At 68.0% G+C, this 42,630-nt stretch carries 41 protein-coding genes and 1 pseudogene; 23 read left to right on the plus strand and 19 right to left on the minus strand.

Going from position 1 to position 42,630, the window contains the following annotated elements; genetic code table 11:
- A partial coding sequence (locus DM816_RS13690) for a LysM peptidoglycan-binding domain-containing protein (protein WP_162907443.1) occupies positions 1-1,670 on the plus strand: 1,670 nt, incomplete at its 5' end.
- A 94-nt stretch (positions 1,671-1,764) separates the two neighbouring features.
- A complete protein-coding gene (locus tag DM816_RS13695) occupies positions 1,765-2,280 on the plus strand; it encodes a GNAT family N-acetyltransferase (RefSeq protein WP_117210604.1) in 516 nt (171 codons plus the stop codon).
- A gap of 172 nt (positions 2,281-2,452) precedes the next feature.
- Here DM816_RS13695 and DM816_RS45795 read toward each other — a convergent pair.
- Positions 2,453-2,854: pseudogene (locus DM816_RS45795) on the minus strand (DUF6158 family protein); the annotation flags it as partial.
- Between the two features lie 277 nt (positions 2,855-3,131).
- Here DM816_RS45795 and DM816_RS13710 point away from each other — a divergent pair.
- The 11 genes from DM816_RS13710 (at position 3,132) to hutH (ending at position 15,373) form a co-directional block, all read left to right on the plus strand.
- Entirely contained in the window at positions 3,132-4,652 is a 1,521-nt protein-coding gene (locus DM816_RS13710; protein ID WP_162907444.1) for a DUF4185 domain-containing protein, read from the plus strand.
- Positions 4,649-4,978: a hypothetical protein gene (locus tag DM816_RS13715; protein WP_162907445.1), complete on the plus strand. Its 330-nt coding sequence runs from the start codon at positions 4,649-4,651 to the stop codon at positions 4,976-4,978. The genes DM816_RS13710 and DM816_RS13715 overlap by 4 nt, the downstream gene beginning before the upstream one ends.
- A 59-nt stretch (positions 4,979-5,037) precedes the next feature.
- Positions 5,038-5,847 carry an MOSC domain-containing protein gene (locus DM816_RS13720; protein WP_117210608.1) on the plus strand — a complete coding sequence of 270 codons (810 nt, stop codon included), beginning with the start codon at positions 5,038-5,040 and terminating at the stop codon, positions 5,845-5,847.
- A gap of 82 nt (positions 5,848-5,929) precedes the next feature.
- Entirely contained in the window at positions 5,930-6,247 is a 318-nt protein-coding gene (locus DM816_RS13725; RefSeq protein WP_162907446.1) for a hypothetical protein, read from the plus strand.
- A complete protein-coding gene (locus tag DM816_RS13730; RefSeq protein WP_117210610.1) occupies positions 6,231-7,217 on the plus strand; it encodes a LamG domain-containing protein in 987 nt (328 codons plus the stop codon). Before DM816_RS13725 ends, DM816_RS13730 begins: the two co-directional genes overlap by 17 nt.
- Positions 7,218-7,864: 647 nt before the next feature.
- Positions 7,865-8,689, plus strand: coding sequence for a MurR/RpiR family transcriptional regulator (locus tag DM816_RS13740; RefSeq protein ID WP_117210612.1), 825 nt, complete (start codon positions 7,865-7,867; stop codon positions 8,687-8,689).
- Positions 8,690-8,694: 5 nt separating this feature from the next.
- Positions 8,695-10,359: a urocanate hydratase gene (hutU, locus tag DM816_RS13745; protein WP_117210613.1), complete on the plus strand. Its 1,665-nt coding sequence runs from the start codon at positions 8,695-8,697 to the stop codon at positions 10,357-10,359.
- Entirely contained in the window at positions 10,343-11,467 is a 1,125-nt protein-coding gene (locus DM816_RS13750; protein WP_117210614.1) for an allantoate amidohydrolase, read from the plus strand. Before hutU ends, DM816_RS13750 begins: the two co-directional genes overlap by 17 nt.
- The gene (locus tag DM816_RS13755; protein WP_117210641.1) at positions 11,464-12,741 is read left to right on the plus strand and encodes a formimidoylglutamate deiminase; all 1,278 of its coding nucleotides are present in this window, start codon (positions 11,464-11,466) and stop codon (positions 12,739-12,741) included. The genes DM816_RS13750 and DM816_RS13755 overlap by 4 nt, the downstream gene beginning before the upstream one ends.
- Positions 12,726-13,844 (plus strand): imidazolonepropionase, encoded by a 1,119-nt coding sequence (hutI, locus tag DM816_RS13760; protein WP_117210615.1) that lies wholly within the window; start codon positions 12,726-12,728, stop codon positions 13,842-13,844. Before DM816_RS13755 ends, hutI begins: the two co-directional genes overlap by 16 nt.
- The gene (gene hutH, locus DM816_RS13765) at positions 13,841-15,373 is read left to right on the plus strand and encodes a histidine ammonia-lyase (protein WP_117210616.1); all 1,533 of its coding nucleotides are present in this window, start codon (positions 13,841-13,843) and stop codon (positions 15,371-15,373) included. The genes hutI and hutH overlap by 4 nt, the downstream gene beginning before the upstream one ends.
- A 92-nt stretch (positions 15,374-15,465) precedes the next feature.
- Here the strand turns inward: hutH and DM816_RS13770 are convergent, their stop codons facing one another.
- From DM816_RS13770 to DM816_RS13785, 4 genes are all read right to left on the minus strand, one after another.
- A complete protein-coding gene (locus tag DM816_RS13770) occupies positions 15,466-16,320 on the minus strand; it encodes a carbohydrate ABC transporter permease (protein ID WP_117210617.1) in 855 nt (284 codons plus the stop codon).
- On the minus strand, positions 16,320-17,231 hold the full coding sequence (locus tag DM816_RS13775; protein ID WP_117210618.1) for a carbohydrate ABC transporter permease: 912 nt from the start codon (positions 17,229-17,231) through the stop codon (positions 16,320-16,322). Before DM816_RS13775 ends, DM816_RS13770 begins: the two co-directional genes overlap by 1 nt.
- 25 nt (positions 17,232-17,256) lie before the next feature.
- On the minus strand, positions 17,257-18,678 hold the full coding sequence (gene ngcE, locus DM816_RS13780; protein ID WP_117210642.1) for an N-acetylglucosamine/diacetylchitobiose ABC transporter substrate-binding protein: 1,422 nt from the start codon (positions 18,676-18,678) through the stop codon (positions 17,257-17,259).
- Positions 18,679-19,036: 358 nt separating this feature from the next.
- Complete coding sequence (locus tag DM816_RS13785; protein WP_211588685.1) at positions 19,037-20,653, minus strand: carbohydrate-binding protein; 1,617 nt, start codon at positions 20,651-20,653, stop codon at positions 19,037-19,039.
- Between the two features lie 216 nt (positions 20,654-20,869).
- Here DM816_RS13785 and DM816_RS13790 point away from each other — a divergent pair, with 216 nt between their 5' ends.
- The 4 genes from DM816_RS13790 (at position 20,870) to DM816_RS13805 (ending at position 25,852) form a co-directional block, all read left to right on the plus strand.
- A complete protein-coding gene (locus DM816_RS13790; protein ID WP_162907447.1) occupies positions 20,870-21,523 on the plus strand; it encodes a hypothetical protein in 654 nt (217 codons plus the stop codon).
- Between the two features lie 279 nt (positions 21,524-21,802).
- Positions 21,803-23,308 carry a golvesin C-terminal-like domain-containing protein gene (locus DM816_RS13795; protein ID WP_117210620.1) on the plus strand — a complete coding sequence of 502 codons (1,506 nt, stop codon included), beginning with the start codon at positions 21,803-21,805 and terminating at the stop codon, positions 23,306-23,308.
- A gap of 706 nt (positions 23,309-24,014) precedes the next feature.
- Complete coding sequence (locus DM816_RS13800) at positions 24,015-24,683, plus strand: DUF6348 family protein (RefSeq protein WP_117210621.1); 669 nt, start codon at positions 24,015-24,017, stop codon at positions 24,681-24,683.
- Positions 24,680-25,852 carry a DUF1444 domain-containing protein gene (locus tag DM816_RS13805; RefSeq protein WP_117210622.1) on the plus strand — a complete coding sequence of 391 codons (1,173 nt, stop codon included), beginning with the start codon at positions 24,680-24,682 and terminating at the stop codon, positions 25,850-25,852. Before DM816_RS13800 ends, DM816_RS13805 begins: the two co-directional genes overlap by 4 nt.
- Here the strand turns inward: DM816_RS13805 and DM816_RS13810 are convergent.
- The 4 genes from DM816_RS13810 to DM816_RS13825 are packed head-to-tail and all read right to left on the minus strand — an operon-like array spanning position 25,826 to position 28,033.
- On the minus strand, positions 25,826-27,133 hold the full coding sequence (locus DM816_RS13810; protein WP_117210623.1) for a putative PEP-binding protein: 1,308 nt from the start codon (positions 27,131-27,133) through the stop codon (positions 25,826-25,828). The genes DM816_RS13805 and DM816_RS13810 overlap by 27 nt on opposite strands.
- Positions 27,130-27,354 carry an HPr family phosphocarrier protein gene (locus DM816_RS13815; RefSeq protein ID WP_246001934.1) on the minus strand — a complete coding sequence of 75 codons (225 nt, stop codon included), beginning with the start codon at positions 27,352-27,354 and terminating at the stop codon, positions 27,130-27,132. Before DM816_RS13815 ends, DM816_RS13810 begins: the two co-directional genes overlap by 4 nt.
- Positions 27,354-27,794 (minus strand): PTS sugar transporter subunit IIA, encoded by a 441-nt coding sequence (locus tag DM816_RS13820; protein ID WP_117210625.1) that lies wholly within the window; start codon positions 27,792-27,794, stop codon positions 27,354-27,356. Before DM816_RS13820 ends, DM816_RS13815 begins: the two co-directional genes overlap by 1 nt.
- A 5-nt stretch (positions 27,795-27,799) precedes the next feature.
- Positions 27,800-28,033, minus strand: a complete 234-nt coding sequence (locus DM816_RS13825) for a PTS sugar transporter subunit IIB (RefSeq protein WP_117210626.1) — start codon at positions 28,031-28,033, stop codon at positions 27,800-27,802.
- A gap of 98 nt (positions 28,034-28,131) precedes the next feature.
- Between DM816_RS13825 and DM816_RS13830 the strand changes: the two genes are divergently transcribed.
- From DM816_RS13830 to DM816_RS13840, 3 genes are all read left to right on the plus strand, one after another.
- Complete coding sequence (locus DM816_RS13830) at positions 28,132-28,884, plus strand: GntR family transcriptional regulator (protein WP_117210644.1); 753 nt, start codon at positions 28,132-28,134, stop codon at positions 28,882-28,884.
- A gap of 7 nt (positions 28,885-28,891) precedes the next feature.
- Positions 28,892-30,079: a PTS transporter subunit EIIC gene (locus tag DM816_RS13835; RefSeq protein WP_117210627.1), complete on the plus strand. Its 1,188-nt coding sequence runs from the start codon at positions 28,892-28,894 to the stop codon at positions 30,077-30,079.
- A 124-nt stretch (positions 30,080-30,203) separates the two neighbouring features.
- Positions 30,204-33,536 carry a S8 family serine peptidase gene (locus DM816_RS13840; RefSeq protein ID WP_117210628.1) on the plus strand — a complete coding sequence of 1,111 codons (3,333 nt, stop codon included), beginning with the start codon at positions 30,204-30,206 and terminating at the stop codon, positions 33,534-33,536.
- Between the two features lie 24 nt (positions 33,537-33,560).
- On the opposite strand, the gene rdgB is transcribed toward DM816_RS13840, so the two are convergent.
- Genes rdgB through murI form a run of 4 tightly spaced genes read right to left on the minus strand, consistent with a single transcriptional unit; the run spans position 33,561 to position 36,521 of the window.
- Entirely contained in the window at positions 33,561-34,154 is a 594-nt protein-coding gene (gene rdgB / locus DM816_RS13845; protein WP_117210629.1) for an RdgB/HAM1 family non-canonical purine NTP pyrophosphatase, read from the minus strand.
- A complete protein-coding gene (rph, locus tag DM816_RS13850; RefSeq protein ID WP_117210630.1) occupies positions 34,151-34,927 on the minus strand; it encodes a ribonuclease PH in 777 nt (258 codons plus the stop codon). The genes rdgB and rph overlap by 4 nt, the downstream gene beginning before the upstream one ends.
- 20 nt (positions 34,928-34,947) lie before the next feature.
- A complete protein-coding gene (locus tag DM816_RS13855; protein ID WP_117210631.1) occupies positions 34,948-35,694 on the minus strand; it encodes an MBL fold metallo-hydrolase in 747 nt (248 codons plus the stop codon).
- Entirely contained in the window at positions 35,691-36,521 is an 831-nt protein-coding gene (gene murI, locus DM816_RS13860; protein WP_246001933.1) for a glutamate racemase, read from the minus strand. Before murI ends, DM816_RS13855 begins: the two co-directional genes overlap by 4 nt.
- 246 nt (positions 36,522-36,767) lie before the next feature.
- Between murI and DM816_RS13865 the strand changes: the two genes are divergently transcribed.
- The gene (locus tag DM816_RS13865; protein WP_162907449.1) at positions 36,768-37,070 is read left to right on the plus strand and encodes a hypothetical protein; all 303 of its coding nucleotides are present in this window, start codon (positions 36,768-36,770) and stop codon (positions 37,068-37,070) included.
- Positions 37,071-37,128: 58 nt separating this feature from the next.
- Here the strand turns inward: DM816_RS13865 and DM816_RS13870 are convergent, their stop codons facing one another.
- From DM816_RS13870 to clpS, 5 genes are read right to left on the minus strand one after another with little or no spacing between them, the layout of a single operon-like run.
- Positions 37,129-38,079 (minus strand): PLP-dependent cysteine synthase family protein, encoded by a 951-nt coding sequence (locus DM816_RS13870; RefSeq protein ID WP_117210634.1) that lies wholly within the window; start codon positions 38,077-38,079, stop codon positions 37,129-37,131.
- 5 nt (positions 38,080-38,084) lie between these two features.
- The gene (locus DM816_RS13875) at positions 38,085-38,396 is read right to left on the minus strand and encodes a MoaD/ThiS family protein (protein WP_117210635.1); all 312 of its coding nucleotides are present in this window, start codon (positions 38,394-38,396) and stop codon (positions 38,085-38,087) included.
- A gap of 60 nt (positions 38,397-38,456) precedes the next feature.
- The gene (locus tag DM816_RS13880; RefSeq protein WP_117210636.1) at positions 38,457-38,915 is read right to left on the minus strand and encodes a M67 family metallopeptidase; all 459 of its coding nucleotides are present in this window, start codon (positions 38,913-38,915) and stop codon (positions 38,457-38,459) included.
- A gap of 10 nt (positions 38,916-38,925) precedes the next feature.
- Complete coding sequence (locus DM816_RS13885) at positions 38,926-39,426, minus strand: DUF2017 domain-containing protein (RefSeq protein ID WP_117210637.1); 501 nt, start codon at positions 39,424-39,426, stop codon at positions 38,926-38,928.
- A 9-nt stretch (positions 39,427-39,435) separates the two neighbouring features.
- Positions 39,436-39,744, minus strand: a complete 309-nt coding sequence (gene clpS, locus DM816_RS13890) for an ATP-dependent Clp protease adapter ClpS (RefSeq protein WP_117210638.1) — start codon at positions 39,742-39,744, stop codon at positions 39,436-39,438.
- Positions 39,745-39,777: 33 nt separating this feature from the next.
- Between clpS and DM816_RS13895 the strand changes: the two genes are divergently transcribed.
- Positions 39,778-41,055, plus strand: a complete 1,278-nt coding sequence (locus tag DM816_RS13895; protein ID WP_162907450.1) for a nicotinate phosphoribosyltransferase — start codon at positions 39,778-39,780, stop codon at positions 41,053-41,055.
- 2 nt (positions 41,056-41,057) lie between these two features.
- Positions 41,058-41,609, plus strand: a complete 552-nt coding sequence (locus DM816_RS13900) for a nicotinamidase (RefSeq protein WP_117210639.1) — start codon at positions 41,058-41,060, stop codon at positions 41,607-41,609.
- A gap of 3 nt (positions 41,610-41,612) precedes the next feature.
- On the opposite strand, the gene DM816_RS13905 is transcribed toward DM816_RS13900, so the two are convergent.
- Complete coding sequence (locus tag DM816_RS13905; protein ID WP_162907451.1) at positions 41,613-42,410, minus strand: DUF4232 domain-containing protein; 798 nt, start codon at positions 42,408-42,410, stop codon at positions 41,613-41,615.
- Positions 42,411-42,630: the final 220 nt, after the last annotated feature.

Genomic DNA, 42,630 nt, shown 5'->3' on the forward strand with positions numbered 1-42,630 from the left:
GGGTGGCTTCCAATGCCGTGCCGCCGGCCACTGCCAACCCCGCGCCGCAGGTCACCGCCAACCCCGCGCCGCAGGTCACCGCCAACCCCGCGCCGCAGGTCACCGCCAACCCCGCGCCGCAGGTCACCGCCAACCCCGCGCCGCGGATGGCCGCGAACGCCGCGCCGCCACCGGCGGGCCTGGCTCAGACTGGAGTCCAGGCTCAAGCCGAAGTCCAGGCTCAAGCCGAAGTTCAAGCCGGGCAGATGGTTTATATCGTGCGCAAGGGCGACTGGCTCGGCCGGATCGCGCTCCGCTTCACCGGCGACTTCAACTGCTACAACGATATCGTCAAGCTCAACCCCAAGCTCATCAAGGATCCACACCACATCGAGCCGGGCTGGCGCCTGATCCTGCCGGCCGACGCGCGGGACCGCGGCATCATGGGCCACGCCACCGGCTCGGTCATCATGCCGCAGACTCAGGTGCCGCAGACTCAGGTGCCACAAACCCCGGCGCCACAAACGCAGGCGCCGCAGCCGCCCGTGGAAAAGCCTGCCCCGCCCGTCGAAAAGCCCGCCCCGCCGGTGGAGAGCCCCACCCCGAAACCGTCTAATGTGGATACACCGGCGAAGGAGGCCGGTGGGCCGGACCGCAAAGTGCCCACGACGCTCGCGGCCGGTGCCGGGCTGGCCGCCGCCAGCGTGCTCGCCGCGCACGTGATCCTGCACCGCCGCCAGATCAAACAGACCCAGATCCGGGTACGCCGCAGGCGCCGCGTCACCAAGGTATTCATGCCCACGGTCGAATCCGCCGTGCGCCAGATGGCCAAGCACCGCGCGGTCGACCGGCTCGACGCGTGCCTGCGCTCGCTGGCGATCGGCCTGCGCGGCCGGGCCCCCGCCGACATGCCCGACATCGCGGCCGTCTGGCAGGCGGGCGGTGACATCGCGGTGATCCTGACGGCGCCGTGCGCCGAGCCGCCCGAGCCGTTCGAGGAGCGTTGGCAGAACACGTGGTCGCTCACCGCCAACGCCCCGCTGCCGGAGTCGAGCTGGGCCCCGGCGCTGCTGCCCGGACTCCTGACGTTCGCGACCTGGCCGCAGGGCGGCGACCTGCTGGCCGACACCGAACGCACGGGCCTGCTCACGATCACCGGAGATCCGGAAAACTGCGAGAACCTGCTGCGCGCGCTGGCCGCCGAGGCCGCGAGCGCCCAGTGGACCGACAGCGCATCCGTGCTGCTGGCGGGCATGAACCCGCTCGACATGCGGCACATCTCGGCGCTCAACCCGAGCCGCGTCCGCACCACCGCTTCGATCCCGGAGGCGTTGGCCCGGATCAGCAAGCGGGCCGCGGGCAACGCGTCGATCCTGCACGAGACGCAGGCCCCCGACACCATGTCGGCCCGCATCAACAACCTGACCGAGGGCTTCTGGGCCACGCATGTGCTGTTCATCGCCGACCCGTGGGGTGAGCATTCGCAGCAGCTGCGCGAGCTCGACGCCCAGCTGGCCGGGCTGCGCCGGGTCGGCGTCGCGGTGATCGCCACGCATCCCACGGCCACCCGCTGGTCGGCGACGGTGAGCTCGGACCGCAGCCTGCACATGGCCTGGCTCGCGGTCGCCGGGGCCAACGCCCGCCAGCTGTCCACGGAGGAGCTCGCGGCACAGGTCGAGGCAGGGTCGTAATAATCCCACTGCGCTCAGGCGAAGCCGTGCTCTTGCGCGCCCGGGTCCGGATCGCCTCGCGTCCGGACCCAGCCGCTGCGGATAATCTTGGCCGGTGCGTTTTGAACTGGACCCGCCGCTGACCGCCGCCCGCCGCGAGGAGATCGTGACGTTGTGGCTCGACGTGTCCAACGCGGGCGGGGCTGTGGGTTTTGTCGCACCGGTGACCCGGGCCGAGGTCGGGGCGCTGGCACACCAGGCGTTCGAAGACGTCGAAAGCGGCGACGACCGGCTGTTGCTGGGATACGAGGGCGACCGGCTCACGGCCATGCTCCTGCTCGTGAGCCGGCGCTTTCACCTCTGCGAGCACTGGCGCACCGTGAAGCGGGTGATGGTCTCGCCCGACGCGCAGGGCCGGGGCTACGGTGCGGCGCTGATGCGCGAGGCCGAACGGGTGGCGCGCGAAATCGGGTGGGATGGCCTGTTTCTGACCGTGCGCGGCGGGCTCGGGATCGAGCGGTTCTACCAGTCGTTGGGATACAAGGAGGTCGGGCGGTTGCCGGGCGCACTGCGCGTCGGGCCGGACGACAACCGCGACGAGATCCAGATGTGGCTCTCGCTCACCTCATAGGGCGCTACGGCACGATGCGCTCGATCGCCGACGCACCGTGCTCGGCCAGAAAGCCGCGCGCCCACTCGACGTTTTCCGGCGTCGGGTCGCGGCCCACGGCGACCGCGAAATCCTCCGGGTCCCAAGGCTGGTCGGCCCCGGTGCGCAGCTCCCAGCGATCGCGGGCGCCCGCGCGCAGGCGCTCCGGGTCGACCTCGCGCTCCGGGACGCGGCGCAGATATTCCGCTTCGAGCTCAGCCATGCGCTCGGTGTGGGTTTCGAGCGCCTGATCCGAGCCGTGCCGCAGCGTGTCATGCCGGGTGCGGTGCAGCGTCCGCAGCTCGCGCAGCAGTTCCTCGTCGGTGAGCTGGCTCGACGGCACACCCGCGCCGGGCGTCGGTTCGGGCTCACCGCTCAGCTGCCCGACCGCGTCGGCGACCTCGTCCTGGGCATACTCGCCCTCGGGCAGCTCGTCGAGCGCGTTCATCACCTCGACCGGCGCGTCCGCCGCGACGGCGCGCCGGTGGATTTCGTCCCGGCTGAGCCGTTCCTGCCGGGTGAAGACCTCGTCGAGCAGGGCTTCGACCTCTCGCATGAGTGCGCGAGTACCCCCGTGCGCTCCGGCTAAACCGCACCACGGACCGGTGCCCTCACCCGCCGTCGGCTTCCGCTCAGCTCAGGCGCGCCGCGCTCGCCGGCTACAGCGACGCGGCCGAGCGTATGGGCGGCGAGAGCCATCCGCCCTTTGACCATGCCAATCTGGAGCCCGTCTGTGCCTGAGCGGGGCTGTGCCGGGTACCAAAGACAAATCTATGTAAAGAAAACGGCCGCAGCATCGACGGGCATCGACAAAGCGCGGTGTGATGCGATGCGTGAAATATCGCTCCTATATGGCAATCGCGCTCACGGCGGTGACGCTGGCGGCCTGCAACGGGCGCGCCACGGCGCCGACCGACATCACGCAGACCGGTGCGGTCTTGCACGCGCAGACCGAGTGCCTGGCCGAGACGACCGACAACCCGTGCACGGGCTGGTTCCAGTATTGGGCCGACGGCAGCACGAACATTCTGACCACGCCGCGCGTCACGGCCAACGTGCGCACCAACGGTTTCGTGGACTTCAACCAGACGGTGTCCGGCCTGACCCCGGACACGTTGTATCACGCCCAATTCTGCGGCTACGGCGACCGCAACATCGCCCAGCCCGGGTTGTGCATCGGCCCGCACGGGACGGGCGCGGTGCGGCCGGGAGTCCAGCCGGACGCCCGCGATTACAGTGCCACACAAAACTTCCGTACCGCGTCGGCCAACACCGTCGCGACCGTCGACATTGGACGCGTGCTGTCCACGGCGGACACCACGGACCGCCCCATCGGGCGCGACGGTGGGCACAGCATCGCTTACTCGTCCACCGAAGCGCTGTGGGTGTTCGGCGACACCGCGCAGCGCAACGGCCCCGCGTTCCTCGCCTACGGCACGGCCGCCAAGGGCCCGTACCAGGTGGGCGTCGCCCCGACCGGGCTGAGTGAGCTGCCCCGCCCGCCCGCGGCACCCCAGCCGGGGCTCACGTCACCGGCCAACTTCTTCCCGGCCCCGACGGGTCTGGTCACTCCCGACGATCCGCCCGTACCGTGCGGCAGCACGGGAAGCAACAGCTATTCGGCGGCGTGGATCTCGGGCGGCGCACGCATCCCGAATACCAACCGGGTCTTGCTGATCTGGGCCGAGATCTGCGTGGCGATCGGCGATGGCCGAGGCTGGCCGGTGGAACGGTGGCGCATGGCCGACTACGACCCTGCCACGAACCGGTTCGTGCGCTTCTTCACGCCGTTTGTGGCCAACCCGATGCGGGCGGGGCTGCCCAGCACGCTGACGCCGTCGAACCCGGTGTTCGGCGATGATGGGTACCTCTATCTGTTTGGCACCAAACGAAATCCAGACGCCATCTTCACCGCCCGCGTGAGCGCGAACCCCGACGCGTGGGGCGATCCGGCCAATTATCGGTGGTGGGGACGTCCCGGAGGGGCCAGTCCACAGTGGACCACCGACCACGCCTCGGTCGTGTCGCTCGTGTCGGGCGTCGAGCCGTGGGGCGTGTATGTCGGCGACTTCAGCGGCGTGGGCGGCGGCAGGCGCCTGGCCATGCTGGTGAAGGACAGCTTCTACGACAGCCCGCACTTGCGCATTTACACGGCCGGCAGCCCGCTCGGCCCGTGGACCGCGGGCCCGGTCGGCCGCGTGCCGGACAACTGCCAGGGCGGCGGGTTCGGTTGTTACGCGTTCAACGGCCATCCCCAGCTGAGCACATCGACGTCGTTTGTGTTCTCGTGGTACTCGCCCGGTGATCGCCAGCCCGACGGCGGCCATATCCGGTTGGGGACCATCCGCTGGTGATTTTGTTGGTACGCCGGCGGGCCGTGACGCAACCACCGCCACCCTCGCTTTACGGCCCGCCGGCGTATGAGCAAAAGGATCTGAAGGAGGGCCGGGCCCTGACGGAGGTGGCGGCCGTGCCGTGCACGCAGCCGCACACCGGCGAGGTGGTGGGCCAGTTCCAGCTGTCGGGCTCGTCGTATCCGGGCGAGGACGCGGTCGCGGCGCGGGCAACCGAGCAGTGCGAACTGCTGCTCGACGGCGACACCAGCCACGGGGACGAGGGCGACGACATCTTCCTGATGTATCCGCGCGAGCAGGATCGGAACAAGGCTCGCGCGCGGTGACGTGCATTGCCTACTTCACGACACCCCAAGCGGGAAGCCTGCGCGGATAAGGTCTGAGCATGCGGGTGATTGCGATACACACATATCCGGTCAAAGGATGCAGCGCGCTGGCGCATGACGCGGCCGCCGTGCAACCGTGGGGTCTGGAGGGCGACCGGCGCTGGCTGGTGGTCGGCCCGGAGGGTGTGGCGATCACCCAGCGCGAGGTCCCGGGGCTCGGCCAGCTCCGCGCGGTGCCGGGCCGCGATCACCTTGCCCTGACCCATTCGAAAGATTCTTATCTGGTACCAAATGAGGCATTCACCATCCCCTTGACGAGCAAGATTTTCGGTGCCGTCGTGCCCGCGAGGTCGGCCGGCCCGGACGCGGATGCCTGGGTGAGCAAGGTGCTCGGCGTGCCCGCGCAGCTGGTCTGGATGGACGATCCCACGACGGCACGGCCGGTCGTGCCCGACTTCGGGATCCCGGGCGACGTGGTCAGCTTCGCTGACGTGACCCCGTTGCTGCTGGCCAACACCGCATCGTTGCGCCGCCTCAACGACTGGATCGCCGAGGGCGACAGCCCCGACGAAGGCCCACTGCCCATGAACCGGTTCCGCCCCAACCTGGTCATCGACGGCGCGGCGCCGTTCCAGGAGGACGAGTGGGTGGGCCGCACCATCCAGATCGGACAGCTCGCCTATCGGGTGCCGCAGGCGTGCGGCCGCTGCGTCGTCACGACCACCGACCAGGCCACGGGCGCCAAGGGCCGCGAACCGCTGCGCACGCTGGCCCGGCACCGCAACGTCGAACAGCAGCTGCTGTTCGGCGTCCACCTCACGCCGGTCGAGCCGGGCGAGGTGCGGGTCGGCGATTTGTTGACCTTTTAGGACCCGATCGCCGGGTTGGCTTCCCGGGCAAACCCGATAGGCTGCGGGCTCGGGTTTGGACGACTACGGCTTTGCTACTTTCGTGGAAGGAGCGGTTCGGCGTGGGCAAGCACCGGCGGGACAACGAGGATCCGGCCCAACCCGCAGATCCACCCGCACCTCCAGCGGCGCCCTCGCCCGGCTCACCGGCGGCGACGCCGCCGTCACCCGGCTCGCCCACAGCGGCGACCACGCCGTCACCCACCCCGCCTACACCGGCCACCACGCCTTCGCCCAGTTCGCCGGCGGCGAGCCTGCCGTCACCCACCCCGCCCACAGCGGCGACCACCTCGTCACCCGGCTCACCCACAGCGGCCCCACCCGCACCGGACTCTCGCCTGGCGATGGCGGCTGCGGCTGACGACTCCGAGACGCGCGTGCTCGCGGCGATCGAGCCGGACGCCGACGAGTTCGTGCCTGCTCCGGGCGGTGCGCGCCGGCTCCTCATACCCGCCATCGTGGCCGGTGTCGTGCTGGCGGGCGGGGGCGGTGCCTGGATCCTTTCCGGACAGCCCGGTGGGCCGCGCCTGTTCCAGCCGCCCGGCACCAGCTCGCACACCACTGGCAACTCGGTCATCGAGGGGTTCGGCGAGGCGTCGGCAGAGCCTTCGCCATCAGCGAGCCCGCGCGTTTCGCCGAGCCCTTCGACCACCGCCCAGACTTCGCCCGCACCGCCGTCCCCGTCCCCGGCCCCACAGGCTGGGCCGCCCGCGCCCCTGGCGCATTACCGGTTCGACGAGTCGTCCGGCACGTCGTCCGCCGACGCGAGCGGGGGTGGCCGGACCGCCACGATCGCCGGCGGGGCCGGGTTCGTCTCCGGGCGGCTGGACAACGCGATCGACCTCAACGGATCGAGCCAGTACGTGGCACTCCCTTCCGGAATCCTCAGCGGCGCAACGGATTTCACCGTCGCGGCGTGGGTACGGCTCGACTCCAACTCCGCCTGGTCGCGCGTCTTCGACTTCGGATCGAGCGCGAGCGTCAACATGTTCCTGACCGCGCGCAGCGACGCGGGCACGGCACGCTTCGCTATCACGACCGGCGGCTACTCCAGGGAGCAACGGATCAACGCGCCCGCACCGCTCCCGACGGGCACGTGGACGCATGTCGCGGTGACGTTGCGCGATGGGGTGGGCATCCTCTACGTCAACCGGGCCGAGGTGGGCCGGACGACGGGCATGACGCTGTCCCCCGCCTCGCTGGGCAGCACGTCGCGCAACTGGATCGGCCGCTCCCAATACTCGGTCGACCCATACCTGAACGGGCTCGTGGACGACGTGCGCATCTACACCCGCGCGCTGCCCGCCTCCGAGATCGCCGCGCTCCCGTAGGTACACCCGCTCCCGCTTTTTCGGCACCACATCCGGGACAACGTCGCCGCACGCGCGAAAACCGGTGCAGTACCCGGCATCCTGCACTCAAGCAACCAAGCGCCGTCAATCGTGCTCGGCGACGAACAGTTGCCATGCGGAGCCGCCACACCCACGTTTCCTGTGTCACCGACGCCGAGCACGACCCCAAGATCACCGGGCAGAGCCACGCATCGGTCTCCGTGCGCACCCCGATGGGTGTAGCCGGGCAACCTGCCGGTTCGTGCGCAACGAGCTGCGCCACGGTCGCGAGCCTGAGATGACTGTCCCCCTGGACCACCGTGACCGGTGGCGTTGCAGGCGACGGCGTGGCCCACGGCGAGCCAACCGATCCACGAGTGCTGATGTCGGCCGCTGGCATCCTCGCGGACATGGCCGAACCGTGCGCCGGTCGCCGTCCCGATACCGCGCTCGGTGACCTGATCATGGCTCGGCGGCAGTTGCTGAACCTGAAGCGAACTCGCCGAGCGCCCGGCACCGCCGGATCCCTCGGATTGATCATGAAGTTAGGGTCACGCCACGCGTCGAGCATGGACGTAAGTGCATGATCAACGGACTGGTTGGGGTGTGGTTGCGTACTGAATGAAAGGTTGCATAGGGTTGAGGTTGTGAATGAGGCTGTTCGCGAACTTGTGCTGAGCACGCGTTTGACGCCGACGCAGCGGCGCATAGCGCGGGAGTTGGTGAACCGGGCAGACGAGGTGGCCTACCTGTCGGCTGCCGAGCTGGCCGAGCTCGCGCAGGTGAGCCAGCCGTCCGTGACCCGGTTCGCGATGGCGCTGGGCTTCGACGGCTACCCGGCGCTCAGGAGAAGGCTGCGCGACCTCAACGGACGCAACGGCCGCCCCGACCGGGCCGGAAACGAGCTGCAGCAGGCGATCCGCGACGAGGCGTCCAATTTGGAGCGTCTGGCGGACGGTCTTTCCGACCTGAGCGCCATCCAGCATGCCGGCGCGCTGCTCGCCGCGAGCCGGCCGCTGCCCGTGCTCGGGCTGCGCGCCGCCGCCCCGCTGGCCAACTACTTCGGCTACTTCGCCGCGAAGATCCACCCCGAGGTGCGCGTGCTGGAGCACGGCGGCAGCCTGCTGGCCGACCGGCTCGAACAGGCCGCCAGCTCCGGCACCAGCGCCGTGCTGGCCTTCGCGCTGCCGCGCTACCCGCGAGAGCTGCTCGACGCGCTCGCCGAGGCCCGCGCGCTCGGCCTTCGCATCGTCGTCATCACCGACTCGCCCGTCAGCCCGGCCGCCGACCGCGCCGACATCACGCTCACCGCCGCGGTCGGGTCGCAGCTCGTGTTCGACCTGCACACCGCGCCCATGGTGCTGGCCATGGTGCTGCTGCAGGCCATGGGCGACGCCGACCCGACCGCGACGCAGCGCCGCCTCGAAGCATTCGAACTGTCCGCAGCCCGCCGCAATCTCTTCGTGGAGTGACTTCAATGGAGCAGATCATCCGCGCCGCCACCGGAACCCAGTTGACCGCGCGCTCCTGGCCGCAGGAGGCAGCGATCCGCATGCTGTGCAACAACCTCGACCCGGACGTGGCCGAAAGACCTGAAGACCTTGTTGTCTATGGGGGTACCGGCAAAGCCGCCCGCGATTGGCCGAGTTTTCACGCACTCGTCCGGACGCTGACCACGCTCAAGGACGACGAGACGATGCTGGTGCAGTCGGGCCGCCCGGTGGGCGTGTTCCGCACGCACGAGTGGGCGCCGCGCGTGCTCCTTGCCAACTCCAACCTGGTGGGCGACTGGGCCACCTGGCCGGAGTTTCGCCGCCTCGAAAAACTAGGCCTGACCATGTATGGGCAGATGACCGCCGGCTCATGGATCTACATCGGCACACAAGGCATCCTGCAGGGCACATATGAGACGTTCGCTGCCGTGGCGGCCAAGCGCTTCGGCGGGACCCTCGCGGGCACCCTGACCCTGACGGCCGGGTGTGGCGGCATGGGCGGGGCACAGCCGCTCGCCATCACCATGAACGGCGGCGCATGCATCGTCGCCGATGTCGACCCGCTCCGCATGCAAAAGCGGGTCAATACGCGCTACCTCGATGTCGTGGCGTCCGATGTGGACGAAGCCGTCGCCATGGCCTTGCAGGCCAAGCGGGAGAAGCGTCCGCTCAGTGTCGGTGTGGTCGCCAACGCGGCGTGGCTGTTTCCGTACCTCCTGGAAAAGGGTATGGAAATCGACATCGTCACCGATCAGACCAGCGCGCACGATCCCCTTTCCTACCTTCCGCTCGATGTCGATCTCGGCGATGCCCCCGACTACGCGGCCAAGAAGCCGGAGGAATTCACCGACCGGGCGCGGGCGAGCATGGCCAAACACGTGGAGGCCATGGTCGGGTTCATGGACAATGGGGCCGAGGTGTTCGACTACGGCAACTCGATTCGGGGCGAGGCGAAGCTCGGCGGATACTCGCGGGCGTTCGCCTTCCCGGGTTTCGTGCCCGCCTACATCCGGCCGCTGTTCTGCAAGGGCAAGGGCCCGTTCCGCTGGGCGGCGCTTTCGGGCTCGAAAGAAGACATCGCGGCGACCGATCGTGCGATCTTGGACCTGTTCCCGGAGAACGAGTCACTGGCCCGCTGGATCCGCCTGGCCTCGGAGAGGGTCGCGTTCCAGGGGCTTCCGGCGCGCATCTGCTGGCTCGGCTATGGCGAACGCGACAGGGCGGGCGCTCGCTTCAACGAGATGGTCGCCGACGGGACGCTCCGCGCGCCCATCGTGATCGGCCGCGATCACCTCGACTGCGGCAGCGTGGCCTCGCCCCACCGGGAGACAGAGTCCATGTTGGACGGTTCCGACGCAATCGCAGACTGGCCCCTGCTCAACGCGCTGGTCAACACCGCCAGCGGCGCGTCGTGGGTGAGCATCCACCACGGCGGTGGCGTCGGCATGGGCCGCTCGATCCACGCGGGGCAGGTGACGGTCGCCGACGGGACGCAACTCGCGGCGCAGAAGATTGAAAGAGTGCTCACCAACGACCCGGGTATGGGAGTCATCAGGCACGTGGATGCCGGTTATGACCAGGCGGCCGAGGTCGCCAAGGAGAAGGGTGTTCGAGTACCCATGGACGAGTCTTATGAAGCTACTGGATGAGATCGCAGACATCGGCCGCGACCCGGTCAGCGGCGGTTACGTCCGGTATGCATGGACCGAGCCCGAGCTAGCGCTGCGGGACTGGTTCCGCGATCAGGCCACCCAACGCGGGCTGGCGCTGGAAGACGACGGCAACGGCAACATCTTCGCGTGGTGGGGATCGGGCCCGGACGCCGTGCTGACGGGCAGCCATCTCGATTCCGTGCCCCACGGCGGCGCATACGACGGCCCGCTCGGCGTGGTCAGCGCACTGCTGGCGATAGACGAGCTTCGCCAAAGAGGAGTCAAGCCCGCCAAGCCCATCGGGATCGCGGTCTTCGCCGAGGAGGAGGGCTCCCGGTTCGGGCTGGCGTGCCTCGGGTCGCGCCTGCTCACCGGTGCCGTCGCTCCCGATCAGGTCGACCTTCAAGGCGTGTTCGAGCCCGTCGGCCGCAGGCAGGACATCCTCGACCGCATCGGCTGCTTCGTCGAGCTGCACATCGAGCAGGGCCGGGCACTGCAGCGCCCGGTCGGGGTGGCCAGCGCGATCTGGCCGCACGGCCGGTGGCGGCTGGACTTCGCGGGCGAACCCAACCACGCGGGCACCACCCAGATGGGCGACCGCCGCGACCCGATGCTGACGTTCGCCTTCACCGTGCTCGCGGCGAACAAGGAGGCACGGCTGCGGCACGCACACGCGACGATCGGCCGGGTGCAGGTCGCCCCAAACGCGACAAACGCCATCCCCTCTTCCGTGCGGGCATGGCTTGACGCGCGTGCGCCATCGCCCGAAATCGTCGACGAGTTGGTGGAGGCGTTGCGCGCCAAGGCAAGCGAGCGTGCCTCGCGCGACGGGACCACCGTGACGATGACCGCCGAGTCGATCACGCCCGCCATCGAATTCCACATTGGACTGCGTGATCGGTTGGCCCGCCTGCTGGACGCGCCGATCCTGCCGACCGGTGCGGGCCACGACGCGGGCGTGCTCAGCGCCTACGTGCCGACCGCGATGCTTTTCGTGCGCAACCCGACCGGAGTTTCGCACTCCCCATTGGAGTATGCGGCCGATGAGGATTGCGAAGCGGGTGTCACCGCGCTCGCCGATGTGCTGCAGGACCTGACGTGTTGACGATCTACCGCTGTGAGTATGCCTGGCTGCCCGACGGGATCGAGCGCGACGTGGCGATCCAGGTCGAAAACGGCTACATCACGGCGGTCTCCCCCGCATCATCGGGCGGCATCGCACGGGCCGGCCTGACCATCCCGGGGTTTGCCAACGCCCACTCGCACGCGTTCCACCGGGCCTTGCGCGGGCGCACGCACAACGGCGGCGGCGACTTCTGGACCTGGCGCGAACAGATGTACCGCGTGGCCGCCAAGCTCGACCCGGACTCCTACTATCGCCTGGCCCGTGCCGTGTACGGGGAGATGGCCCTGGCAGGCGTCACGACCGTGGGCGAGTTCCATTATCTGCATCACGCGCCGGGCGGCGCGCGCTACAGCGATCCCAACGCCATGGGCCACGCCGTCATCCAGGCCGCGCACGACGCGGGCATCCGCATCACCCTCATCGACACGCTGTACCTTCAGGCCGGGGTCAACGGCGAGCCGCTCAGCGAGACGCAGCTCCGGTTCAGCGACGGCGACGCCGACGCGTGGGCGGAAAGGGTCGCGGGCATCGTCGGCACCCGGATCGGCGCGGCCATTCATTCGGTACGGGCCGTGCCCCCGTCCCAGATGCGCCCGGTGGCAGAGTTCGACGGCCCGATCCACGCCCACGTTTCCGAGCAGGGCGCCGAAAACGAGGCGTGCCAGGCGCTGCACCACTGCAGCCCGGTCGAGCTGCTCGCCGAGCGGGGCGTGCTGCAGCAGGGATTCACGGCCGTGCACGCCACCCATCTGTCCGAAAGCGACATCGCACAGCTGAGCCAGGCGTACACGTGCTTCTGCCCCACGACCGAACGCGACCTGGGCGACGGCATCGGTCCGGCTCGCGCGCTGCACGAGGCGGGTGCGCAGCTCACGCTCGGCAGCGACAGCCACGCGGTGATCGACCTGTTCGAGGAGTCGCGCGGACTCGAACTCAACGAGCGGCTGGCCTCGCAGAAGCGTGGCCGGTTCAGCCCGGACGAGCTGCTGTTCGCGGCGACCAAGGCGGGCCACGACAGTCTGGGTTGGACAGACGCGGGCCGCATCGCCGTGGGCCAGCGGGCCGACCTGGTGACCGTGTCGCTCGACTCGCCGCGCACGGCGGGCAGCGACCCGGCCGGAATCCTGTTCACCGCCACGGCCGCCGACGTCACGCACGTGGTCGTCGACGGGCGTGAGGTGGTGGCCGATGGCCGGCACGTTTCTCTCGATGTGGCCGGCGAGCTTCGGGAGGCCGTGTGCGCACTCTACTGATAGGCAATATCGGCGAGCTCACCACGCACGCCGGCGGCGAAGGCGACGCGCTCATCGTCAGCGATCGCGTCGAGTGGATCGGGTCTTCGAAGCACGCGCCCGCCGCAGACTCCTATTTGGACGCGGGCGGCGGGGCGGTCATCCCCGGATTTGTCGACAGCCACAGCCATCTGGTGTTCGCGGGCGACCGCGCCTTCGAGTTCGCCGCCCGCATGGCCGGCTCGCCTTACACGGGCGGCGGGATCCGTTACACGGTCGAGCAAACCCGCGCCGCCTCCTCCTGCGCGCTGGAGGCCAACGCCACCCGGCTCGTCACCGAGGCCCGCCGCCAGGGCACGACCACCATCGAAATCAAGAGCGGCTACGGGCTCACGGTCGACGATGAGGCCCGCAGCCTGCGCATCGCGGGCACCCTCACCGAGGAGACCACCTTCCTCGGCGCGCACATCAAACCCGGTGATGATTACGTGTCGCTGGTGGTAGGCGAAATGCTGGCGGCATGCGCGCCGCACGCCAAGTGGATAGACGTGTTCTGCGAGCGGGGTGCGTTCGACGTCGACGAGTCCCGGGAAATCCTGACCGCGGGCGTCAAGGCGGGCCTACAGCCACGCATCCACGCCAACCAGCTCGGGCCGGGCGGCGGCGTGCAGCTCGCGGTAGACCTCGACTGCGCCAGCGCCGACCACTGCACATATCTCAGTGACGCCGATGTCGCGGCCCTGGCTTCTTCGCAGACCGTCGCGACGCTGCTGCCCGGATGCGAGTTCTCCACCCGCGCGCCCTATCCCGACGCGCGCAGGCTCATCGACGCGGGCGCGACCGTGGCCATCGCGACCGACTGCAACCCCGGTTCGTCGTACACCTCATCCATGCCTTTCTGTATCGCCGTCGCCGTGCGCGAGATGCGCATGACCCCGCACGAAGCGCTGTGGGCGGCGACGGCGGGCGGCGCTGCGGCACTGCGCCGCAACGACATCGGTCACCTGGGCATCGGCGCCCAAGCCGACCTCATCATCCTCGACGCCCCGAGCTTCGTGCACCTGGCCTACCGGCCCGGTGTCCCGATTGTCAAAACCGTTGTGCACAAAGGAGTGCCGCAGTGATTGTGATAGCGCCCACCGGATGCAAGCCAGAAGACGTGCTCGCCGTCGCCCGCGGGGACGCGCAAGTGCGCATCGCTCCTTCATCAATCGCGGCACTCGAACGCAGCCGGTCCATTGTGGACGAGATCGAGCGCGACGGGCTGCCGGTGTATGGCATCTCCACCGGATTCGGCGCGCTGGCCAACACGTTCATCTCGCCGTCGCGCCGGGCCGAGCTGCAGCATGCGCTCATCCGCTCGCATGCGGCCGGGATCGGCGCGCCAATGCCGCGCGAGGTGGTGCGCGCCATGATGCTGCTGCGGGTGAGGTCGCTCTGTCTTGGACATTCGGGGGTACGCCCACTCGTGGCGCAGGCGTTCGTGGATCTGCTCAACCATGATGTGACGCCGTGGGTGCCCGAGCACGGATCCCTTGGCGCGTCGGGAGATCTGGCACCGCTCGCACACTGCGCGCTGGTGTTGATGGGCGAGGGGTGGGTGCTCGGAAAGGACGGCCACAGGATTTCGGGAAGCGACGCCCTGCACGCGGCGGGCCTTGCCCCGATAGAACTATCCTCCAAGGAGGGTCTTGCCCTTATCAACGGGACCGACGGCATGCTCGGCATGCTGCTGTTGGCCTGCCACGACTTCGGCCACCTGTGCACGATGGCCGACATCACGGCCGCCCTGTCGATCGAGGCGATGCTCGGCTCCGATCGGCCCTTCCATCCTTCGCTGCACGAGATCCGGCCGCATCCGGGGCAGATCGTGAGCGCGGCCAACATCTATCGGCTGCTGCAGAACTCGTCCATCATGGACAGTCACCGGCACGACATGACGCACGCGGTGCAGGACGCATACTCCATGCGGTGCGCGCCGCAGGTCGCCGGCGCGGCACGGGACACGCTCGAGTTCGCCCGGACGGTCGCGGCGCGGGAGCTCGTGTCGGTGGCCGACAACCCGGTCGTGCTGCCCGACGGGCGGGTCGAGTCCACGGGCAACTTCCACGGCGCGCCCTTGGGTTTCGCCGCCGACTTCCTGGCGATCGGGGCCTGCGAGATCGGGTCGATCAGCGAACGCCGGATCGACCGCTTGCTTGACGTGACCCGATCGCGCGACCTGCCGCCGTTCCTCACGCCCGATGCGGGGGTCAACTCGGGCCTGATGATCGCGCAGTACACGGCCGCGGGCATCGTCGCGGAAAACCGGCGCCTGTCCTCGCCCGCGTCTGTGGACACCATCCCGACCAGCGGCATGCAGGAAGACCACGTGTCAATGGGCTGGGCGGCTTGCGTGAAGCTGCGGCGGGTACTCGACAATCTCACCAGCATCCTTGCCGTGGAGCTACTCTCGGCTGTCCGCGGCCTACAACTCCGCTCGCCCCTCACCCCCTCGCCCGCCGGACAGGCCGCCATCGCCCACGTTTCCACCTACGCCGGCGAGCCAGGCCCCGACGTCTACCTCGCGCCGATCCTGGAGCACGCCCGCGCCAGCATCGCCGGCCCCGACCTCCTACAAGCCATCGAATCCCACCTCGGCCCCCTCCCCTAGCCCCGGGGGCGGGGGTGAGCCGCGGTAGGTCTGTGGGTGCGGTGGTGGTGGTGCCGGGGACGACGGTGCCTGGCGTCCCCGGCAAGTGAGGGTTACTTCACCGCGCCGGCCGTCAGGCCCGACTGGATCTGGCGTTGGAAGAAGGCGTACATGATGATCATTGGAATGATGGCGATGGTGAGGGCGGCGAACAGGGCGGCCCAGTCGGCCTCGTATCCGGCCGACGTGGAGATGGCCGCGATGCCCTGGGTGAGCAGCCACTTGTCCTTTTCGGCGGGCAGCAGGGCCAGCGGCAGCACGTACTGGTTCCATTGTCCGATGATGTTGAAGATGGTGATGCTCACCAAGCCTGGCTTGGCCATGGGCAACATGACCCGGAAGAACAGCTTGGTGTGCGAGGCGCCGTCGATCAGCGCGGCCTCGGCGACCGCGTTGGGCAGGGTCTTGAAGAACGCCGCGAGGAAAAACACGGTGAACGGCAACGAGTACGCGATGTAGACGAGGGTCAGTCCAATGTGGCTGTTGAGCAACCCGAGCGTGTCGACCACGAGATAAAGCGGGGTGAGCACGACGTAGACGGGGAACGCCAGTCCCGCAACGAAGAAGTAATACACAACCCGATTGCCAACAAACCTATAGCGTGCCAACACATAAGCGGCCATCGAGCCCAGCAGCATGGTGCCGAACGTCGACGCCACCACGACTATCACGCTGTTGATGAAATAGGTCCCGATGCTCGCCCGCGTCCACGCCCGCCCGAACGAGGCGAAGTCCCAATTGGACGGAAAGCCGAACGGGTTCTCGATGAAGATTTCCGTGTTGCTCTTGAATGATGCCAGCACCGCGAAGACGAGCGGGAACAGGATCATGATGGTCCACAGGGCCAGCGACAGGTGCCCGAAGCCGGACAGCAGCCGGATTTCGCGCTTGGTCTGAGTCGAGTTCATCAGTGCTCCACCGCTTCACGCCGGCCCGTCCGCAGCGCCAGCACCGCGAACGTAATCGTCAACAGGAACAGTGAGACACCAAGCGCCGACGCGTAGCCGTACTCCGACTCCCGGATGCCCTGCTTGTAGATGAGCACCGGCAACACGGCCGTCGCCCCGTCTGGCCCGCCCTGCTCGATGGACAGCAGCATCACGAGGGCGAACGCGTCGAATGCGAGGATTCCCAGGTACACCCAAGCGACTTGAACGGTCTCCCACAGCAGGGGAATGGTCACCCGGAAGAAGATGACGACGCGCGAGGCCCCGTCGAGCACCGCCGCCTCATACAGATCCGCCGGGATGGACGACATGCCCGCCGAAAACAGCACCACATAGAACCCGACCGCCTGCCACACCAGCGCGCCCAGGATGGCCCACATCCCATAATCGATCATGAATCCGATCGGCTTGTCCATGCCGAACACGTCGATCAGCAGGCGGTTGAGCACACCGGTCTGGTCGGGGCCGTACACCCGGCTGAAAATGACCCCGACGATGACCACGGCCAGCACCTGGGGAAGGAAGAACACCACACGGTAGAACTTCGACCCCCACACGCCGGTCATCACGCCACCGCGGGTGCCCCCGCCCATGTTCAACAGGAACGCGAAGAACAGGGCGAGGGCGATCGTGATGAGGGGCAACAGGATCAGCAGGAACAGGTGATGCTGCACCGCCTTCCAGAACAGGCCGTCGGTCCAGATTTTCGCGAAGTTGTCCAGACCGACGAATCTGAACTTCGGCGAGAGGCCGGTCCAGTTGGTCATCGACACGTAAACCAATTGCGTGATCGGGTAGAACACGAACGTCGCGTACAACACGATCGGCGCGAGCAAAAAGCCGATGACGAAGCGGTACGTACCGTGCCGCATGCCTGTTAGCCCTCCAGCCAGTGGGTTACCGGTTGAACTTCTCGATGGACGAGTCGGCCTTGACGGCGTCGGCGATCGCCTGCATGCGGTCGCAGAATTTGTCGGCCGTGCCGCCCTGGAACATCAGCTCATTCGTCGCCGTGCGGCACTCGTCGTCCATCTTCTTGTACCAGGCGTCCCAGCGGAAGTTGAAAATCTCTGTGCCCGCGGCGGTCAATGCCTTGTTCGCCGATTCGGTACCGGGCGAGAGCGTCAGTCCTTCGGTCGAGCCCTGCACCACCGTGAGCACCTTGGTGAGTTCCGTGAATTTGCGCGCGCCTTCCTTGGACAGCATGTGGCGCAGGTATTCCTTGCCACCGCGCACGTTCTTGCCCTTGGCCGCCACGAAGTACATCTCGCCCGGCGCGGCGTAGAGTGCCGTGGGCTTGAGCTTGTCCGCGCTCGTGGCCGACGGCAGCGGGGCCAGTTGGTACTTGAAGTCCGGCGGGGTGTCCTTGGCCTGTTCGTTCTCCAGCCAGGAGCCCGACGGGTAGAAGCCCACCTTGTACTGGTTCTGCTGCAACTGCACCTCGGTGTGCTTGAGGCCCAGGTGGGACTTGTCGGTGTACTTGGCGCCGATCTCACCCCACAGGCGGGCGGCCGTGCGCACGGCGTCGACCTTCCACGCGCCCGCCTCAAGGTTGTCGATGTTCTTCAGCACGTCCGGCCCGCCGATCTTCGCGGCGGTGGTGAGGATGACCAGGTATTGGTAGTACGCGGCGTTCGCGCCCGCGTAGGCGTAGGGAGCCGTGATGCCCGCGGCCCTCATGGCGTCGAGCAGCGACGTGAACTCCGACCACGTCGTCGGCGGCGTCCACTTCTTCTCGGCGAACAACTTGCCCGAGTACCACAGGCCGAACACCGTATAGGCGTAGTTGAGCACATAGGGCTTGCCGTTGTAGGTGCCCGCCTCGATGGTGCCCGGGATCAGCGTGTCCTTGACCTTCTTGCCCGGCACGTCGAGCGACGGCGCGTCGAACAGGTCGGTCAGCTCGGCGACCTGCCCGGCGCTGACCAGCCTGCCCTGGTCCATCAGCTTCGAGCCGGCGTTGTTCACCATGTCCGGCGGCGTGTTGCTGGAGAACCGCGGCGTGAGGATGGTCGAGATCTCCTCGGTCTGGGAGAACTTCACGTCCGCCTTGGGAAATTTCTTCTTGTACGACGGTATGTGCGCATCGGTCGCGTACTTGGTGCCCAGGCCGCCGTTGAAGATGACGACCTCAACCGGCGCGTCCTCCTTGACACCCAACGGGTTTTCGGCGGTGACCTGGCCTTCGGCCTGGTCAGTCGGCCCGTCGTCCTTGGCGCCGACACACGCCGTCAGCAGGCCCGCGGCCGGCGTGGCCAGCAGGCCGACCGCTGCCGTGCGCCGCAACACGCTGCGGCGCGTGAGGTCGGAATCCGACATCGTGGTCTCCATTCGAAAGTTAGTGGTCACGGGCTTTCCGGTGCTGGTGTGCGCTGCGCTGCCCTTAAGAGTCGATTGACGACGGGTGAACACCGCGTCTAGACCGGACTAGACCAGACGCCCACTATAGTTGTCAACCCTTACTAAGAGCGAAGATACCCGTCTTAATTACGGCCGCCCTGATTACGGCCATACGCTGGGCAAACGTTACTTCGATCGTCAGGTGTCGACCAGCAAGCACGGGCAAGAACGACCACCGCGCGCCGCGACGACGCCCACGCCACCGTTGTCCGGTTTCCCAAAAGAGCGGGACCGGCCCGATGGACCGGTCCCGCAGTGATGCAGTGATATCGCCTGGTTATAGCGTCACCGGCCTGCCGCCGAGGGTCACGATGAGCCGGCCGTCCGAGGCGAACGACCAACCGAGGGACCCGCTGTAGTTGGAGCACCGGGAGCCGTTGGAGCCCATCCACCACTGGTTGGTGCTGTCGGAGTTGCCCACGATCCGGTCGTTCGACCCGCTGACATTGAAGCGGCACGAGGTGTTGTTGCGGAACACCGAGCTGCCGGCGTCGAAGGTGTAGTTGCGGTTGCCCGACGCGTTGTCGATGCTGAGGTTGTTCGAGACCTGCATCGTGCCCGGGTTGCGGTTGTAGGTGAACCCGTGCTTGCCGTTGCCGAAGGCGATGTTGCGCCGGATGATGTGGTTGACCCCGATGTCCTCGCCACCGAGCTTGAAGCCGTTGCGGTCCCCGTTGCCCGCCTGGCCGCCGTTGCTCAGCGTGCCGTTGTTGTACGACAGCGAGTCCTCAATCGTCACCGCGCCGATGGGCCCGGTGTCCGACTTGGTGTAGAGGTCCCAGCCGTCGTCGATGTTGTTGCGCGCCACGCAGTAGCGGAAGATGTTGCCAGGGCCGGAGGTGAGCTTGGCGGCGAAGCCGTCGGCGTCCTCTCCGTCTGAGTCGGCGTTGTCGTGCGACAGCGAGCTCAGGATGAGGTTGTGGGACGGCCACTCCGACGCGGGGGCGCCGGCGGTGTACCGCGACAGCTGCAGCCCGGTGTCCCGGTTGTACCGCGTGGTCACCCGCTCGATGATGTTGTTGTTGCCGCCGAGCAGGATCCCGTTGTCGCCGGCGCGCTCGATGATGAGCCCGCGGAGATGCCAGTAGTGCCCGCCGATGGCAAGACCGCGGTTGGCCGGGTCCTCGGCCTGGGCCCCAAAGTTGAGGATGGGTGTCTCGCCCTGGTAGGCGTACAGGTTCTTGCGGGCGCTCGACGTGCCGTTGTTGCCCGGCGCGATGGCGACCGTCTGCGAGAAGCTGTACGTGCCGCCGCGCATGAAGATCGTGCCACCGGCAGCGACACGGGTGATCGCCGTCGTCAACGTCGTCGGGGAGGAGATCGTCCCCGGTGCGCTGGCGCTGCCGTTCGGCGCCACGTAGATCGCGCCGGTCGGCGGCGGTGAGGACACCGGCGGCGACGAGGACGGCGGCGTGCCGGCCACCTCGAAGTCGAGGTAGTCGATGTTGGCCAGGCCGTTGGCGGTGGTCGGGTTGAGCCGGATGGTGTTGCTGCCCGCGTTCACCGCGACGCTCAGGGTCTTGGTGATCCAGGTGGTCCACGTGCCCGTACCCTCGAACGAGGGGGTCTGGACGGTGCTGCCGTTGACGATCAGCTGCGTCGGCCGGGCGGTGGTTGTGCCGTTGGCGAACCGGAAGCCCAGCGTCGCCGTTCCGGCTGCCGCGGCGTTGACGGTGAACTGGGCATACGCTCCGACCGCGTTGGTGGCGTTGCAGAACCCGCTGCCGGAGAAGCCGGTGTGGTCGCTGTCGATGGTGCCGGTGCAGACCGCCGGTGACGTTTCGGCCTCGTGGCGAGTCGGGGCGGCACTCGCCGTGCCGGCGGCCATGACCGCCAACGCACCCGCTACCGCCACCATTGCGGTGCCGGCGATGAGCGGTTTGAGTCTCATCATCTATCTCCAAGGGTTGAGAGCGCGGCGCGGCATGGGACGCGGATGACACGCCGCTACGGTCTCGTGTTCCGGTCGCTTGGCCCGGTCAAGGAGCGAAACATCGATGCGAACACAGATTATGGAAAGCGCTTTCCCCTTTACAAGAGCTGGCGTGTGCAGGTTTGTTGCAGTGCACGGCCGTGGGCCGGTCGGGCATTGAAGTGAGATGATGTGGGCGTGGCGCGCTACTTGACGGCGTTGTTGGTGACGGTCGTGGCATGGGGCCTGGCCGGGTGCTCCCATGAGCGGGCCGACCCGCAGGCCGAGGAGATCGTCAAGGCGCGCGACGAGGCACGCGGGCGGGTCGCGCCGTCGCTGTCGGTGGTGGGCGATGCGCGCGAGGTGGCCCGCGTCGAGCTCGACTTCTGCCGCGAGGGGCAGTACGACTGGAAGATCAAGGAGCCGTTCCGGAGCGAGTGCCAACTGCAGACGGCCGTGGCGTTCACGTTCGGCGGCGACTTCAGGCAGCGTGCGACGGCGATCCACGAGGGCCTCAAGGCGCGCGGGTGGGCCGAGAGCATGGGCGTGCCCGGGTCGTTCGACGTGTGGGACAAGCAGGACGCGTCCATCGGGCGGATCCCGTCTTCGCTTTACAAGGATGGTGAGTTGCGCCGGGTGTGGGTCGTCTTTCAGGCGAGCGCGGCACCGCCGGAGACGTTCTATCCGCACCTGGGCACGGCCGATCAGGTCAACTCGGAAAAGCCCATCAGCACCTACTATTCGGCCACCACGGGCACGCCGTGGGCGGTCGCGTGGGAGCAGGCCGGCCGACCGGGGCCTTATCTGGTCGTGCTGAAGTTCGAGGACGCCTATCACCGGCAGCCACGCTGATCGTTGACGATTTTCAATCGGTCCGGCTAAAGTGTGAACCGTTTTCAACAGCACCTGGTTTCGTGAAGGAAACTGCCAAGGAGACGGCTATGTGGGCCGCTGTGGTCACGGCGTTGATGGGCGCGAGGATGGCGGTGCCCGCGTCGACAGCCGCGGAACCGACCAACGCGCCCGGCAATGTCCAGACGGGCCACGGGTTTCACAGATCGTCCGCTCAGCGCCGACGACATCGGTGTTTTCGTCATCGCCGAGGTCTGACTCTTCCGACGGGAGCACGTGATGCGACGACCGGTCCTTCTCGCCCTGCTGTCCCTGACCCTCGGGCTCGCGGTGCCCGGTGTGGCGCCCGCCGAGGTCGGCACGCTCGCCACCACCACACTGGCGCCTGGGCTCACCCTGAGCAACACCACGGCCAGCGGTCCTAATCGGATAAACATCCTGACGGCCAATCTTGCGGAGCCGACGCTCAAACCCAAATATCTCAATCCTGGTACCGTCGGGGCGACCGCGACGCTTACCACGCAAGCGAATCGGGCCGGGGCCGTGGCCGCGGTCAACGGCGACTTCTTCGACATCGGTGCCACCGGCGCGCCCCGCGGCATCGGCATCGACAACGGCGCGCTCATCCACGGGCCTGCCTCCGGGTGGAACCACACCGCGGCGTTGTACGGCGGGCGCGGCGGGCTCGCCGACATCTTCCTCGACGGCAAAATCACGCTGCCCAGCGGCTCTGTGCTGACCGCGACGAACCTCAACTCGCCCAACATCGCGGCCAACGGGATCGGCGTCTACAACTCACTGTGGGGCAACGAGGCGCGCAGCCAGGTGTTGGATGGTGCCACCCGCTCTCGTGAGATCGAGGTAACGGGGGGCCGGGTGAGCAAGGTGAGCACGGCCCCAGGTGGCAGCGTCGCTGCGGGAACCGTTGCTGTGCTTGGGGTTGGGACGGGAGCCGATGCGCTTGCCGGGCTTGCGGTTGGCGACACGGTGACGGTCGACTACACGCCGCGTGGGGGCGACGGCGCACAGGTCGCGATCGGCGGCAACCTCGTGCTGGTCCGGGACGGCGTGGTCACCACGGTCTCGCATCCGAAGAACCCGCGGACCGCCGTCGGCTTCTCCGCTGATGGCACGAAAATGTGGTTGGTCGTGGTCGATGGGCGCTCCACGGCGAGCGTGGGCATGACCTACGTGGAGTTGGCCAACTACATGAAGTCGCTGGGCGCGGACGACGCGCTCAATCTGGACGGTGGTGGCTCGACCACCTTGGTCGCGCGGATGCCCGGGGACACCACGGTTTCGGTGCGCAACACGCCGTCGGATGGCACGCAGCGAGCTGTGCCCAACGGGCTGGGGTTCGTCACGACCGCGCAGCCTTGGAGCTCCACAGTGGACAACACGACCGCGGGGCGCTTCACGGCGAGCGACAACTGGGGCACGTCCAGCTATTCGAGCCAGCGGTTCGGCACGGACTATCGGTTCGCCGATCCGGTGGCGGCGAGCGATCCCGCTTGGTACAGGATAAACATCCCCGAGACGGCGGCCTATCGGGTCGAGGTCTGGTATGCGGCCAACTCCGGCTACAACGATTCGACGCCCTACATCGTGGTCACTACGACCGGCAATCAGACGGTACGGGTGAACCAGCGCACCAACGGCGGCCGCTGGGTGTCGATCGGAGTGTTCACACTTGCCGCCGGAGACGCGGACAAGGTGGCCGTGAGCCGCTGGACCTCAACCACCGGCTACGTCATCGCCGACGCAGTCCGAATCACCCGAGCCTGACCGCTCCGTTCCCTCCTTGAGCGCCCCACCTCGCGTTGATCATGAACCCAAGTCCATGTTCGACGGCGTGTCGCCGCACCAACTTCCTGGTCAATCTCGCCGCTGCAGCGGCCGTGGCGTGGGGCCGCTCATGCGAGGCGGGACTCTGGCAGCAATATCCGGGATATCGTCGTCGCGCTTGGTTGATCGAGTGCAGGATCCCGGATATTGCTGCGGTTTCCGCGCCCGCCGCGACATCATCCCGGATGTTGTCGCCCCATCCCATGTGGATCGTGGCATCATCCCGGATATTGCGGACAGAGGCGGGGCTGCGCGGCGCGACAGGGCAGGCGCAGCGCAGCGCATGCAGCCGAAGGGTCGTGGTAGGCAGAAGGCACGGCGAAAGTCGTGGCGGAGGCAGAAGGCACGGCGAAAGTCGTGGCGGAGGCAGAAGGCACGGCGAAAGTCGTGGCGGAGGCGGAAGGCGGCGAAGGGGGCATGCACCTGAAGCGGCCATGAGTCGCGGGCAGAGACGGTGCCCGTCGCCGCGCCTTCTGCGGCACGCACGCATTGCACCCGCGCCGGTCGGTTGCGCACCCTGCCCCCTCGCAACATCCAGGATGCGGTCGCTCGCGGGCGCGGAATCCACTGCGCTATCCGGGATCCCGCACCAAATCGATCCTGCGGTAGCAGGCGGCCACGGCGCTTTGCTGCTATCGTGCCGCGAGTGATCGAGGATGACACGCGACGGCAACAGGTGCTGCCGATGATCGCCGGACGCATGGCGCGATTCGACGGCATGCGATGGGATGTGACCGGTGATCTGGTCAAGGGTCCGGGCAGCGTCGGGATCCGGCTCGCGCCCAACCACACGCCATCGCCGACGCACCTCGACATCGACCTTGTCCTCGACGTGGACCGGCCCGGCGACTGCGTGCAATGCTTCGGCGCGACCACTGAGCAGGCGTTGCGGCAGGGCGTTGACACGTGGGCGACGGTCACCGCGTCCACCGCGATCGAGCTGCTGACGCACCAGGGACGTTACGCCGACCTTCGCGCCGGCGACGCTGACGGTTTCCCGGACTGGCACGCGATACAGGGCCCGATCGTCGGCTTCGGCCGCGGCGATGTGTCCGTGTTGCAGCAGTGGATCCTGGCCAACCCGCTGATGCCCGCGCTCGCTGAGCCGATCCGGGCCGACCTGCGCCGTGATCACCTGATGGGCGTGAAGGTCCTCTTTGGCGGGACAGCGGGCGACGAGACCTGCGAGGTGCGGGTGGACGGCCGGGTCAGCGAGGCGGCCGGCGCGCGGTTGTCCGGCCTGCCGTGGCCCAGACCGGCGCGGGCCGCCTTCGCGCGGGCGTTCTTTCTACTTGTGCACCGGGAGGAAAAGTGAGCCTGCTGGATCGAATTCGTGGGTCGGACCGGGACCGGTTCGCGCGGCGGGTGCTCGATCGCGTGCGCGCGCACGGCGTGGCCAAAGCCTGGTATGACGCCGAACAGTTCACCGTCGAGTTCCAGCGCGGCCCGGACGACCCGGGCGGTTCGGTCTTCCTGGGCAACATCTTCCGCGAGTGCCAGGGCGCCGATCGAGCCGAGCGAGACGAGCGAATCGGCCGGCTGGTCGAAGCGGTAATGAACACGCCGCCGGTGCCTCAGGACTGGGTGGGCGTGAAACCGTTGCTGCGCACGGTGTTGCGCGTGGCGACATATGGGCTCGGCGCGCCCGACTCGGCCCGCCCGCTGCTGTGGCGCCCGGCCCTGCCCTACCTCATCGAGCTCGTGGGCATCGACATGCCCACCGCGCTGGCCTACGTGACGCTCGACAAGCTCGACGAGTGGGGCGTTACCGCGTTCGACGTCTACGATGCGGCCCGCGCCAATCTTGCCGAGCTCGACCGCGACCGCGAAATGCAGACCCCTGACCAGCCGGCGCTCATCCGGTTCGTGGACGACGGCAACGGGTACTTCATATCCAGGCTTATGCTGCCCGGCTGGCTCGCCTCGCTCGCGCCCCATGTGGGCGGCACACCGGTCGCGTTCATCCCGGACAATCACACCGTGCTCGTGGGCTCCGACGACCCGGGCCTGCTGGAGCAGCTGTTCCCGTTGGCCGAGGAGGAGTACAGGCAAGCCTCCCGCCCGCTGTCGCCGGTGGGCTACACCGTCGACCTGTCCTCGGGCGCCGTCGTGCCCTACACGGCGGGCCCCTCGGCACGCCGGGCGTGCGCGCTGCTCGCCTCCGGCGAATACCAGTCGGAGTCTGAGTTCCTCATGCGGGACGAGGACGTGTATGTGGCCAACCTGCTGGTCGCCGAGTCGCCGCACAGCGGCGTGTTCACCGTGGCGAGCTGGGCGCGCGATGTCGACACGCTGCTGCCGCGGGCCGACTACGTGGCGTTCTCGTCCGAACAGGACAGTCCGTGGTTCGTGCCGTTCGATGTGGCGATGGCCGAGGCGGGGCTCCAGCCGGAGTCGCCGCTGCGGCTGGAGCGCTTCCGCGCCAGGCAGTGGCCCGCGCCCGAGGTCATGCAGCGGCTACGCGCCCTCGCCGAGAGCCCCTAGACCCCACAGAGCGCGTCGCATCGCGGGAATGGCCGCCGGGGCCACGGACATGCTCGTGACGCCCAGTCCGATGAGGACGGAGGCGAGAGCCGGATCGGCGGCGGCCTCACCGCACACGCTGACCGGCTTGCCGAGTCGCCGTCCGGCGTCGGCGACAAATTCGACCAGGCGCAGCACCGCCGGGTGGGAGGCGTCCTGATAGGACGACAGGGCGCCGATCTGCCGGTCGGCGGCGAGGGTGAACTGGGTCAGGTCGTTGGTGCCGATGCTGGCGAAGTCGACCTCGGCCAAAATCTCGTCGGCGCACAAGGCTGCGGCCGGCACCTCGATCATGACACCGACGTCGGTGATGCCGAAACGCGCGCAGCGGGCGCGGAACCAGCGGGCCTCGTCCACTGTGGACACCATCGGCGCCATCACCGACACCGACATGCCCGACAGCGAGGCCAGCTGGGCATCCAAAAGCGACGGACGGGCCCGCAGATAGCGGATTCCCCGGACACCCAGAGGGTTTTCGTCGCGCCCACCCAAGTCGCGCCCACCCAAGTCGCGCCCACCCAAGTCGCGTGCACCGGAGTCGAGCACGCGTACCACGATGGGCTTGCCCTCGAAAGCGGCCGCGACCGAAGCGTAATCAGTGTAGAACTCGGTGCGCAGCAGACCCACGCCTTCGGCACCGGTTTGCTGCGCGAGGGCGAGGTCCGCGGGAGAGGAGATGTTGGCCAGCAGCGGGACCCGTTGCGGCGCAATGCCCACCGGCGAGGGATCGGGCAACTCCAGCCGGATGACGTCCAGCTCTGGACTCACCGCATAACCACTTAAGTAAGGGATGCCCATGGAACGCGCGAGGATAGCCGCGTGGCTCGTGGGCCCGCCCTCGGCGGTGACAACGCCGAGCACCTCGGCCGGATCGACCCGCATCATGTCAGCGACCGACAGCGAGTCGGCGACCAGCACATAGGCGTAACCGGGGTGCGGCGTCGACGCAGGCTCATACAGCGCGTCCCGCACGAGCTCGCCCACATCCTGATGGGAAACCCCGAACGACGCGGCCGCCTCCGCAAGTGCCTGCTCGAAAGGCCGCCCCGCCGCGATGAGGCCCGCCAAGCGGTCATGCAGAACCGGATCGCGGGCCATCATGGCCTGAGCCCGGAGCATGGCCGCAGCGTCACCTGAGAAAGCCGAAGCCCGCCGCTCCAAAGAGGAGGCCAGCTCGGCGAGCGAAAGCGGCCGGGCACGCCTGACCCGGCGCAGCCGGACGATCGGACCCTCGATGATCATGCCAGCACGCCCGCCAGCCGGTCGAGCACGTCGCGCGAGCCCCCGCTCAACACGACCCGTTCACCGGAGCGGATATCCAACGCCAGCACCGAAAGGATGCTGCGCGCGTCCGCGGCGGCCCCGCCCGGCCGGGCGATCCCGACCGCCTGCCCGCTGTCGAGCACGGCCTGGACGAACACGGCCGCAGGCCGCGCGTGCAGGCTCTCCTTCACGACCACCATCACGTCCATGAGAACAGCGGCGCTCCCGCCTCGACCGGTCCCTCTGCCAAAATCTGCACGACGCGGGACGATGACTCCAGCACGATCACCGGGCACACCGGATTGAGCCCGGCCTCGATCACGAGCTCGGGATGCCAGCGCGCCACCGGGTCGCCGGCCGCGAGCAGCTGGCCCTCCGCGGCAATGGGCTCTGACACGGTACCGTCTAATTGAATTGTATCAATCCCAAGGTGTACCAGGACGGCCCCCGTCTCGCCTTGGACCACAAAGGCATGCGGCTTGAGCTTGACCAACCGGCCCGCGATCGGCGCGAGGACGGTCTGGACGCGCGCCACCGGGGTGATGGCGACGCCGGGACCGACCAGCGACTGCGCGAACACGGGATCGGGAACCCCCTGCAGCGGCACGGCCACTCCGGTCAGCGGTGCGGTGACAACCATGACTCTCAAATAAGGTCTTCGATGTCACTGGCGAGCGTGTCGGCCTCGGGGCCCACGATCACCTGGATGATGTTGCCGGAGCGCATCACGCCGTGCACCCCCGCGGCGCGCAGCAGCGCCTCGTTGATCAAGTCCCCGTCGGCTACCTCGGCGCGCAGGCGCGTGATGCAGGGCTCGAGCTCGACGACGTTGTCGGCGCCGCCCAACCCCGCGATGATCTGCTCAGCCGTGATGGGCACTGACCCTCCGATCGGTGGATCGACTAGTAAACGTTGACAACAGTAAACCTCATCTGGTCTAGTCCGGCCTAGACATCCTGCACCCTAAAGTGAGCAACATGACCGAGCACAGCCCCCTCCTCTCCGGAGCTGCACCCAAGCACCTGCAGCTGCGGGAGATCCTGCTCGACCTCATCGCGACCGCGCAGGCCGAGGAGCCTATCCCGAGCGAGCGCGAATTGGCCATGCGCTACGGCGTGGCCCGGATGACCGTGCGCCAGGCGGTCGAGTCACTGGTCGCCGAGGGCCGGCTGTTCAAGGTCACGGGCAAGGGCACGTTCGTCGCCGGGCCCAAGGTCGACCTGCAGGCGCGCCTCACCTCCTTCAGCGAGGAGATGACCCGGCGCGGCATGCAGCCCAGCTCGACCGTGCTCGCGTTCACCCGCATGCGCGCCACCCCCCACCTCGCCCGTGAGCTCGCCTGCGAGGTCAACGACGACCTGGTACACCTCAAGCAGCTCCGGTTCGCCGACGACGTGCCCATGGCGGTCGAGCGGGCGTGGCTGCCGCACCGGCTCGTCCCCGGCCTCATCGACCGGCCCCCGCCCGAGTCGCTCTGCGAGACGCTGGCCCAGCGCTATGGGCTCGTGCCCGACTGGGGCGAGGACACCATCGAGGCGGGCGCGGCCGACCACGAGGTGGCCAGCTATCTGGGGGTGCGGCCGGGTGCACCCCAACTTCAGATCGAGCGGCACTCATACGCCGGGCAGACGCTCGTGTCCTATTCGGTGTCGTTCTACCGCGCGGATCGCTATAAGCTCTGGGTTCCGTTGGCACGGCCCCAGCCGCCGATCCACAATCCGCGTAGGTGAGCCACGCATGACGGGTCTCGGTGTCCTGCAACGCATTGGGCGTAGCTTGATGATGCCGATCGCCGTGCTGCCGGTCGCCGGGTTGTTCGTGCGCTTCGGCAGGCCCGACGTGGCGCTGTGGCTGGGCGCGGCGGGCGACAACCCCGTGTCACGCGTGCTGCTGGAGGCCGGCGAAGCCGTGTTCGACCACCTGCCACTGCTTTTCGCGGTCGGCGTGGCCATCGGCTTCGCCCGCAAGGCCGACGGCTCGACCGGCCTGGCCGCCGTGGTGGGTTATCTGGTGTTCCAGGCGGTCTACGACGTGCTCGCGTCCGCCTCGGGCTATCGGCTGCACGACGGCGGACTCGTCGAGATGGGCGTGCTGGGCGGGATTCTCATGGGCGTGACGACGGCCCTGCTGTTCGAGCGGTTCTCCCGCACCAAACTTCCCTCATACCTCGCGTTTTTCGGTGGCCGCCGGCTCGTGCCGATCGTGGCGGGCGTGGTCGGCGTGCTCAACGGTGTCGTGTTTGGACTGTTGTGGCCCGCGATCGGGCGGGGCTTCAACGCGATGGGCAATTGGATCGTCGCCAACGACACGTGGGGTGCGGGCGTTTACGGCGTGATAAACCGGCTTCTGGTACCCGTCGGGCTGCACCACATCCCGAATTCGTTTGCCTGGTTCACCTTCGGCGAATACCACGGCGCCCGGGGAGACGTGGGCCGGTTCTTCGCCGGCGACCCCACCGCGGGCGGGTTCATGACCGGCTTCTTCCCCATCATGATGTTCGCGCTGCCGGCCGCGTGCCTGGCGATCATCCAGACGGCGCGGCCCGAGCGGCGCAAGGCGATCGCGGGCATCATGGGCTCGGCCGCGCTCACGTCGTTCCTGACCGGTATCACCGAGCCGATCGAGTTCGCGTTCGTGTTCGTGGCGCCCGTGCTCTACGTGGTGCACGCCCTGCTGACGGGCGTGTCGATGGTCGTGATGAACGCGCTGGGCGCGCGCGACGGGTTCACCTTCTCGGCGGGCTTCACCGATTGGGCGCTCAACTTTCTGGGCAGCAATCACGAAAAGCCTTGGCTCGTCTGGGTCGTGGGGCCGGTGTTCGGGCTCGTGTACTACTTCCTCTTCCGCTTCATGATCCTCAGGTTCGACCTCAAGACGCCCGGACGCGAGTTTGACCCGCCCGAGCCCGCTCGCCCGGGAGCGTGACACCCACGCTGCCCTTCGCGGCCGGGCTGAGCTCGTGGTTATGAGAGTTTTATGAGCGCGAGAGAAGGGTGTCGTTCGGGCGGCGTCATGAGGGCGCCGCTACGACCGATTCCCGGAGGAACCCATGCGATTGCCCAACCGGAACCGCTCACGTGCGGTCCCGATGCTGGCCGTCTCGGTTGTCTCGGCAATGCTGCTGGCCGGTGCCGCCATCGCCACGGCAGCGTCGGCATCAGTTCCGTCCAATCCGGACAGCACGAAGGCGGCCCGGATCGTCACCCTGATCACCGGAGACCGGGTGGGCGTGTCGCCCTCCGGACGGGTCAGCATCCGGCGCGCCAAGGGCCGTGAGAGGGTCACCTTCCAGATGCGGGCGATCGGCGGGCACACCCATGTGGTCCCGGCGGATGCGGCCGGCCTCATCGCCCGCGGTGTGCTGGACTCCGCGCTGTTCGACGTGACCGGGCTGCTGGAGGCGGGATACGGCGACGCGGAACGCTCGGACCTGCCGGTCATCGTGCGGCAGGCGGGCGGGCGGGCTGCCGCCTCACGGATTCCCGGCGCGGACCTGGGCCGGGATCTGCCGGCGGTCAACGCCACCGCGATGCGCGTCGGCAAGAACAACCCGGCTTTCTGGGAGTACCTGACCGGAGCGCAGTCTGCGCCGGCGGCGCGCACCGGTAGCACGCCGCGGGTGTGGCTCAACCGGAAAATCAAGCCGCTGCTCGACGTGAGCGTGCCGCAGATCGGCGGGCCCGAAGCGTGGCAGGCCGGTTACACCGGCAAGGGCGTCGTCGCCGCAGTCCTTGACACCGGTGTCGACGCCGGCCACCCGGACCTGGCCGGCAAGATCGCCGATGCGCAGGACTTCACCATGGACGGCGATCTCGTCGACCGCGTGGGCCACGGCACCCACGTTGCCGCGACGATCGCCTCCGACAACGGCCGCTACCGGGGTGTCGCACCTGACGCCACCCTCGTGTCCGGAAAGGTATGCACCATAACCGACTGCTCGTTCGACGCGATCCTGGCCGGCATGCACTGGGCCGCTGCGGTCAAGCGCGCCAAGGTCGTCAACATGAGCCTCGGCGGTCCTGACACCCCGGAGGTGGACCTTCTGGAGGAGGCGGTCAACACCCTCACCGCGCAGTACGGCACGCTGTTCGTCATCGCCGCCGGCAACTCCGGCGCGAACGGGGAGTCGACCGTGGGCTCGCCGTCGACGGCCGACGAGGCGCTGTCGGTCGGCGCGGTCGACAAACAAGACGCGCTGGCAGTCTTTTCCAGCCGCGGCCCCCGCCAAGGCGACGACGCCATCAAGCCGGACGCCACGGCGCCCGGTGTGGCGATTGTGGCCGCCCGCGGCAAAGACGGCGTGATCGGTGACCCGGGCCAGAGCCACGTTGCGCTCGACGGTACCTCGATGGCGACCCCGCACATGGCCGGCGCCGCCGTGCTGCTGGCCCAGCAGCATCCTGATTGGACACCGCGACAGATCAAAGCCGTCCTCATGGGAGCCGCACAGCCGAAAAACGGGGTGAACGCCTACGATCAGGGTGCCGGCCGGGTCGACCTGAGGCGCGCCATCGGCCAAACCGTGACGGCGAGCCCGCCCAGCCTGTCGTTCGCGCGAGCCGAATGGCCGCACACGGATGACACACCGGAATCCAAAACGCTGACGTACCACAACAGCGGGAGCACCGACGTCACCTTGGACCTGGCGGTCACCGCCATCGGCCCCGGCGGCGCACCGGCTCCGGCGTCGATGTTCACCCTCAGCGCCCACCGGGTCACGATTCCCGCCGGCGGCAGCGCGACCGTGATCCTGACCGCGAACACCCGTGGCGACATGCCGGACGGCAACTACAGCGCCCACGTCACCGCGACGGGTCCGGGCACGCGTGTGGTCACGGCCACCGCCGTCGTCAGGGAAAGGGAAAGCTACACCATCACGTTCACGCTCACCGGCCGGGACGGACAGCCCGCACGCGAGCACAGCTCGCTGGCGATCGACTCGCACACCGGCCCCGTCAACCGGCGTTACTACGGCCAGTCCACCGGAAGCGTGCGCCTGCCCCGCGGCGACTACAGCCTGTCCGCCACGATGGCGGACGCTGACGGCAACGACTATCAGATAGTGCAGCCGATGCTTGCCCTCACTCGTGACACCACCATCGATTTCGACGCCCGCACGACGACCGCTTCACGCATCACCGTCGACCGCAAGGACGCCACGTCGGCATCGGCTTACGTCGGCTACCTCGTCGAGTACCCCGCGCCTGTCAACGGCTACCGAGGAATCCTGCTGGGCTCGGTCGTCGCCGACCTGAGCAAGTTCTACCGGGCGCAGATCGGCGGTGACGCGCCCCGCGAGCGTTTCGAGGACATGTTCCACGCCATCCTGGCCGACCCGTCCGCCGGCGGCTCCTACACCTACAACCTGGCCTGGTTCACGCCTGGGCGCGTGCTCACGGGGCCACGAGCCGTCCGCGACCGTGAGCTCGCCACGGTACACACCCGTTACCTCGCCCAGGGCACGGCCAAACCCGGGGAGACTGAAGTACACGCCATGTCGACCAGGCACCGTGGCGCGGGCACCGCCGACGCGCCCATCGCGCTTTCTCTGCCGGGGGAACGAACCCACCTGTTCAATGTGACCGACGGTGTCGCCTGGCAGCGGACGCTACAGGTCAACCCGAGAATCGAAGGGTCAAGCCTGGTGGTCGATGCGTCGATCACCGCCCCGTTCGTGACCGGCCTGCGGGCGGGCCACAGCTATCGGGAAACCTGGGGCGGCGCGACCGTCATCGGCCCGTCGCTACCGGGTCCGGCCGACCTGTACCCGAGCGCCGTGCAGACCACAGACGCGATCGTCGCCGACATCGGCCTGTACTCCGACAACCCGCAGCGCAGCGGATATTCCGCCCGTGACGCGGCCAGCACGGTCATCACCCGAGACGGCACGGTCATCTGCGAGGCGCAGCAGGCGGGCAGGTGTTATGCCCCGGCCGCACCCGCACCCGGGCGTTACCGGATGCGCACGGAATCCACCAGAAGCTGGACGGGAGCGTCCACAACGGTGAGCGCCGTATGGGAATGGACCTCGGACGGCACCCCGCCACCGGAGGGCGGGCGAACCCACCTGCCCATCCACGTCGTCCGATACACTCCCCGGCTGGACGACGAGGGAACCGCCACGTCCGGCTACCAGGTCGTCCCCGTCGCCGTTGCGCCCAATCCCGGCTCCGCCGCCGGGAAAATCACCGACTTGACCGTCGAAGTGTCCTATGACGACGGTCGGACCTGGGTCAGGGCGTCGGTGTGGCACCGGCACGGCACGGGTGTCATCCTGCTCAAGCACCCGCGCAGCGGCTACGTTTCGCTGCGCGCGAGCGCGGCGGACGACCGCGGCAACACCGTCCAGCAAACGATCATCCACGCGTATCGGATCCGGTAGCGGCTTTTCGAGCCGCCTGACGCACTACAAGGATTTGGCGATCACCGCGGCGAGCGCACGGAAGGCTTTGCCGCGGTGGCTGATGGCGTCCTTTTCAGACGGTGAAAGCTCGGCGTTGGAGCGGGTCTGGCCCTCGGCCAGGAAAATCGGATCGTACCCGAACCCGCCCTCGCCGCGCGGCGCCCGCAGCAGCATGCCCGGCATCGTGCCGTGCACGAGATGTTCTTTACCCTCAGGCAGGACGAGCGCCGCCGCGCATACGAACGAGGCCCCGCGATGCGCGTCCTCCACGTCGGACACCTGGGCCAGCACGAGCTCCAGGTTGGCCTGGTCGTCGCCGTGCCGCCCGCACCACCGCGCCGAAAACACGCCCGGCATGCCGTTGAGCGCGTCGACCGCAAGCCCCGAGTCGTCGGCGACCGTGGGCAGACCCGTGTATTTGACCCCCTCGCGCGCCTTGAGCAACGCGTTCTCCGCGAACGTCAGGCCGGTCTCGGGCGCCTCCGGATATTCCGGCACGTCGTCGAGCCCCACCAGCTCGACCTGTGCCAGGGGCACCAGGATCCGGCGCAGCTCTTCCAGCTTCTTCTTGTTGCGCGTGGCGAGCAGGAGCCTCATTTCCGGAACACCGCCAGGAGTCCCGCAGCGTCCAATGTGGGCAGTCCGAGCGCCTCGCGCTGCAGTGTGGTCAGCCGCTCGCACCCGGCGACACCCAGATCGAGCAGCGCGTTGAGCTGCGCCCGGTCGAAGATGCCGTCCTCCCCCGTCCCCTGCACCTCCACGAAGTCCCCGAGCCCGGTGCACACGATGTTCATATCCACCTGCGCCTTGACGTCCTCCTCGTAGCACAGGTCCAGCCGGGCCTCGCCGTCGACGATGCCCACACTGACCGCCGCCACCGACCGGTGCAGCGTGGTCTCCACGGTCTGCTTGCGGGTCAGCATGTTCTTGCCCGCCATCCAGCTCACGGCGTCGTGCAGGGCCACGTAGGCACCCGTGATCGCGGCCGTCCTCGTGCCCCCGTCGGCCTGCAGCACATCGCAGTCGATCACGATCGAGTTTTCCCCGATGGCCTTCAGCTCGATGCACGCCCGCAACGCGCGGCCGATGAGCCGCGAGATCTCATGCGTCCGCCCACCGATCTTGCCCTTGACGCTCTCGCGGTCCGAGCGGGTGGTCGTCGAGCGCGGGAGCATCGAATATTCCGCGGTCACCCAGCCATGCCCACTGCCCTTGCGCCACCTGGGCACGCCCTCGGTCACGCTCGCGGTGCACAGCACCCTGGTGTCGCCGAACTCCACCAGCACCGATCCCTCGGGGTGGCGGCTCCAGCCGCGCACGAGCTTCACCGGGCGGAGGTCTTCGGGATTGCGTTGGTCTGGACGCGCCATGCGCCACACCCTACCCGGAACTAGATTTCGTACCGGCACCCCGGGCGCACTACCTCCACCGGCCCGGAAAACGCCTCGGCCGCATGCTGGTAGGTTTCCGATTCCGACCCCCACGCGGCCACGAGATGCGTGAGCAACAGGCTGCTCACGCCCGCCTTCGTGGCCATCTCGCCCGCCTCACGCCCGGTCAGGTGCAGCCCCGGCGGGTTGTCCACGCCGTCGAGGTAGCTCGCCTCGCACAGGAACACGTCCGCGTTGTGCGCCAGGCGCAGCAGGGCATCGCACGGGGCCGTGTCCCCCGAGTACGCCAGCACCCTGCCGCTGTGCTCGATGCGCACGCCATAGGTCTCGACCGGGTGCACCACGCGGTCGACGGCCACATGGAACGGCCCGATCGGGAAACTGCCCGGCTGAAGCGCGTAAAACGTGTAGACGTCGTCGAGCGGCCCCTCGTCGAGGCTGTAGGCGGCCGCGATCCGCTCCGGCGCGCCCGCCGGCGCGTAGACCGGGATCGGCGGCAACGGCCCGTCCGGCCCGTATCTGCGCACCACCACATAGGTCGCGGCGTCCGCCATGTGATCACAGTGCAGGTGGCTCAGCACGATCGCGTCGATCGACTTGAGGCTGGCATAGCGCTGCAGCGCCGACATCGCCCCGGATCCGAAGTCGAGCAGCAGCCGGAACCCCTCGGCCTCCACGAGGTAGGCCGAGCACGCCGACTCCGGGCCGGGAAAGCTCCCGGCGCACCCCAGAACCGTGAGTCTCATACGGCGGCCCCGCTGGTCAGATGCACCTCACCGAGGAATCGTCCGGCCAGTCGCCGGAAGATCTCCTGATCGCCCGTCGTGCGCAGTTCGTGCCTCGGTGGGTCGGCAGACAGTCGAAGCAGGTCCTTTTCGACCAGCGTCCGATAGACGTCACGCGCGGTCTCGTCCGCACTGGACACCAACGTCACCTGCTCTCCCATCACCAGGCTGATCACACCGGTCAGCAGCGGATAGTGGGTGCAACCGAGCACCAGCGTGTCCACCTCGGCCCGTTGCAACGGTTCGAGGTAGCCACTCGCCAGTCCCAGAAGCGCTCTCCCAGAGGTAATCCCCCGCTCGACGAACTCGGCAAACTGCGGGCATGCCACCGCGGTCACGGTCAGGTCTGGCGCAGCGGCGAAGGAATCCTGGTAAGCACCTGAGGCGATGGTGGCCCTGGTGCCGATGACGCCGACCCGGCGGTTGCGGGTCGCGGCGACGGCGCGGCGGACGGCCGGCCGGATCACCTCGATCACGGGGATCCGGTAACGCTCGCGGGCGTCGTGCAGGCACGCGGCGGCGGCCGAGTTGCACGCGATCACGAGCACCTTGACGCCGCGCTCGACGAGCTCGTCGAGGCACCTGAGCGCGTAGGCGCGCACGTCGGCGATCGGCTTGGGCCCGTATGGCATGTGGGCCGTGTCGCCGAGATAGATGATCTGCTCGTTGGGCAGCTGGTCCAGGATGGCGCGGGCCACCGTGAGCCCGCCGACCCCCGAGTCGAAGATCCCGACCGGCCGGGCAGAGCGCCCGCCTCGGGAAACCGCTAAGGAATCGTCGGCCGTCACGCTGCGCAGCCTACTTGGCCAACCCCCTGTCCGGCGAAGGATCAGGTCATACATGTCACCAACGCGACAGCGTCACGGGGTCACGGTGCGTGCGTTACACAGAGTGTGACGCACGTGCACAGTCCGTCCAAGTCAACGGACGAAACCACGCAAGAGGGAGTCCCCCACGCGCGGACGGCCGCCGAGCCGACCACCGCCGCCGCGCCGCCGGCCCCTCTTGCGCAACGCCTGATCAGGGGGATGCGGATGCGTTTCCGGCTGCACACCGACGAGCACGCCCCGCCCGGCAGCGGCCGCCTGCTCGGGCTGACCCTCATCGCCGCGGTCTGCGTCTTCGTGGGCCTGATTCCGGCGGTCCGCCTGGCGGCCTCCATCGCCATCGATGGACCGTGGTGGTACCCGATGCTGACCGTGACCCTGGGCGTGATCGGCTGCGGTCTCATCGTGGCCGCCTTCGCCGCGATTCACCGTGCCCTTTTGCCTTGGTACCTCGTGGGCGTCGCAGTGCTTCTGCTAGCCGCCAACGTGGCACTGGTCTACGTGGTCTAGGCCGCATCCCGTTGTGGCTCCCCGGGTTCAACGCCTCGCGATGAACCCGGGGAAGCGGCTAAGCCCACAGTTGGCCCTCCAAAGAGGACTCGGCGTCGGCCAGGGTGCCCGTGTAGGCCCCGGTGGACAGGTATTTCCAGCCCGCGTCGGCCACCAGGAAGGCCACGTCGGCCGCGCGCCCCTCGCGCACCGCCTCGTGCGCCATGGCGAGCGCGGCATGGAACACCGCGCCCGTCGAGAAGCCCACGAACAGCCCCTCGACCTCGACCAGCTGGCGCGTGCGCAGCACGGCGTCGCGCGTGCCCACCGAGAACCGCCGGCTCAGCACGCTCGCGTCGTAGAGCTCCGGCACGTAACCCTCGTCGATATTGCGCAGCCCGTAGACCAGCTCGCCGTAGCGCGGCTCGGCCGCCACGATCTGGATGTCGGGGTTCTTCTCCCGCAGGTATCGGCCGGTGCCCATGAGCGTGCCCGTCGTACCCAACCCGGCCACGAAGTGCGTGATGGTCGGCAGGTCGCGCAGCAGCTCCGGCCCCGTGGTCTCGTAGTGCGCCCGCGCGTTGGCCTCGTTGCCGTATTGGTAGAGCATGACCCAGTCGGGATGCTCGGTGGCGATCTGCTTCGCGGTCGCGACTGCCTGGTTGGACCCACCGGCCGCGGGCGAAAAAATGATCTCGGCACCGTACATGCGCAGCAGCTGGACCCGTTCGCTGGACACGTTTTCCGGCATGACGCACACCAGCCGATAACCGCGCAGCTTCGCGACCATCGCCAGCGCGATGCCCGTGTTGCCGCTCGTCGGCTCAAGAATCGTGGCACCCGGCTTCAGCCGGCCGTGCTCTTCCGCGGTGCGCACCATATACAGCGCCGCACGATCTTTGACCGAGCCTGTCGGGTTGCGGTCTTCGAGCTTGGCCCAGATCCTCACCTTTTCCGAAGGCGAGAGTCTGGGCAGCCCGATCAGCGGCGTGTTGCCGCACGTGTCCAAAAGCGACTCAAAGCGAGCCATGGCGGTTATCCCCGAAGCGCGGAAGCCGCGGCGAACCCGAACGCGCCACCGGCCACGGCGGGCAGGATGGTCACCGTGTCGCCGTCGTTGACCTTCGCGTCCAGCGAGCCCTGGAAGCGCACGTCTTCGTCGTTGATGTAGATGTTGACGAAGCGGTGCAGCCCACCCTCCGGCGTGACCAGGCGCTGCTTGAGCCCGGGGTGCTGGGCGTCGAGGTTGTCCAGCAGCTGCAGCAGGGTGTCACCCGAGCCGGAGACCGCCTTCGCGCCGCCGGTGTGGGAACGCAGGATCGTCGGGATGCGAACATCGATAGCCATGATTATCAGACTCCTAAGGAAGAACGAGAATGGGTTAACGGATGCCAGGGCGAGTTCGAGCTAGGCCTGACACTCGTAGTCAACGCTGTTTGGGGTCTGCCCAAACATGTATGACTGCACGGCGTTAACCGGCTCTTCCTTAACCACGCCGTCCAGAATACGGAACGACCTAATCTCGGTCGAATCAGGCTCACGGGTTGAGACGAGAACGTAGTGCGCGTTGGGCTCCCCCGCGTAGGCCACATCGGTGCGGCTCGGGTAGGCCTCGGTCGCGGTATGCGAGTGATAAATGACGATGGGCTCCTCGTCCCGGTCGTCCATCTCGCGCCACACGCGCAGCTGCTCCATCGAGTCGAACTGGTAGAAGGTCATGGAACGCGCGGCATTGTCCATCGGGATGTGCCGGGTCGGCGTGTCCGAGCCGATCGGTCCGGCGACCACACCGCACGCCTCGTCCGGGTGGTCCCGGCGAGCGTGAGCGACGATCGCGTCCAGGATCGCCTGTTGAATGGTCAACACATGCGCGATCCTACGCGGTGTGCGCGGCCAACAGGGAATCTTGCAAATATCCCAGATATGAGTAGACGCTGAGCTGAAACACCCTGGCCGAGCTCGGATCCTCGGCGATGGCGTGATCAAGCTCTCGTTCCAGGTCGGTGTCGTCGGTGATCTCCAGCCGGATGCCCAGCGCCAGGCGGGCATCGTTGAGCGCGCGCAGCCACGCCTCGGCCGCCTCGGGGTCGAGCCGCACCTCGCCCTCGCCGTCCTCGGGCAGGCCGGCCAGGATCGCGCCCGCCTGATCGATTTTCGAGGTCTTGAGGTCGCCCTCGGTGAACCGGCGGAACTCGGCCGACTCGCGGGGCAGGTCCGGGTACACATCGGGAAAAAGACGGCCCACGACCGGGTCCTCATGGTCGAAGCCCTCGGTGAGCAGCCCGACGACCTCCTCGGCCACCTTGCGCAGTACTCTGACCTCGTCTTCGCGGAACGTGGCCACACAAAGCCCATTGCGCCGCTTAAACAAGGTCATGGATAAGCCTCACTGCTTGTTCACCGTCGCCCACAACCCGTAGGAGTGCAGGCGCGATGCGTCGTATTCCATCCGCTCGCGGGCCCCGCTGCTCACGACGGCCTTGCCCTTGTTATGCACGTCGAGCATCAACAGCTCCGCTTTGTCCCTGCTGTAACCGAACAGCTGTTGGAACACCCAAGTCACATAACTCATCAGGTTCACCGGATCGTTGTGCACGATGGTGACCCAGGGCCGGGCGAAGTCCGACTCCTCGTCGATCTCCGGACGCACCTTCTCAAGCGGCGCGGTATGCGGGGCGGCGGTCACGCGTCCCATAGTAATGACACTCGGGCCGCATAAGCTGTCCTCGTGTTGGGATCTCCGGGGCTTTTGACCGACCACTACGAACTGACGATGATCGGTGCCGCGCTGCGCGACGGGACGGCCGCCCGCAGCTGCGTGTTCGAGGTCTTCGCGCGGCGACTTCCCCCAGGTCGGCGCTACGGCGTGGTGGCCGGGACGGGCCGACTGCTCGATCTTTTGGACGACTTCCGGTTCGACGCGGATGAGATCGGTTTTCTGGCGGGAACCAAGGTGATCAATGAAGAGACCGCCCGTTGGTTGGAATCATTCAAATTTAAAGGCGATATTTGGGGGTACCGCGAAGGGGAGCTCTATTTCCCCAACTCCCCGATATTGACCGTTCAAGGATCCTTCGCCGAGTGCGTGGTGCTCGAAACGCTGGTGCTGTCCGTGCTCAACCACGACTCGGCGATCGCCGCGGCGGCCGCGCGCATGGTCACGGCCGCCAAGGGACGCCCGCTGATCGAGATGGGCTCGCGCCGCACGCACGAGCAGGCGGCCGTCGCCGCCGCGCGCGCGGCCTATCTGGCCGGGTTCGCGTCGACCTCCAACCTCGCGGCCGGCATGCGCTACGGCATCCCGACCGCGGGCACGGCCGCGCACGCCTACACGCTCCTGCATGACGACGAGCAAGCGGCCTTCGCCTCGCAACTGCTCACGCTCGGGCATGACACCACGCTGCTCGTCGACACCTACGACATCACGCAGGGCATCCGCAACGCCATCGAGGTGGCGGGGCCCCGCCTGCGCGCCATCCGCATCGACTCCGGCGACCTGTCGGTCCTCGCCGCGCAATCCCGCGCGCTGCTCGACGAGCTCGGTGCGCCCGACGTCAAAATCGTGGTCTCCGGCGATCTCGACGAATACTCGATCGCCGCGCTGCGCGCCGAGCCCGTCGACGCCTACGGAGCGGGCACAGCGGTCGTCACCGGCTCGGGCGCACCCACCGCGGGCCTGGTCTACAAACTGGTCGAGGTCGATGGCCGCCCCGTCGTCAAGCGCTCAGAAAACAAGCGCACCATCGGCGGCCGCAAGACGGCCATCCGCCGGCACAAGCCCACCGGCACCGCCATCGAAGAAGTCGTCGCCTCGCAGCACACCCCTTCCCGCCAGCCCAACGACCGCCTGCTCCAGCACCGGTTCGTCATCGACGGGGCACGCGTGCCCGACCTGCCCACCCTCAACGAATCGCGCGCGCACCTACGCGAGTGCCTCATCTCCATCCCCTGGGAGGGGCTTAAACTATCCCAAGGGGATCCCGCGATCCCAGTGATACAGGAGTAGCCATGGCACGCGCACTCATCATCATCGACGTCCAAAACGACTTCTGCGAGGGCGGTTCGCTCCCCGTCACCGGCGGCTCGGCCGTCGCGGCCGGGATCAGCGCCACCCTCTCGACCACCCACTGGGACCACGTGGTGGCCACCAAGGACTACCATGTCGACCCGGGCCCGCATTTCGGCAACCCACCAGACTATGTGGACACTTGGCCCGTCCACTGCGTGGCCGGCACGCCGGGCGCCGACTTCCACCCCGACCTCGACACCGACAAAATCGAGGCGGTCTTCCTCAAAGGCGCCGACAAGGCGGCCTACTCCGGCTTCGAAGGCACCACCGGCAGCATCGGCCTAGCCGCCTGGCTGCGCATGCACGACGTCGACTCCGTCGACATCGTGGGCATCGCCACCGACCACTGTGTGCGCGCCACGGCCATCGACGCCGCCCGCGAGGGCTTCCACACCAAGGTCCTGCTCGACCTCACAGCGGGCGTCGCACCCGGCACCACCGAGCGGGCCGTCGCCGAAATGCGCGCCGCGGGCGTCGCCATCGACCAGTAGCCGTCAACCATCCCGTTTGGACACATTGAGCACGGTCGTGCTGGACACCCGCGACCCGCCCTCAACCATCCAATACAGCACCGTCCGGCCCTCCGGAAACCCTTCGGGGATAAAGACTTTCATCTGGTACCGGCCCTTCGCCCGCGGGCCGATGACGTTCACCGCGCAGTTCAGCTGGTACGTGCCTCGCACCGACACTTGAAGCTCATCCAGCTTGCGCTCGTCGAACCCTTCTTCTGGCGTCAGAATCTGCGTGAACACCGGGCACGGGTCCAACCGCGCCGTGGACCGCGTAACGTTCACCAACTCCAGCACATACGTCAGCTCCGTGCCCACCTCGGCCCACGACGGCGCCTGCAACCGGGCCTCCAGCGGCCACAGCGGCTCCGCCACGTTGACCACCGGCTCCCACCCGCTCACCCGCAACGGACACGACCCACGCAGCCACGCGTTGCGCGCCACCACATGAAACCCATTGTCCAGCAACAATTCCGCGCCGTGATACGTCACCTCCGGCCCGCTGCACCCCTGCGACCGGGTCCGCAGAACCACCTTCGCCGGCTCCGCCGGCTCGATGGTGACGTGCACATCCTTCCCCTGCTCCGCCGGGATCGCCACCTCCCCGATCGGCTTGCCATCCCGATCCAGCCCTTGCGCCTTCGGATATCCGGCCAGCGTGCACGGCGCCGCCCCCACATTGCGCACCAGCATCGCAAAGCCGTTGGACTCCTTCTCCGCGAAGGTATCGCCGCCCTCAGGCCACAATGACTCCAAATCCTTTGCCGTGCACGGCGTTGTCACCGCCCGAGGCTCCGGCCTGACCTTCAACGACGGACTCGGCGGCGCCACCGGCTGCTCCACCCATGGCACCGGTTCGGCGGGCCCTCCGCAGCCGCTGATAAGCAACCCCGCGACCATCAACACCTTTGCCGCGCGCCCAGCCACCACTCCACCTTAGTTCCCGCTCCACCCCGACGCTGCACGCCCCATACCCATCCCACCCCTCCCCCATACCGCCACC

It is taken from the genome of Allorhizocola rhizosphaerae, from assembly GCF_003426775.1.
Classification (GTDB): domain Bacteria; phylum Actinomycetota; class Actinomycetes; order Mycobacteriales; family Micromonosporaceae; genus Allorhizocola; species Allorhizocola rhizosphaerae.

What these genes read in the sequence shown, in the direction of transcription:
- DM816_RS13720 (WP_117210608.1), top strand. Translation starts at nt 5,038, where the DNA reads ATGCGGGTGATTGCGATACACACATATCCGGTCAAAGGATGCAGCGCG.
- DM816_RS13730 (WP_117210610.1), top strand. Translation starts at nt 6,231, where the DNA reads ATGGCGGCTGCGGCTGACGACTCCGAGACGCGCGTGCTCGCGGCGATC.
- hutU (WP_117210613.1), top strand. Translation starts at nt 8,695, where the DNA reads ATGGAGCAGATCATCCGCGCCGCCACCGGAACCCAGTTGACCGCGCGC.
- DM816_RS13750 (WP_117210614.1), top strand. Translation starts at nt 10,343, where the DNA reads ATGAAGCTACTGGATGAGATCGCAGACATCGGCCGCGACCCGGTCAGC.
- DM816_RS13770 (WP_117210617.1), bottom strand. Translation starts at nt 16,320, where the DNA reads ATGAACTCGACTCAGACCAAGCGCGAAATCCGGCTGCTGTCCGGCTTC.
- DM816_RS13775 (WP_117210618.1), bottom strand. Translation starts at nt 17,231, where the DNA reads ATGCGGCACGGTACGTACCGCTTCGTCATCGGCTTTTTGCTCGCGCCG.
- ngcE (WP_117210642.1), bottom strand. Translation starts at nt 18,678, where the DNA reads ATGTCGGATTCCGACCTCACGCGCCGCAGCGTGTTGCGGCGCACGGCA.
- DM816_RS13785 (WP_211588685.1), bottom strand. Translation starts at nt 20,653, where the DNA reads ATGATGAGACTCAAACCGCTCATCGCCGGCACCGCAATGGTGGCGGTA.
- DM816_RS13795 (WP_117210620.1), top strand. Translation starts at nt 21,803, where the DNA reads ATGCGACGACCGGTCCTTCTCGCCCTGCTGTCCCTGACCCTCGGGCTC.
- DM816_RS13810 (WP_117210623.1), bottom strand. Translation starts at nt 27,133, where the DNA reads ATGATCATCGAGGGTCCGATCGTCCGGCTGCGCCGGGTCAGGCGTGCC.
- DM816_RS13815 (WP_246001934.1), bottom strand. Translation starts at nt 27,354, where the DNA reads ATGGTGGTCGTGAAGGAGAGCCTGCACGCGCGGCCTGCGGCCGTGTTC.
- DM816_RS13820 (WP_117210625.1), bottom strand. Translation starts at nt 27,794, where the DNA reads ATGGTTGTCACCGCACCGCTGACCGGAGTGGCCGTGCCGCTGCAGGGG.
- DM816_RS13830 (WP_117210644.1), top strand. Translation starts at nt 28,132, where the DNA reads ATGACCGAGCACAGCCCCCTCCTCTCCGGAGCTGCACCCAAGCACCTG.
- DM816_RS13835 (WP_117210627.1), top strand. Translation starts at nt 28,892, where the DNA reads ATGACGGGTCTCGGTGTCCTGCAACGCATTGGGCGTAGCTTGATGATG.
- DM816_RS13840 (WP_117210628.1), top strand. Translation starts at nt 30,204, where the DNA reads ATGCGATTGCCCAACCGGAACCGCTCACGTGCGGTCCCGATGCTGGCC.
- rdgB (WP_117210629.1), bottom strand. Translation starts at nt 34,154, where the DNA reads ATGAGGCTCCTGCTCGCCACGCGCAACAAGAAGAAGCTGGAAGAGCTG.
- rph (WP_117210630.1), bottom strand. Translation starts at nt 34,927, where the DNA reads ATGGCGCGTCCAGACCAACGCAATCCCGAAGACCTCCGCCCGGTGAAG.
- DM816_RS13855 (WP_117210631.1), bottom strand. Translation starts at nt 35,694, where the DNA reads ATGAGACTCACGGTTCTGGGGTGCGCCGGGAGCTTTCCCGGCCCGGAG.
- DM816_RS13865 (WP_162907449.1), top strand. Translation starts at nt 36,768, where the DNA reads ATGCGTTTCCGGCTGCACACCGACGAGCACGCCCCGCCCGGCAGCGGC.
- DM816_RS13870 (WP_117210634.1), bottom strand. Translation starts at nt 38,079, where the DNA reads ATGGCTCGCTTTGAGTCGCTTTTGGACACGTGCGGCAACACGCCGCTG.
- DM816_RS13875 (WP_117210635.1), bottom strand. Translation starts at nt 38,396, where the DNA reads ATGGCTATCGATGTTCGCATCCCGACGATCCTGCGTTCCCACACCGGC.
- DM816_RS13885 (WP_117210637.1), bottom strand. Translation starts at nt 39,426, where the DNA reads ATGACCTTGTTTAAGCGGCGCAATGGGCTTTGTGTGGCCACGTTCCGC.
- clpS (WP_117210638.1), bottom strand. Translation starts at nt 39,744, where the DNA reads ATGGGACGCGTGACCGCCGCCCCGCATACCGCGCCGCTTGAGAAGGTG.
- DM816_RS13900 (WP_117210639.1), top strand. Translation starts at nt 41,058, where the DNA reads ATGGCACGCGCACTCATCATCATCGACGTCCAAAACGACTTCTGCGAG.